Here is a 57,671-nt window from a genome sequence, read left to right on the forward strand (position 1 = left end):
CAGCTTGGTCTCTATTACGTATCCTGCACCGCAGGAACCTTTTTCAGCGGTGCAGATATCCTTCTGGTCGCAGCTCTCGCACTGTGAGGGCAGATGCTCTACGATTTTATCCGGCTCATGGGGAAGCTGAAGGCCACTTCCTTTATGGCCCTTCTGAGCCCCTTTACTCTTGTCGCTTTTCTTCCTGGAGCTGGTCGGCTTGGGCTTTTTATAGCCGTCGCTGGAAGGAGGCTTAGAGCTGGTCTGGCTGTTTTGTTTCAGGATGGCTTCGAGTTCTGCCATACGGGCTTCCAGTTTTTCCTGGTTCTCGCTTAGGGTCTTAATTATCGCCTTGAGCATCTGGTTGTCCTCGAAGAGCTCTTCGTAGGTGGGCTTCTGAAACATGAATAGGCCTCCTTTCAGATTTATTCTGATGCCATGATAGCACGTTGCAAGAAACTAAGGAACTGCTGGTTTAGGAGCTAAATTCGCAGGGGGACTGAATAGTTACAAAACAAGATTTATCGCCTATTGGCGACAAGCTATCCATCCCCGCCTTTCGCCTTTGGCTTAGAAGATGGGGAATTCCGCTTGACCTGTTAAAGAGGGTTACTGGTTCGTAAAGGTCATCTACAAAGCCCCTTACGAGGATCCAGCGGTGAGCGATGAGCTGATCATGGTAGCGACCCTTACCTTCAACGTCGCTAAATAGGCACTTGCCAAGATACGATCCATAGTATAAAATACTCTTCGTCGAGAAGTGGTCCCTTCGTCTAGTGGCCTAGGACGCCGGGTTCTCAGCCCGGTAACAGGGGTTCGAATCCCCTAGGGACTGCCATTGAAATACAGAGGTCGAGGATAATCCTCGACCTCTTTTTCGCGTAGAGGAGGTATTGTAATGAAGGAGATCGGTATTCACGAGATAGGTGGCTTTTCCATAGGGCACAGCCAAAACCTGGAGGCCGCCACAGGGGTGACGGTGATTATCTGTCCCGATGGGGCGGTGACAGGGGTGGACGTTCGAGGAGGTGCCCCGGGAACAAGGGAGACCGATCTGCTTGATCCGGTCAACCTTGTCGAAAAGGTCCACGGCGTGGTCCTGGCGGGAGGAAGCGCCTTCGGACTGGACGCAGCATCCGGGGTCATGGAATACCTGGAGGAAAAGGGCATAGGTTTTGACGTTCAGGTGACGAAAGTCCCTATAGTGTGCGGTGCGGTGCTTTTCGATCTCACCATAGGCGACTGGAGCGTCAGGCCAGACCGGGCCATGGGATACGAAGCCTGCAAAAACGCCACAAACGAGGAACAGCCGGTAGGATCTATAGGGGCAGGCACCGGCGCCACGGTGGGGAAAATTCTCGGCATGGACCGAGCGATCAAAGGAGGCCTTGGAACCTGGGCCTATCAGGAGGGGGACATCAAGGTAGGGGCCATAGTGGCGGTAAACTGCCTTGGGGATATTATAGACCCCTCCGACGGATCGGTGGTCGCCGCCTGCCGCACCGACGGAGGCTTCGGAGACACCGAGGAGATCCTGATAAAATCCGCAGGTGAGGGAAAAAACCTCTTCGCCGATAACACCACAATAGGAGCGATCCTCACCAACGCAAAACTCACCAAGGCCCAGTGTACAAAACTGGCCTCTATGGCCCAAAACGGCTACGGCAGAACCATGAGACCGGCCCACACCATGTTCGACGGCGATACAATTTTTACGATGACCTCCGGCGAGGTCGAATCGGACGTCAGCGCCCTAGGGGCCATGGCCGCCAGGGCGATGGAAAAAGCGGTGCTTCAAGCAGTCAGGGAGGCCACCTCACTGTGTGGAGTTCCGTCTATAAAGGACCTATAAAGCAAGAGAGCGGACGACCTTGGTCGTCCGCTCTCTTAGGACCTGAACCGGAACTAAGCCTGGATATCCAGGTTACCGCCGATCCCCATGGAGGCCATCATCTCCTGGACCATCTGGCCCTGCATCTCAGCCAGATCCATGGTCTTCTTCTGAACCGCTACTCCGACCTTAGTCATGGTCTCCGCCTGTTTCATGCCGGTTATGCTCTGAACCATGCCCATATCCACGTGCCTCACCTCCTTGTAGAGGGATGTGTCCCTTTATGGTATCGGACGAAAGGGTCTCAACTATGAGAGGTGTCCTCGAGAATCCTGAAAAGGGCGTCCTTAAAGCACTCGCTCAAAGTCGGATGGGGATGGACGGTGTAGGCGACCTCTTTGACGGTCATATCCTTGGCGATAGCCAGAGCGGCCTCTGATATCAAGGTCGCCGCCTCTGGGCCTACGATATGGACCCCAAGTATACGGCCATCGGCACGATCCGCCACGACTTTCACGAAACCGTCGGAGCGATCCATAGCCAAAGCCATTCCGTTGGCGACGAAGAAAACCCTGCCAACCACCGTATCGTGGCCCTTGGCCACCGCTTCCTCCTCGGTCAAACCAACCACAGCTATCTCCGGGTCGAAGAAAATGCAGGAGGGAACCTTGGCGGGATCGACATAGTACTCCCTGCCAGCCATATGCTCGACCGCCGAAAGGGCCTGATACTCCGCCAGATGGGCCAACATCATGCCGCCGGTGCAGTCCCCTATGGCGTAGACCCCCTCTTTTGAGGTCATCATGTTCCGATCGACAGAGATACCCTGATCGGTGTAGGCCACACCGCTGGCCTCCAGACCGTAGCCCTCCAGGATAGGGACCATGCTGGCCGCCAGTATGAGCCTGTCGCAGAGGACCTCCAGATCCTTGCCCTCCGCCTCACCTTTGACCTTGAGGCGACCGTCCTCTTTAACCGCTTCCTTTATACGGAAGTAGTCCACCGTGGCTATCTTTTTCTTCTTGACCGCCTGACGGACCTTTTTCTTCACGTCCTCGTCGCAACGGCGAAGGATCTGGTCCGAGTGCTTCAGGAGGGTGACCTCTTTGCCCAGGTCTTTAAGTATTCCCGCCAGCTCGACGGCTATGACTCCAGCCCCTACCACCGCCACGGAACTAACCTGATCGGCCATGGACTGATCCCACATCCCCTGGTCGGTGACCGCCCAGTCACCGCCTATAACTCCCTCCAGATCGGATCCGGGAAAGGAGAGAGGCTTCGACATGGCACCTACGGCTATGATCAGCCTTCTGCCCTTAAGGACCACCTCTCCCTGGTCGGTGGAGATTTTTAGCTCCTTCTCCTCGCCGGAGAGATCCCCTAAGGTCCCAATCCCTTTTACGACGTCGACGGAACAACGATCCATCAGGGTGGCGATGCCCTTTTGCAGCTTGGAGACCACCGCCTCCTTTTTGGCCCACATTTTATCCACCGGCCCCAGCTTGCCTACAGCGTCGGCGTAATAGGCCTTGGTTGGAATACAGCCTCTGTTGAGACAGGTTCCACCTAAGCGGTCTTTCTCCACCAGGACGGTCTTAAAGCCCGCCTGGGAGGCGAGCTCGGCGGCACGATAGCCGCCGGGCCCTCCTCCCAACACGATCAGATCGTAGACCATAGGCTACCGCTCCGAGGGAGACCAGCGAAGGACGGGCTTTCTCGCAGCCAGAGTCTCGTCGAGACGGGAAACCACGGTGGTGTAAGGAGCGTCGTGGAATATCTCCGGCTTCTCCTTGGCCTCTTTGGCTATCTCCAGCATGGCATCGACGAACCGGTCCAGAGTCTCCTTTCCCTCGGTCTCCGTGGGCTCGATCATCATAGCCTCGTGGACAATGAGGGGAAAGTATATCGTCGGGGGATGGACTCCGTGGTCCATGAGCCTCTTGGCCATATCCAAGGTGGACACGCCGTTCTCTTTGTGCTGTTTCTCCCCGGAGATCACGAACTCGTGCTTACAGACCCTGCTCGCCAGAGGGATCTCAAAGTCGCCCTCGAGACGCTTCATTATGTAGTTGGCGTTCAACACGGCGTTATCCGCCGCCGCCTTAAGCCCCTCCGCTCCCATAGAGAGAATATAGGCGTAGGCCCTGACCAGGACACCGAAGTTACCGTAGAAGGAGCGCATTTTCCCTATGCTATCGGGGATATCGTAGTCGAAACGATAGGTCCCGTTCTCCTCGACCACCACAGGGGTCGGGATGAAGGGAAGGAGCCTCTTGCCCACTCCTACCGCACCGGAGCCAGGGCCACCTCCACCGTGAGGGGTGCTGAAGCTCTTGTGAATGTTGAGGTGCAACACGTCGAAGCCCATATCCCCAGGGCGGATCTTGCCCAGTATAGCGTTAGCGTTGGCCCCATCGTAATAGAGCAGACCACCGGCGTCGTGGACTATCTCGGCTATCTGAAGGATATCCTCCTCGAAAAGCCCTAAGGTGTTTGGGTTGGTGAGCATTATGCCCGCCGTATCCTCTCCTACCGCCGCCTTAAGGGCCTCTATGTCCACGTTGCCTCTGTCGTTGGACTTAACCTCCACAACGTCGTAACCGGCGACGGAGGCGGTGGCAGGGTTGGTGCCGTGAGCGGAATCGGGGACGATTATCTTGGTCCTCGTGGCCTCTTCGCCGTTTTTACGGTGGTAGGCCTTTATGAGAAAGATCCCCGTAAGCTCACCGTGGGCACCGGCGGCGGGCTGAAGGGTCACAGCCTCCATTCCGGTGATCTCCGCCAGCATAGAGGACAGGTCGTACATGAGCTTTAGAGCCCCCTGACAGACCTTCTCGGGCTGTAGGGGATGGATATTGGAGAAACCGCACAGTCTGGCGGCGTTCTCGTTTATCTTAGGGTTGTACTTCATGGTGCAGGACCCGAGAGGATAGAACCCCTCGTCGACGCCGAAGTTCAACTGAGAGAGATTGGTATAGTGCCGAATAACGTCGACCTCGGAGACCTCCGGCAGACCGGGATCCTCGGATCTCCTGAGATTTTCAGGAAGAAGGGAGGAAATGTCCCCTGGGACGTCGCAGGAGGGCAACGCCACTCCCATTCTACCTGGCTGACTCTTCTCGAAAATAGGCTTTACCTGGCTCAGCATATTACTTCCCCCCCGCTATGGCCACAAAGCCGTCGATCTCGGCCTTGGTCCTCTTCTCGGTTACCGCCACAAGCCAGCCGTTCTCCAGCTCGGGATAGTCGGCGGTCAGGTCGTAACCTCCTATGATACCTCTCTCTATAAGCCTCGAGTTTATGGCCTCAGGGGCTTCTTTTGAGGTTACCACGAACTCTCGGAAGAAAGGCCCTGTAAAGGGAGCCTGGAATGAGCCGGTCTTGACCAGCTCGTCTCTGGTGTAGGCGGCCTTGAGGAGACACTGTTTAGCCACCTCTTTAAGGCCCTCTTTGCCCATGAGGGAAAGGTAGACAGCCCCCGCAAGGGCGCAGAGGCTCTGGTTGGAGCAGATATTCGAGGAAGCCTTCTCCCTGCGGATATGCTGTTCCCTCGCCTGGAGTGTCAGGACGTAGCACTTCTTGCCGTTCCGATCCAAGGTCTCCCCCACGATTCTGCCAGGTATCTTTCTGACCAGCTTCTGGGTGGCGGCGAAAAAGCCAAAGTGGGGGCCGCCGAAGCTCATGGCGTTTCCGGCGCTCTGGCCATCGCCTACAACCACGTCGGCACCTAACTTACCCGGAGCCTCCAGGAGGGACAGGGCCATTAGGTCGGAAGCCACTATGAAAAGGGCCTTGGCATCGTGGGTCATATCGCCGATTGCCTTTAGATCCTCGACGGCCCCGAAGAAGTTGGGGCTCTGCACCACCACCGCACCGACTTTATCGGTCAGGTTGGCCTTCAGATCGTCCAGGTTGATCGCTCCGTTAGAGTGGCCTATCTCCTGGACCGTGATGCCTCTCAGGCTGGCGTAGGTCTCTAGAACCGCCCTGCTCTGGGGGTTTACCGAACGGGCCACCAGAACGAGGTCTTTTTTGGTGGACGCACAGGCCATGTAGACCGCCTCGGCGATGGAGGTGGCCCCGTCGTACATCGAGGCGTTAGCTACGTCCATACCGGTAAGCTCGCATATCATTGTCTGATACTCGAATATGGCCTGCAAAGTCCCCTGACTGATCTCGGGCTGATAGGGAGTGTAGCTGGTGGTGAACTCACTACGGGAGATCATGTGATCTATAACTACCGGTATAAAGTGGTTGTAGACCCCTGCACCTAGGAAACAGGAGGTCGAGCAGGCATCCAGGTTCTGAGCCGCCAGGCTTTTAAGGTGTTTAAGGAGATCGATCTCCGACATGGCCTCAGGGAGATCGAGAAGGCCCTTTAGTTTAACGGAAGAGGGAAGATCGGCGAAAAGGTCCTCCACCGATGAAACCCCTACGGTAGACAGCATTTCGGCCCTCTGAGCGTCTGTGTTTGGAATGTAACGCATTATGATCCTCCTTTTGTAAAAAGGGCCTCTGATATCAGAGGCCCTTTTTGGACTTTTATTTACTCCTGGCTATCGCAGAAAGAGCGGTAGCTCTCGGCATCCATGAGGGCATCGAGCTCGGAAGCATCGGATATCTCTATGGCGGCGATCCAGCTTCCGTAGGGATCCTCGTTTATGGCCTCCGGCGAATCCTCCAGGGCCTCGTTTACCTCGACTACCTCGCCGGAGGCGGGAGCGTAGATATCGTTGGCCCCTTTAACCGACTCGACGACGCAGAAATCTCCACCGGCGGATACGGAGGCACCGACCTCGGGAAGCTCGACGAAGACGATATCGCCCATGGCGTGCTGAGCGTAGTCGGAAATGCCGATGTAGCCCTTGTTTCCCTCTACCCTGATCCACTCGTGCTCTTTGGTGTATTTAAGTCCATCTCTGATATCGGCCATTATAATGTCCTCCTCTTATTTTTTATATTTTTTTCTGTAGAAAGGCTTCTTTATGACCAGGGCCTTTTTAGCCTTGCCCCTTATCATAACGTTTACCTCGTCGCCTATATCGGCACATCCCGCCTCGACCAGTACGGAGGCTATGTTTTCGTTTCTAGATGGGGAGTAACCTCCGGTGGTCACGTAGCCCACCTCTTTGCCGTCTACCTCAACAGGATAGCCGTTTCTGGGGACGCCCTTGTCGATCATCTGGAGGGCCAGTATCCTCCTGGGGAGACCTTTGGCCTTCATCTCCCTCAGGGGCTCTATACCTATAAAGCTATCTTTGTCCAGCTTGACGAAGAAACCGAGACCTGCCTCGAGGGGGGTTATATCCTTGTCTATCTCGTGACCGTAGAGGGGAAGACCGGCCTCAAACCTCAGGCTGTCTCTAGCTCCCAGGCCGATAGGAAGCACTCCGTCGTCCTTCCCTGCCTCTAGAATGGCGTTCCATACCTTTACCCCTTCGTCCCAGTTGACGTAGACCTCGAAGCCGTCCTCGCCGGTATAGCCTGTCCTGGAGACCAGGGCGTTCACCCCGGCGACCTTGACGTTCTCCTTGAAGTGGAAAAAACCGATATCCGAGAGGTTTACGTCGGTTATCCTCTGGAGGATATCCTCCGCCATCGGCCCCTGGAAGGCGACTTCCGCGGTTTTGGAGGAAACGTTCTCCGCCTTGACCTCTCCCTTGAGATTTTCCGTAACCCAGGCGAAATCCTTGTCCACGTTGGAAGCGTTTACCACCAGGAGTATTCTGGTGTCTGATGCCTTGTAGACCAGCAGATCGTCGACCACGCCGCCGTGAGGGTAGCACATCATATTGTACTGGACCTGTCCGTCCTCCAGGACGGAAATATCGTTGGAGACCAAGTTCTGGACAAAAGCAAAGGCATCTGGGCCCTCTATCCAGAACTCTCCCATGTGGGAAACGTCGAAAAGCCCGGCCTTGGAGCGAACGGTAAGATGCTCCTCTTTGATACCCGCCTCGTAATGGACCGGAAGATCCCATCCTCCAAAGTCGACTATGTTACCGCCAAGTTCGACGTGTTCGTGGTACATCGGCGTCTTCACGAACTCACCTCCGTTTTGATAGGCTGTCCAGTGACAGCTCTTCCAGAGAAAAAAGCGAAAAAAGCTACCTTGACTAGAACCTTACATACCTACACATATATACAACCTGAGGACAGTATACGTCAAGAACGGATACCTAATGACGAAGGGATTATACATAATACTCGATAGACCGTGAGCAAATTGAGGATAAAAAAAGACGAGGGACAGTTAATCCCTCGTCTTTTCAGAAAAATATTATTTTACTTTTAAAGTTCCATCTTCTTTATAATCGTCAAGAGCCTTGCTTACAACCTTCGCAAGTCCTATAAGTGCTATAAGGTTAGGGAACACCATAAGACCGTTGAAGGTGTCGGCGAGCTCCCAGACGAGGTCGACCTTGAGGGTGGAACCAAGGACGATAAAGGCCATAACCAGAAGCCTATAGGGCGTAAGTCCCTTCGAGCCGAAGAGGAACTTTATGTTGGCCTCTCCGAAGAAGTACCAGCCAATTATGGTGGAGAAGGCGAAGAACAGGAGACATATGGCTATAAAGGGGTTTCCGAAGGACCCAAGACCTATCTCGAAGGCCCTCTGGGTCAGGGCTATACCGGTGGTCTGACCGTCGATAGCGCCGGTCGCAAAGATAACCAGGGCGGTCATGTTAAGGACGATAAAAGTGTCGATAAACACGCCCATTATGGCGACAAAACCCTGCTGTGCGGGATGCTTGACCTTAGCGACTGCGTGAGCGTGAGGGGTCGACCCCATACCGGCCTCGTTGGAGAAAAGCCCTCTGGCTACACCGTAACGGATGGCCTCTTTGACCCCTACACCGATAAGTCCGCCGGTGGCTGCCTTAGGATCGAAGGCACCTACGAAAATCATCTTTATAGCAGGTATCAGGTTGGAGGACTGGGTAATAAGGACGTAGAGACCTCCCAGAAGGTAAAGCAACGCCATGAGAGGAACTACTTTCTCGGTGAAAGAGGCTATACGGCCGATGCCTCCGAAGAAAATGAGGGCACCTAAAAGGGCTACCCCTATACCGACCATAAGGTGAGGCACTCCGAAGGCGGTGCTGAACGCGTCGGCTATGGAGTTGGCCTGAACCATGTTGCCGATAAAGCCCAGGGCCATGATGATGGTCACTGCGAAAAAGCCCGCCATCCACTTGCTGCCGAAGCCGTCCCTGATGTAGTAGGCAGGGCCACCGGTGATCTGACCTTGGTCGTCTCTGGACTTGTAGGTCTGACCTAATACCGCCTCGGCGAAGATGGTTCCCATGCCGAAAAAGGCGGCGATCCACATCCAGAAGATAGCTCCCGGACCACCTGCTGCGATAGCGGTAGCAGCCCCTGCAAGGTTACCCGTTCCGACCTGGGCTGCTATGGCGGTCGCTAGGGACTGGAAGGAGGACATTCCGTCCTTACCGGCCTTCTCACCGCTGAGGGTAAGACCACCGAAGGTCTGCTTGCACACCGCACCGAACTTTCTTATCTGCACAAACCTAAGTTTAAGGGTGTAGTAAAGACCGGTTCCGCATAAAAGGACTATAAGGACATATCCCCAAAGAATGCTGTTTATCCCCTGTACTATGCTCATAAGCTGATCCATCGGTAGGGAACCTCCTAGATATAAATAAATTAAAAATAAAAAAAATAAGACATATATGAACTCAATTGTTCATATATTGAACCTAAAAGAACACACCCCTTTCTTGACTAAAAAAAATGAAGATCTTTGGACTTAAAAAATCGCCGGTTTCCGTAAAAATACGCTGTTGTTATCGCCTTCACATCTAGATTCTACACCAAAAGGAATGATAAATGAACCGCTTATTCCTGTTTTATAGAAGTCTTGCTCTAAAAATAATTCTGTATTATCCCAATACACAATATGGAGTCGGTTTGCCAATTGACATGAGTAAGATAAAGTGGAGCAAAAATTTTTTTGTACCTTTTAGAATCTATTTTGTTCGTTATAAGTTACAAAAAGATATATAAAAAAAGAGGCCCCTGAGGGGCCTCTTTTTTTATATATTAGTCTTCGTCTTTAAAGACAGTCTGCTCGGTTACCTCGGTCTCGAGGGCCTTAAGGGCGTTCTCGACCAGGTGACGGCGAAGTTTCTTCTCCTCCGCAGCGGTCATGTTGGGATTGCCCAGGGGGTGAGGGATCGCCACAGTCGGGATGATCCTGTTAGCCCCTACGCTGAGGGAGATAGGAACGATAGTAGCCATGTGGACCACAGGAACATCAGCGGTCTCCTCTATGGCCTTGACGAGCGTTGCACCGCAACGCGTACAGGTTCCTCAGGTAGAGGTGAGGATCACCGCGTCAACGCCGGCGGCCTTAAGCCTCTTGCCCATCTCGACGCCGAACTTCTTGGAGTTGGCGACGGCTGTGCCGTTTCCGACGGTGGTGTAGAAGAGATGGTGCAAAGAGCCGATACGGCCTTCTTTCTCGATATCCCTGAGAACGTCAACGGGAAGAACCCTGTCGGCATCCTGGTTGGCGTAGGTCTGATCGTATCCGCCGTGAGCGGTCTGATACTCACCCTCTTTGAGGTCCATCACGCCGGTGATGTCGTACTCACCAAAGTTCTGGGCGCTGGAAGCAGCGATGTGATCGGGGTTGCCAAAGGGCACGATACCGCCGGAGGTGACCAGGGCGATCTTCGCCTTGGACATATCCTTTATCGCAGGGCGGGGATCAACCCTATCGAAGACGGGCATTTTGTACTCCGTCTTGAAGGGCTCGCCTTTAAGCTTCTTTATGAGCATATCAATGGCACGCTCGGCACCGATCTTCTCGTAGAACGTGTTGATACGGACGCCCTTCTCGATGTAGCCCTCTTCCTCAGGGGTACCGATGGCCTCGCCTTTGATCTGCTTGAGCAGAAGGGAAGCCATAGCGGGAACGGCCTTGCCCATGCCTCTGGCGCTGTCGGCAGCTACGATAACGTAGGTGCCCTTTTTGTACATCTCAGCACCGGGGTTCTCGGGGTAGAGAGCGGTGACGGTGGGGATGCCCAGCTTCTCTCCGACGGCGCAGCAGATCGCTCCGCAGGCGGTTCCGTAACGACCGGCGTTGAAGCCAGGTCCTGCGACGAAGCCGTCGGCGTTGAATTCCTTCACCTTGGAGGCGATGAACTCGGAGGTCTCGTCGATGTTGTCGGCGAAGTAGTTATCTCCACAGATAACGGTGGCGACGATCTCGGCCTCGCCTTTGAAAGCGGCGTTAAGGGCCATACCGGGGCCGACTACGCCCTCTCTGATCTCAGGTCTGATGTCCGCTTTTTCCTCTCCGCCAATACCTGCGAAGAACTGATTTATATAATGAACCACACGATAGGTCATTTGTTCTCCTCCTCTTACGGCTACAGGGTGTACTTGGAGTACTGATCCCTGATTCCCTTTACCGCATCGGCAAGGGCATCGGGCTCTAGAACCATTTCCATCATACTGATCTGGTTCTCCCATTCCTCCGGGTCAGCTTCGTCCCGGATATCCTGCTCAAAAATATCGTAGACGGCGAGTCCCAACGGGACGCCGGCGAGAGGCCCTGCGTAGGTAGGGTCTCCGTTACACACGGTCTCGGCGTAAATCTCTGCGCCTTCCGCATCGGAGGATCCCAGTACGACCACCACGTTTTCAGCGCCGTACTTTTCAGCAGCGTCTTTAACGCGCTGCTGGTTCTGCAGGTCCATCGCTCCCGCCGCAGTTCAGACGAAGCACTCGGTTACTGCGAAAATTACTTCCGCGCCGCTGTCTTTGAAGCAGGCCTCCATAGCCGGGGCGGGAACGCCATCGCGCTCGCCCAGGAGGATCAATTTCTTTCCAGCCAACTTACCCATATCAGCAGCACCTCCTTATTATGAAATGGTGATCTATTTCCGGTCCCCCGCCGTAGCGGCAGGTCCGGCCCTGCCAGGAAAAGTTATATGGTGTAGGCACCGAGCTTGTTGAAGCCGAGCTCGTTGGTGGCACCGAGGATGGCCTGGATCTCCACCTCAAGGCTGCCATCCTCCTGAAGGGTTCCGAAGAATCCGCCAGCGATAACGTCGGCCACAGGAAGCTCTCCGATGATCTTCTCCATAGGAGGAAGCATGATCAGCTGGTTGGCGTTTCCGCCGGTGACGCAGGCGTCGCCTTCAGGGCAGGAGTCAGCCAGAGACTGGCTTGCTCCGTCACGACCGGCGTACTCGTCGGTGATGAGAACGGTTTTAATGCCCGCTCTCTCGGCCTTCCAGCAGTTCATGATAAGGTCGGCATCGGGGTTTCCGAAACCTTCCTCGGAGATGACCACAGCGTCGACACCGAGCATCTTAGCCAGCTTGATGGCGTAGGAGGAGCTTCTCTTCTTGTCGGCTAAGGTGACGTTCTCGTTGGTGACGATGACGCCGACGAAGTTGAACTCTTTTCCGTGGTGGGCATAAAGGTGCTTGATAACAGGGTTGTTAAGGTGAACATAGGTGTTGTTCTTGTCGCAGGCGGAGACGCAGTTACCGGAGATAATGGCACCGTCCATGGTCTCGGTGGGGCTGATCATAGTGGGGATTATCTTCTTTACGTCGACGCCGTAGATCCAGGTGTCGTGAAGAAGGCCCTGGGTCTGGAGCATGTAAACGTAGGCCACCTTGGGAAGACCGGGGTGAGCCTTCATGGCCTCCGCCAGAGGGGGGAAGTCGTAGGTCTCTACGCAGTCCGCCGCCGCCTCTTTGCAGCAGGAGGCGAGGTAGTGGGCGGTTCTGAGACCGGCCTGACGGCAGGCGGCCTCACGGGTGTGAAGCTCGACGCCCTCGGAGGGAGTCAGAACCACTACCAGGTTATTGGTCTTGGAGAAAGGAGTGTAATCCGCACCGGGACCGGTCATGTCCACGATGCCCTCCTGAGGAGCTACCAGACGGCCGGTGGTGAGAACCACAGCACCGTCAAGGACAAGGGTCTTGCCCTCTCCTACAGTGTCGACGTCGCCTATCCAGCCTGGGAACACCTCGTTGCCGCCGTCTATCTTGCAACGGGGCTCGATGGCGTCCTTGACTGGAAGGATGCGGACGTTCTCGCCGGGATGGGCCAGATCGAGGTCCACCCCCGCCAGTCTCTCGTCGTCGGAGAGCAGATCGATAAGTTCCTGCTTGTTGATGGTAAGGACTCCGTCTTTAACGGAAGTCTTGTCGCCGAAAACCAGCTTACTAACCTTTACCTTATGGAGTTCGAGTTTCAAAGCGACTCCCCCCTTCTTAGGATCGATATCGTTCATCTTTGATGAACGATATTTTATAAAATGCCCTGACGACCGGTATCGCCGAGCTAGTTACCTCTATACACGATCTGCGGACAGGGAGGGGCCAAAGCTCTCGAACCGAGAGCTGCTGGAAACCGATCAAACTCTTAGCATCATAAAGGCGACCTCCTCTTAGTCTGCGTCGTGATATTACCTAAAACAGGATAAAAAACAGCGAGTGACTGAACCTGAAGGCTCAGGGTAAATTAGATTTTTACTCCCTCTTTCACCAAAGTTTCCTTCATCAGATCGTAGTCCAGCACGGAACAATCGTCGTACATGGATTTAGGTGACGTCTCAGGGGTCAACCACCTGTCGGAACAGGACAGATAGACCTCTGCGGCCCTCTCCACCAGGGAAAGGGAGTCGCTATCCAGTGCGAAATCCTCGGGACGCTCAGGGGCCCTGAGCAACATTGTCCTAAAAGGCTGATGATAAGGTCGGAAGTTTCCATAAAGAGGGTGATTCAGCAAGGTCCACCCCTGATGAACTCGATCACGGCCCGCCACAACCACGTCGTATGCGGTACCGTCGAGCTTCACCAGCTCAAGACCCTCCTGATGAAGGGAGAAAAATGCAGGATTGTTGGTGATTAGGACTAAAGAACGGACCACGACAGACACTCCCTTTTAAAGCTAGGGTTAGGTCTCTGTCGTATGCCCAAAGGGACACCTTTCAGAGTGACGTCCGGTCGCAATCTTTTTGCCTGAGAGTTTCGGCCTATAGGCCTTGCACCTTCGGCGCCTCTATTCCGATAAATAATGGATTTAGAGAGGTCTCTCTTGCGACGTTCATCCGTACAACCCGATTGTACCCTAAAAGAGACGGGCGTCAAGAGGGCTGTGAAAAAAATCGCCCAAAAAAGGGGGAGCTTAATCCAGCCTCCCCCTTTTTTACATAAAAAACTGCTTTTTTACAGAAGCTTGTCCAGTTCCTGACGAATCTGGTCGATGGTCACCGAGTCGCCGCTGATCCTGGCCTGCTCCTCGCCGCCCTTCCAGAAGAGGAAAGCAGGAAGTCCCATTACCTTAAGGGAGATAGCCACCCTGCGGTTGCCCTGTATGTTGACCTTGCAAAACTTGACCTTGCCGTCGTATTCCTTGGCAAGCTCCTCGACTCCAGGCATGAGGGCCAGGCAGTGAGTGCACTTAGGTCCCCAGAAATCTACCAATACGGGAATATCGCTTTCCTTTACCTCTGCGTCAAATGTGTCCTTATCCAGCTCTATCATAGGTATCAGCTCCTTAGTTTTTTTAAGGGAATACAAGTCATTCCCGACCTGCCCCATTGTACCTAAAACCCCCGGTCAGTCAAGGGAAGGTATTTAAGGAACCTCTAAAAACGCTGATCCTCGGAAAGACCGTTCTGACGGAGCCCATTCGAGCCCGTATAGTCGACCTGCCGCCTTTGAGTGCGAATGGGGCGACAGGACGTCGCCCCAAGCCGAGGGGGCACAGGACGTGCCCTCCGAGGCGGTTCGTACGGAACAGGCAGGTCGAGTATGCGCTTGGGCGAGACAGGGCGCAGGCGGGACGGTCTCTCCGAGGGGAGTCAAAGGTGGGTTTTTAGAGGTGCTCCTTACAAACAGGCGAGGCCATGTGGCCTCGCCTGTTTGTCTACCATTTAAGTCCGGTGATGAAGATATAGAGAATCGAAAGAGGGGCGACGAACTTGACGAACATCACCCAGGCGTCGAAACCGGCGAAGAGAGGCAGCTTGCCGTTGTTGGTGAGCTCTTCTTTGGCTATGTCCTTTATGACCCATCCGACGAACACACAGATCAGAAGCCCTCCTATAGGCATCATGATCTGGTCGGTCATGAAGCCAGCGGCGTCGATAAAGTCCTTGCCACCGATCTTAAGGCCGCCTCCGAGGGAGATCGCCGAGGGGATCCCGAGGAGGAATATAAGGGTTCCCATGGTCCAAGCCGCCTTAGCTCTAGTCCATCCCTTGTCTATGAAGTAGGAACAGGCCACCTCGAGAAGGGATATGGCGGAGGTAAGTGCCGCCACGAAGAGAAGCAGGAAGAAAAGACCGGACCACATCATCCCACCGGGCATCTTGGAGAATATGCCCGGAAGGGTTATGAAGGTAAGGCCAGGGCCTGCACCGGGCTCCACTCCGAAGGCGAAAACCGCCGGGAAAACAACAAGGCCGGCGAGAAGGGCCACGAGGGTATCTAGGAAACACACCTGAGCGGCGGCACCGGGAAGGCTTATGTCTTTCTGGAGGTAACTACCGTAGGTGATCATACAGCCCATTCCCAGGGAAAGGGAGAAGAAAGCCTGTCCCAGTGCGGCAAGAACGGTGCCAGCGGTGACCTTCGAGAAATCGGGCTTGAGGTAGAACTCTATTCCCGCCCCTGCTCCTTCTAATGTGACCGATCTGCCGATGAGGATTATCATCAGGATAAAGAGGGCAGGCATGAGGATTTTGCAGTAACGCTCTATGCCTTCACCTACGCCTCTATAGACGACCCATATGACGGAAAACATGAATATAGCCTGATAGAGGACCACCATAACAGGATTGGATATAAACCCTCCGAAGGCCTCTCCGGCGTTGCCAGCTCCCGCTATCTCCATGAGGCCGGTGAAAGAGTGGAGGATATATTTGATCGTCCATCCACCGACCACTCCGTAGTAGGAAAGGATCAAAAAGCCACAGGCCAGACCTAGCCATCCCACCATGGGCCAGGCCCCACCTTTGATCTTCTCGAAGGACCCGACGGCGTTAAGCTGTGCCCTTCTTCCTATCACCAGCTCAGCCAACATAACGGAAAAACCGATACAGGCGACCATCAGAACGTAGATAAGGACGAAAGCTCCCCCTCCGTTAGTCCCTGTGACGTAAGGAAACTTCCATATGTTCCCCAGCCCCACGGCAGAGCCTGCCGCAGCTAAAATAAAACCGATTTTGCTCCCCCACTGTTCTCTCTCTTGACCTACTTGATTAGCCATAGACTTAGACCTCCTTTTGTCTGAATTCGTTTTCTGGACGAATCTGTCCCCATTATACACCAAAGTATGCATGTGAGAACAGTGCTTATTGATGGAGAATATATTCACGTCGGTTAAGAAGCAGCGGAAGATGTAAAATATAACGAGGAAGGGGATGGTTATATGTGTCTTGCGATACCTCACAGGATCGTGGAGATTTTAGAGGGCAACAGGGCGACAGCCAGGGCGGGGTCGGTGGTAAGGGAGATAAGGACCGACTTCATCGGATCTCCGGAGCCCGGGGAGAACGTACTGGTACACGGTGGCTTCGCCATTCAGAGAATATCCCCCAAAGACGGCGAGGAGCTGAACGACCTGTGGGGCAAAATCAGGGATCTCGCAGGGGAGGTATAACGTGATAAGGATCATGGAGGTCTGCGGCACCCACACTACGTCCATCTTTCGCCACGGACTAAGGGAGGCCCTGCCCGGCAACATAAAGCTCATATCGGGGCCCGGCTGCCCGGTGTGCGTCACCTCTCAAGGGGAGATAGACCAGGCGGTCAAACTTTCGGAGAGCAAAGACGTTATCGTAGCCACCTACGGCGACATGGTCAGGGTTCCAGGATCCAGCGGATCTTTAGCGGACAGAAGAGCCCAGGGAGCGGACGTTCGGGTAGTCCTGTCGGCCTCTCAGTGTATCGACCTAGCCAGAGAGAACCCAAAAAAACAGGTGGTCTTTCTAGCGGTAGGCTTCGAGACCACCGCACCGGCGACGGCAGCGACGGTCCTCCAGGCCCATAGAGAGGGCATCGACAATCTGTCGATTCTGTGTTTCCACAAAAAAGTCCCTCCCGCCCTGAGGACACTGGCGGAACAGAGTTGGTCAATCGACGGCCTGCTTCTGCCGGGAAACGTGGCTGTCATACTGGGACACGAACCTTTTCGTTTTCTGCCCGAAGAACGGGGAATCCCATCGGTCATAGGAGGCTTCAGCCCCGGTGAAATTTTATCCGCACTGGGAGAGCTGCTGAGGCAGATCAAGGCCGGATCTCCAAAACTGACCTCCTGTTATTCGTCGGTGGTGAGGCCCGAGGGAAACCCTATAGCCATAGACCTCATGAGAAAAGTGTTCAAAAGCGGCACAGCCCTGTGGAGGGGCCTAGGCCCTATAGAGGACAGTGGCATGGTCCTAAGGGAAGAGTTCCTCTCGATGGACGGTTCCATCAGGTTTAGCCTGAAAACCGAGGAAACCCCGGATCCCGAGGGCTGCATATGCGGCAGGGTCCTGTCCGGCCTCAGCGAGCCGAAAGACTGCCCGCTGTTTGGGGGGATATGCACCCCTGTGACACCGGTAGGCCCCTGCATGGTCTCCGGCGAAGGCACCTGCTCCGCCTGGTTCAGATACGGCAGAAAGGAATTGATCCGATGGAAAAGCTGACTCTAGGCCACGGAACAGGAGGAAGGCTCACGGCGGACCTCATAAAGAGCTTTTCCTCCCAGTTCGGAGAGGCTCTTACAGGAAAAGAGCTTGAGGACTGCTCTATGATAACCTCCGACATGGCCATAACCATCGACGGCTTCACCGTCTCCCCTAGGGTGTTTCCAGGAGGGGACATAGGCAAGCTGGCGGTATGCGGAGGCACCAACGACCTGGCGGTGAGGGGAGCTAAGCCCCTGTTTCTCGCTATGTCCATAATCGCCGAAGAAGGGCTGGACCAGGAGGAGCTTCTGTCCTACGGAAGAAGCGCCGCTTCGGTCTGTCTGGAGATCGGCGCAAAGCTGGTGGCAGGGGACACCAAAGTGGTCCCTAAAGGGGCGGCGGACGGGGTTTTTATAACCCTGGCCTCCGTCGGAAAGACCGAGAACCCTCTTGGGATGTCCCGGATAGAGACAGGGGATAAAATAGCGGTCACCACCTCCATAGGCAGACACGGCGCCACCATAGGGGCCCTGAGGTACGACCTATCGGTGGAGGGCCTTAAAAGCGACTGTGCCGCCCTCTGGCCCCTTTTAGGCCCTTTGGCGAAGATGGAGGGGATAAAGGCCATGAGGGACTGCACCAGAGGAGGGCTTGGGACAGCCCTTTGCGAGTGGGCGGAGGGAATCGGAAAGGGAATAGAGATCGACGAATCGTCGATCCCTATGGATCAGGGAGTTCTCTCGGTCTGCGACATACTGGGCTTCGACCCTCTCCATCTGGCCTGCGAGGGCTGCGCCATCGTAGCCTACCGACCGGACCAGGAGGACCGTGTCCTGTCGGCCCTCAGGTCCCATCCACTGGGAATCGACGCCGCCGCCATAGGGAAGGTGGTCGACGGGCATCCCGGAATGGTCGGGATGAATACGGCCTCCGGCGGAATGAGGGTTGTGGATATGCCGATCGGGGAGGTACTTCCCAGGATATGCTAAAAAAAGCCCATCGAAGCCATGTTCATAGCTTCGATGGGCTTTTTTTTACCAGAGCTCCGCTTCTTTTACGACAACCCTCTTTATGTCCAGGGCTATTCCAGACTCGTCGTCTATATGGACGACCACACCGTTCAGTCGCACGTCCTCCTCGGCCACCTCGAACTTGGAGGGAAGGCCGGTCAGAAACTTAGGCAGGACGCTCTCTAACTTCATCCCTATGGCACTGGCGAAAGATCCGGTCATACCTACGTCGGATATATAGGCGGTTCCTCCGGGGAGGACCTCCTCGTCGGCGGTCTGAACGTGGGTATGGGTTCCGACAAAGGCGGAGACCCTGCCGTCCAGATAGGCCCCTAGAACCCTCTTCTCCGAGGTGGCCTCGGCGTGGAAGTCTATAAAAACCGGAACGTCCCCCAGTTCGGCCAATATGCCGTCTATACAGCGAAAGGGACAGTCTATATCGGGCATAAAGACCCTGCCCTGAAGGCTGACCACCCCCAGGGAGAGGGAACCTTTTTTTATGACCGACACCCCCTGGCCGGGACAGCCGGGAGGGTAATTGGCGGGCCTGAGGATTCTTGGCTCCTGATCGAGGATAGGATAGATCTCCTTTTTATCCCAGATATGGTTTCCCGAGGTGAGACAGTCTATTCCGGTGGAAAACAGCTCTTCAGCCACCTTGGCGGTGAGGCCCCTCCCTGCCGCTGCGTTCTCGCCGTTGGCAATTACGAAATCGAAAGGTCCGTGATGCTCTCTGAGGTAGGGCAGTGCCTGGCCGGTTATGGACCGACCGGGCTTACCTACCATATCGCCTATAAAAAGGACCTTCATGCTACTTGGCGTACTCCACCGCCCGGAACTCCTTTATGGCGGTTACCTTTATCTGTCCGGGGTACTTCATCTCTTCCTCTATCTTCTTTGCTACATCGAAGGCCAGTTTGTTTATGACCCCTTCGTCGGAGATATTAGGGGCGACCATGACCCTAACCTCCCTGCCCGCCTGGATTGCGTAGGCCTTGGACACGTCCTTGAAGGACTTTGCCAAGGTCTCCAGCTTCTCAAGCCTCTTGACGTAGGCGTCCAGGCTTTCCCGTCTGGCACCGGGCCTGGCGGCACTGATGGCGTCGGCGGAGGCGACTATTACGTCGTAGACCGACTGTATCTCCATGTCCTCGTGATGGGCTCCTATGGCGTTTATTATCTCCGGTGGTTCGTTGTACCTCTTGGCAAGGTCCGCCCCTATGAGAGCGTGAGGTCCCTCTATCTTGTGGTCCACCGCCTTGCCGATATCGTGAAGGAGGCCCGCCCTCTTGGCGAGATCCTCGTCGGCCCCTAGCTCCGCTGCGATAATACCGGAGATATGGGCTACCTCCATACTGTGCTGAAGGCCGTTTTGGCCGTAACTATAGCGATACTTGAGGGATCCCACCAACCGGATCAGGTCTACGTGCATATGTTTGATCCCAAGGTCCAGAAGGCACTGCTCCCCTGCCTCCATAATCGACTCCTCCACCTCTTCGGTGGCCTTCTGGATAAGCTCCTCAATTCTGGCAGGGTGTATTCTGCCGTCGTTTACCAGCCTCTCCAGGGATATCCTGGCTATCTCCCGTCTCACAGGATCGAAACAGCTCAGAGTGACCGCCTCAGGGGTATCGTCGACTATTAAGTCGACGCCGGTCTCGGTCTCGAAGGCCCTTATGTTACGGCCCTCCCTGCCGATAATCCGGCCTTTCATCTCGTCGGAAGGAAGGTTGACCACGCTGACCGCCACATCGGAGGAGTGCTCCACCGCACAACGCTGGATAGCTGTGACGATGATCTCCCTGGCCTTTCTGGCGGCCTCCCAACGGGCCTTCTCCTCCAGGTCCTTTATGAGCATACCGAGAGAGTGCTGGGCCTTATCCTCCACCTCTTTCATGAGGATATCCTTGGCCTGATCTCTGGTAAGCTGGGCTATCTCCTCCAGCTTCTCGACCTGTTCCTGTTTGATCTTATCCGCCTCCTGAAGCTTTTTCTCCGCCCCATCGAGCTTGCTCTTCAGGTCGTCTTCCCTCCTGGAGACCCGGTCTAGCTTCTTATCCAGATTCTCCTCCTTCTGTTCCAATCGCCTTTCGGCCCTCTGAAGCTCGGACCTTCTGTCCTTCGCCTCTTTCTCCGCTTCCTGCCTCATCTGAAAGACTTCTTCTCTGACCTCCGAGAGAGTTTCCCTTTTTCGCTGCTCCCCGTCCTTGACAGCCTTTTTCACAATCTGATCGGCCTGTTTTTGGGCACTAAGGAGATGCTTTCCCCCGAGAGATCTGGAGATCAGGAGCCCTCCAGCGACGCCGAAAGCCAGCCCCGCCACGACTCCCAATATGACTGTAGATTCCATAGACAGATCTCAACTCCTTCATTTAATGACACTCATGGTGCCTATTGTACAGGTTCTGTAAAAAGCCAACAAGTCCTGAGAGTACATAAAAAAAGAGGAACCTTAAGGCTCCTCTTTTTTGCCGCATCGCAGCTCGTATTCCTCTATTATGTCCTGGAGGGAGGTTCTGGAGGTCACCGACTTTATGGCCTCCGCCACCTTCTCCCACAGAAACCTGGCGGGGCAACAACCTCCCCTGTCGCATGTGCCGTGATCGACGCAGTCGGATATACTGATAGGCCCCTCAAGTGCGTCCACTATTTCGTCGGCGAAGATCTCCGAGGGATGACGGCTCAGGAGATAACCTCCCTGGGCACCTCTAACGCTGGAGACGAGGCCGGACCTCCTGAGCTTGGCGAAAAGCTGCTCCAGATAGCTCTCCGACAGGGACTGGTTTCTGGCGACCTCGCTTATGGATATGGGCTTTTCCGTGCCATACCCCTTAGCCAGATCTATCATGGCCCTGAGGCCGTATCTGGTCTTAGTGGAAAGCTTCAAGGATGACCACCTCTTCCGTAAATAGGCCTAATCCAGACCTTTAGAAGAGGATATAATACCCCACCTTATTTGTCAAGAATTGTCCAGAGCTAGGGATCCTGAAAAACCGCCCCTTTATCGCCGGAGGTGACGAAACTGCGGTATCTCCTCATGTAGGACATCTCCGTCTCCTGACAGGAGGGAACCCAGTCCTTTCTCCTGATCTCCAATTCCTCCTCGTCCACCAGTAAATCAAGCCTCCTGGCCGGTATATCGATGGAGATGATATCGCCGTCCCTGACCAGGCCAATAGGACCACCGGAGGCCGCCTCGGGGGACACGTGGCCTATGGAGGCTCCCCTGGTGGCGCCGGAGAACCGTCCATCGGTTATGAGGGCCACCGAGCTGCCCTGACCCCTTCCCATTATGGCGGAGGTGGGGGCCAGCATCTCCCTCATTCCAGGCCCTCCCTTAGGTCCTTCGTAGCGGATGACTATGACGTCGCCGTCCACTATGACCCCTGCCATAATGGCGGCGCTGGCGTCCTCCTCCGAGTCGAATACCCTGGCTGGGCCACGGTGTACCATCATCTCAGCCATCACAGCGGTCTGCTTTACGACCGACCCATCGGGGGCCAAAGATCCCTTGAGTACCGCTATGCCACCCTCTGGATCCACCGGGGCCGACAGAGGTCTGATGACGTTCCGATCCGAGACGGAACAGGAGGCCAGGTTCTCCGACAGGGGTCTGCCGGTACAGGTCATCACGTCACCGTGGAGCAGCCCCCCGTCCAGCAGTTCCTTCATGACCGCCTGGATCCCTCCGGCCCTCCAGAGGTCCTCTATATGGTGCCGACCTCCTGGGCTCATGCTGCAAAGGTGGGGAGTCCTTCTGCTTATCCTGTCCATATCGTCCAGAGTCAGGCTGATTCCTGCCGCATGGGCTACGGCAGGCAGGTGTAAGGCGGTGTTGGTCGAGCCGCCTAAGGCCATATCAACCGCCACGGCGTTCTCAAAGGCCCTCTCGGTAAGAATGGACGACGGCCTGACGTCCTCTTTGACCAGGTCCATGATCCTCCTGCCTGCGTCCTTGGCGAGCCTGTCCCTGGCGGCGTAGACCGCCGGGATGGTTCCGTTGCCTGGGAGGGCTATTCCCAGTGCCTCCATCATACAGTTCATGGTGTTGGCGGTGAACATGCCGGAACAGGAACCGCAGGTGGGACAGGCCCAGTCCTCAAGCTCCTTAAGCTCCTGGTCGGAGATGGCCCCTACCGCCTTTTTGCCCACCGCCTCGAATACGGTGCTCAGATCGGTGGCACAATCCTTGCCCACCCCGGCCATCATAGGACCGCCGCTGACCACTATGGCCGGTATATCAAGGGTCGACGCCGCCATAGCCATCGCTGGGATTATCTTGTCGCAGTTTGTCACCAGCACAAGACCGTCCAGACCGTGAGCCTGGGTCATAAGCTCTATGGAATCCTTTATAAGCTCCCTGCTGGGGAGGGAGAACTTCATGCCCTTATGGCCCATGGCTATGCCGTCGCAGACCCCTATAACAGGGAACTCCAACGGTAGTCCTCCTCCGGCGTAGACCCCGTCCTTGACCGCCTGGGCTATCCTGTTGAGGTGGATGTGCCCTGGGATTATGGAGTTATAGGCGTTGACGACCCCTATCCAGGGCCTCTCTATCTCCCAATCGGTGTAGCCGTTGGCCTTTAAAAGAGACCTATGTGGGGCCCTCTCAAAACCCTTTTTCACGTTGTCGCTGTTCAAGTCAAATACCCCCTAAACTATCCCCAAATCAGCCCCGGCAAGAAAAGCACCAGCCGAGGAACGTAGGTCGCGATAAACAGCACCGCCACCAGAATAGCCACCATAGGCACTATAGGACGGCTTATCCGCTCCACCGGGAGACCGGTCACCGCACTAGCGACGTAAATATTTATGGCTACCGGCGGTGTCGCCATCCCTATGGCAAGCCCTACCGCCAGAATGACCCCGAAATGGATCAGATTCCCCCCGAGCTGGATTATAGTCGGCAGAAATATAGGGGTCAGTATTATAAGGGCCGACGACGTCTCCATGACCATTCCCGCCAACAGGACCACCACCACTATGGTGAAGTAAACCATGGCCTTGCTGCCGCCAGCGAAGCCCAGCAACGCCCCAGCTACGGCCTCGGGAACCTCGTAGAAGGCAAGTCCCCAACCGAAGAGCTGGGAGGTCGCTATGATGAACATTATGAGCGACGACGTCACCCCCGCCCCGACCACCAATTTATAGAATTTATCCCATGTCATGGACCTGTATATGAAGAAGGCCACGAACAACGAGTAGACCACCGCTATCGCCGCCGCCTCGGAGGGAGTGAAGAAGCCGGAGAAAATACCTCCCAGGATTATCACAGGGGTCATAAGCCCCCAGGTCGACGCCTTAAAACGGCGGAACCTCTCCTCCTTTGAGACCTCCGGAGAGGAGGGATAGTTCCTCCTTCTGGCGACCACCAAAGCCAGAGCTATAAGACCCAGGCCCATAAGGACCCCTGGCACGAACCCACCCATAAAGAGCTTTGCCACCGACTCACCGGCTATAACGGCGTAGAGCACCATTGGGACGCTAGGTGGTATAACCACCCCGATGGTCCCGGAGGCGGCTATGAGGGCTGAGGAAAAGTCCAGGTCATATCCCTTCTCCTTCAGGTCCGGCAGCAACGCCGACCCAACCGCGGCGGTGGTCGCCGCCCCGGAGCCGGAGATTGCGGCGATGAACATAGACGCCACTATGGAAACGATGGAAAGGCCGCCTTTTATCCTGCCCAAAGACGCCTCGGCGAAGGCGACTATCCTCTCGGAGATACCCCCTTTAGCCAGGATATCCCCCGCCAGGATGAAAAAGGGGACCGCCACCAGGGCAAAGGAGTTGTTGCCGGTGAACATCATCTGAGGGACCATCTGGAGCGGCAGGCCATCCATCACAAGAACCACCGTAGAGGCTATCCCAACCGCCAGCCCTATGGGCATACCGAGTGCCATCAGCAGGAAAAAAGCCCCGGCCAGAACCGCACCCATCACCGTTCACCTCCCATCAGATCGGCAAAGCCAGCTAAAAGATGAAGTATCACGACCGCCCCAAACAAAGGGTACATAGCGTAAACCCACCTCATGGAGATGCCCAGAGCTGGGGTGGTCTGGAAGGACTCGGTCCCCATCAGGATCCAGCCGTACCAAGCCACCACGACGAAAAACGCCACCGCCCCAAGCCTCATCGCCACCTGCACCGCAAGGCGAAGGCCAGAGGGAAGCCTGTCGGTCAGAAAGGATATCGAAATATGGCTTCCCCTGTAGAAGGCCACCGAGGCCCCTACCAGCGAAGCTGCCACCAAAGAAAAGCGGACCAGCTCCTCGGACCACACCAGGGCCTGAAAGAACACCCGACATACTATCTGGGCCATAGTCAGACCGACCATAAAGACCATGAGGGAAAAAAGGGTCACCTCACAGATACGGTTTACGTTAAAACTGAGCTTCCGCAGCAAAGCCATGTTACTCAGTATCCAGTATGGCCTGAACGGTGCCCTCTCCGAACTGATCTCCGTACTTTTCGTACACAGGGGCCACAGCGTTCCTGAAGGCAGCCAGATCGGGCTCCACTATCTCCATGCCCTGACCCCTCAAAAAGGCCATCCACTCCTCTTCCTTCTCGTTGTCCAGATCCCTGTTGGCCTTAGCTCCCGCCCTAGCTCCCTCGAGGACGACGTTCTGCTCCTCAGGGGTAAGCTTTTTCCAGGTCGCCATGCTCATCATAATCACGTTAGGGGCGTAGGCGTGTCTGGTTAGTGACAGATGCTTCTGGCTCTCGTAGAGCTTAAAGGACACTATGACGTTAAGTGGGTTTTCCTGACCGTCGATGGTCCTTTGCTGGAGGGCCGTCAGTGCCTCGGTCCAGGCCATGGGCACGGCGTTAGCGCCGAGCTCTTTGAAGGTATCCACGTAGATAGGGTTCTGCATCAGCCTGATCTTGAGGCCCTTTACGTCGTCGGGGACCGCCACCGGCCTGACGCTGTTGGTGAGGTTTCTAAACCCTCTCTCGCCGTAGGCGAGGCCCTTCCAGCCGAAGCCCTCCATCTCGTCCAGAAGTCCCTGGCCGATAGGACCGTCCAGCACGGCGTAGGCGTGGTCGGGATCCCTGAAGAGGAAAGGCAGATCGAAAACCCCAAAACGGGGCATAAAGTTCACTATAGGACCACCGGTGATTATGGCGGCGTCCACCACTCCCATCCTGAGGCTCTCAAGGAGGGTCCTCTCGTCCCCTAGCTTGGCGTTAGGGAACACGGTGACCTTAAGACTACCGTCGCTGCCTTGTTCCACGACCTCCTTAAACTTCAGGGCGCACACGTGAAAGGCGTCCTGCTCGTTGACCACGTGGGCGAGCTTTATGGTCCTGGCCTTGGCGAAACCGACGGAAACCATGGCTATGGACATAGCCACCCCTAAAAACAGCACAAAAAACCTCTTCATCCTTATTCCTCCCCTTCTACTGGTAGGACCAATGGTACTACCAAAGCTGAGGACATTATAGTAGAATAGGTTTTCCTTGACAATAGGGAACCGCTAAAAACTAGATGTTGAGTCACCTCGGAGAGACCGTTCCGCCTGCGCCCTTGTCTCGCCCGGGCGTATACTCGACCTGCCTGTTCCGTACGAACCGCCTCGGAGGGCACGTCCTGTGCCCCCTCGGCTTGGGGCGACGTCCTGTCGCCCCATTCGTACTACACGACGGCATGTCGAGTATACGGGCTCGAAGGGGCTACGTCGGAACGATCTCTCCGAGGGTCAGAGTTTTTAGATGCACCTAACAGGGATTTTTGAAAGGAGAGCGTCGACTATGGAAACTAAGAGAAAGGCCCTCATAGACAGGATTATGGAAATGTCCCGACAGGGACGGTTTGTATCGGGCAAGCTGCCCTCGGAGAGGGATTTTGCCCAGGAACTGGAGGTCAGCAGAGGCTCCCTTCGGGAAGCACTGGTCACCATGGAGGGCATGGGGATCGTGGAGATAAGAGGTAGGGAAGGGGTCTTCGTGGTACAGAGACCGGAACGCCTGGACCTATCCCTCTCGGCGGTGATGCTCTGGCCCGACCGCACCATGGACCACCTTATGGAGATGAGAAAGCTGGTGGAGATCCCGGCGGCAGGGCTTGCGGCCAAGAGGATGGACGGAGCGGATATGGATAAGATCAGAAAGTGTCTGATGGAGCTTGAGAGGGTTGACCGATCCCCTGAGGAGGACGGAGCCAGATGGGACTCGCTGCTTCATATGTCGGTGGTGGAGGGGGCGAAAAATCCCCTCATATCCAGAGTCTTCGAGGGGCTTGCCCTGCTGATGGAGCGGTATATAGGCAACACCAGAAGGCAGCTGTTCGCCACCCCTGGGTTGCCTGAAGCGGTTTTAGATCAGCACAGAAGGCTCGTGGAGGCCCTGGAGAACGGTGACGACATAGGGGCCATGAGGATCACCGAGGAACACCTGGAGATGGCGGACAGGCTTTTTAGGGAAGGGCTCTAACAGCCCTGAAGATCACCGAACGAGGAAAGCCCCTTCGTTCAAGCCGTCCCACTATTCGACGGTCCTCCACCGATGGTCGCCAGCCTCTAACCAGCTCGGCGGCCCTCTGATCCTCGTCTATCTCCCCCTCCTCCAGGGCGTAGGCGATAAAGTCTCTGGAAACCCCCTTTTCCCTGAGGGAATCGGATATACGGCGGATCGACCAGTCGGGATGGCTGTCGACGAAAAGGACGGCGTAAACCTGGTCGTCTATCAGGCCAAGCTCCTCGTATCGGTCCAAGAGGCCATCGGCGAAATCGGATGGACAGCCTCTGGCCTTCAGCTTTCGCCTGAGGTCCCCTTTGGTGTAGGCTCCTCTGGACAGGAGCTTTTGAAGGTATGACTCGTGTTCTTCCATGCTTCCTCCTACGCCGTGGTGGCTATGCCAAGCTTACGGCCGTACCGCCTTAACACAGCATCCCTCAGGGACGGAAAGGACGACAGATCCCTATCCTCCTCGACCAGCCTGAAGGCCCTCTCCCTGGCGGTCTCCAGAAGCTCGACGTCCCTTATGAGATCGGCCACCTTAAAATCGGTTATACCGTGTTGTCTGACCCCGCAGATCTCACCTGGTCCCCTTATAGCCATATCCGCCTCGGCGACCGCAAAACCGTCGGAGGATCGGCACAGGGCCTCGAGCCTCTGAACTCCCTCGGTGGTCTTAGGCTTGCCGAGCAAAAAACACCAGGCCTGTTCCGAACCTCGGCCCACTCGGCCTCTGAGCTGGTGGAGCTGGGAGAGGCCGAACCTCTCGGCGTTTTCGACGACCATCACCGTGGCCTCGGGCACGTCCACCCCGACCTCTATAACGGTGGTACAGGCCAGTATAGGCTTCTCGCCGGAGGCAAAGGACCTCATGACCTCCTGCCTGGCGGAAAGGGCCATCCGACCGTGGATCATCCCGACCTTATCGCCAAAACGGGCCTCTAAAGCGGCGAATCGATCCTCAAGAGGACCTGCGTCCAGGTGCTCGCTGCCCTCTATTATGGGACACACCCAGAAGACCCGCCTGTCCCGGCCGATCTCTTTCTCCATAAAACCGTAGAGATCGTCTACTTTGTGTTCCCCTATAACCCTGGTCTTCACCGGAATACGGCCTTTAGGCATGGTTCGGATAACCGACACCGAAAGATCGCCGTAGACCGACAGGGCCAGCGTCCTAGGGATAGGGGTCGCGGTCATAACCAACACGTGAGGCACCCCTTTTGTCCCGATGGCGACCCTTTGGAGGACGCCGAAGCGATGCTGCTCGTCTATAACCACTAACCCCAGTTTTTTGAAAGAGACATCCTCCTGGATCAGGGCGTGGGTTCCTATCACCACGTTAACATCGCCGGAGGAGATATCCTCCAGAAGAGACCGCCTCTCCCCTTGAGGAAGGCCACCGATTAAGGTCTCAACCCTGACGCCATAGGGGCTCAGCATGGACTCAATCCTGGAGCCGTGCTGCTGAGCCAAGACGGAAGTAGGAACCATAAGGGCCGCCTGAGCTCCGCCGTCTACCGCCTGCATCATAGCCAGAAGGGCCACGGCGGTCTTTCCCGACCCCACGTCGCCCTGAAGGAGTCGGTTCATAGGCACATCGGAGGCCATGTCGCCGCCGATCTCATCCAAAACCCTGGACTGGTCGGAGGAGAGGGCAAAAGGCAAAGCCCTCTCCAGAGAGCTCCGAAGAGGGCCGTTGCAGGGCAGAGCCGGGGCACCGACAACCTTATCCCTCCTCGATCTGACCGTAGCCAATCCCAGCTGGAGGGTAAAAAGCTCGTCGAAAGCGAGACGTTTTCTGGCGTCTCGCCATGCCTCCGGCGAGGGAGGACGGTGCATCGTCTCGATAGCCAGTCGCAGGTCGATCAGCCCAAGCTCGGAGCGGATAGATTCAGGTATAGGGTCGTCGACGGCACACAAAAAATCCCTGAGGACATGGTCCACCGTTGTCCTCATCCACTGGTCCGATAGGCCAGCGGTGAGGGCGTAAACCGCCACTATACAGCCCATCTGCCTCGGGGGCCTATCCTCCCACAGAACCTCCACCTCAGGGTTTACGAACTGACGGAGCCCTCCTTTATAGGAGACCCTGCCGTGAAGCCCTAAAGACCTGCCCGGGGCGAGCAGATTAGCCAGATTACGGCTGTTGAACCATATGGCCGAGACCAACGCCGTGCCGTCGCTCACCATCGCCTCGGTTAAAATCATCTTTTTGCGGGAGGAAACACGGCTGTCCACCGAGATGACCTTCACTATAGACGAGCAGACCGAGTCAGGGGATATCTCCGACAGCTTTGAAATCGCCCTTCTGTCCTCGTATCTTCGGGGGTAGAAATGGAGAAGGTCCTCTACGGTCTCGATCTCCAGTCGGGCCAGCCTGGAGGATCGGGCCTTTCCGACCCCTTTGAGACAATCCACCGGGCTTGTAAGGTCGATCACAGCAGTTCCCCTTCCCCTCCAGTGTTCGCCTCCACCAGGCTGGAAAATCGGGCAAGAAGGGCCCTGAAGTCGGCCATAAACAAATCTCTGGTCTTTCTTGCGTCGTCGCACTGACGGAGAATCTCGTCCTTTCGGGCCTTGGCGTCGGATATAATGCCCTCCGCCTTGCTCCTGGCCTCGGCGATAATGGCGTCGGCCTCCTTTCTGGCTGAGCCAACTCTCTCCTCCGAGCTTCTTTGGGCCATAAGCAGGGCCTCCTGAAGTGAATCCCTCAGGTTATCGTACTCCTTGAGCTTCTCCTCCAACCTTTTGATATCCTGCTCAAGACCGGACTGACGCTCGGCGGTGTACTGTAACGTGTCGGCCACCCTATCTAAAAAGTCCTCCACCTCGTCGGGATTATAGCCTCTGATAGCCTTGGAAAAAGAGACCGACTCTACATCCAGCACCGTTACAAGGCTAGTCACCCTCTCCCTCCGAGGTATCGTCCTCCACTATCCACTCCTCACAGGCGGTCTTTACAGGAGTGGCCAAAAAGGTGGTCTTAGAGACCCTAAAGAGAGCTCCTCTGGACGCCACGACGGTCTGATGAAGCGACTCTAAGACCGAGTTCGCTTCATCTACCTCGACACCTCCCAGGTCCACCAGCACCAGCCGGCCCTGTCTGAGGGCGGTCAGCATATCGTCCAGAAGCTCTACAGCTACCGCACCTCGGCATAGCACGACCTCCGCCTTAGGAGGAAGGGGCCTCATAATCCTCTCTTTCCTCTCCTCGTCGGAGGAAAGTGACGGAGCAGGAGCAGCCTCCGAGGGAGGGGGCTCCACGGGATCTTTGCTGGATTTTATCTCCGCCGCCACCTCGTCCTGTCTCGAATGATCGGTTATAACGATGTCCTCGTCATCGTAGTCCTCCGACATTCCTAGGAGATCAAAAAGCTTGTTCCACACCAACTTAGTTCACCTGCTTTCTCTGACGCCAAAAATAGACGAACCAATCCTGACCACCGTGCTTCCCTGTTCTATAGCCAGGTCAAAATCGCCGCTCATCCCCATAGATAGCTCTTTAAGAGGGAGGCCGGTCTCTTTCGACATACCGTCCCTAAGGAGCCTCAGCGACTCAAAGGCCCTCGCGGTGTCCGACCGATCGTCGGAGAGAGGACCTACGGTCATAAGTCCCTGGATGTCCAGCCCTGGGCAGCTTTCGATCAGCTGCATCAAAGTAGGCAAACCGTCCTCAGGGGCCACTCCGTGCTTTGCCTCCTCGCCGGAGGTGTTTACCTCAATCAGCACCGGATAGGGGGCCAGCCCCATCTCCTGAACCAGCCGGTCTAAGGTCTCGCCTAGCTTAAAGCTGTCGAGGCTGTGGATCATGGAGAAAAGGGAGAGGGCCTTTCTGGCCTTGTTTCTCTGGAGATGGCCTATAAGATGCCAATTCACCGGATGGCCTTCAGGCCACACATCTATTTTAGATTCGCCTTCCTGAACCCTGTTCTCCCCAAGCCCCCACAGAAGGCCTGTATCAACCGCCGGAAGCAGGGCCTCTACCGGGTGGGTCTTGCTCACCGCCAGTAACTTTACGTCCTCAGGCCCTCTGCCGGATCTGAGGGAGATCTCTTTTATGTCATTAAAGACGGAGCGAACCTTATCCTCTATAGCCATAGAGTCTACCATAACTTGATCCTTCCTTCCTTACCTATCATTCCGTTCAATAGTACTAAATTTCCGGGATTCAGGCCACCGTAGACCAGAAACCGGTCTCCAGGCATAGGGATACCTCGGACCTCCCTGAAAAAGACTCGATCTCCACGAACCTGAAAAACCCCTTTTTTGCCGTTCTTTATCACAACCGCCGACTCGGGCAGTTCCGCCCCACGCCACTCTCCACCTTTAAGGTATATGGTCATATCCCGACGAACCAGGGAGGACAGAGGGAAAAAAGGCATATCCATATAGACCTTTAAGACCTGGCCCATAACCTCGACCACCCGGACATCCCCTCTGAAAGGGGAACCTAGGGGATCGAGACGAAACTCGATAAACCCCGACTGGGCCTCCGACTTGAGGGACTCGGTCAGAGGAGAGTAAAACACCGCCCTCAAAACCTGAGGCTGGGGGATCAGCTTTCCTATGACCCTGTCGGACCGGCTCTCGGCGAAATCGGGAAACATCACCGCATCGGGCACCTCAGGGAGGGAGAACGACTCGGTCCATATGGAGGAATAACGCCACGACCCCTCCAGACCATCAAGGCCGGGGATAAAATATCCCCTTTTGGAGGAGTATACAGGATTTCCTTTTCCCCCCTTCATAACCGTGGCTATAAGTTCGCCTTTGGATATAGAGGCCGGATTGGAGCCGTAGCGATACTGAACCGAACCTCTAGTGGAGGACCTAACGAGCTCTTCCCTCCATATAAGCACCGCTCTGACCGGCACATCCTGACGGTAGAATGATGGCCTAGCTGTCACCAGATCGGGGATCGACATAGTGGTGTGCCACCACCAGGCCATATAAATGGCCACCGCTACCAACAGGGTAGAAAGCACCAGCAACCCGTACACTATTCTACGTGCTTTCGTACTCAGATATACCACCTCCGTACAAATATACCGTCCTATTGTACCTCAACAGGATTGTAACCGACCGGGCACAGCTAAAAAACCATATCACAGATCACAAGACAGCTAAAAAGGCTAAAAAACCGCAAAACCAGCGAACATCACCTGCATAAAAAGAGAGATGATCCATTATAAACGCACAAATATCGGTATCACAGCAGGCAAAAAACGTAAAACGCTTGCAAAAACAGCAGAGAGGTGGTATAAGAAAGCATCTTTTTTGGGAATAAAAAAACAGGAGGGGATTCGCCATGGAGGTATCCAGACCTAGAGACATTTTTGCGATGAACGTATTCGACAGAAAGACCATGAAGGAGATGCTGCCGGAGGAGATTTTCAAACGTCTTCTGGCCTCCATCGAGGGAGGACAGAAGCTGGACATCTCCATCGCCGACTTCGTGGCAACCGCCATGAAGGAATGGGCTGTATCCAAAGGGGCGACCCACTACACCCACTGGTTTCTGCCCAGAACCGAGACCACCGCTGAAAAGCACATAGCCTTTCTGACCACCGACGAGACGGGGTCTCCCCTGGATTCCTTCAGTGGAGCGGAGCTGGTCAAAAGCGAGCCAGACGCATCGTCCTTCCCCTCCGGGGGGATACGGTCCACCTTCGAGGCCCGAGGATACAGCACCTGGGACCCTTCAAGCTCGGCGTTTATAGTGAGAAGCCCCAAGGGGGCGACCCTTTGCATACCGTCGGTGTTCATATCCTACGACGGGACCCCTCTGGACATGAAAACCCCTCTCATAAAGTCCATCGACGTGGCGAAAGACAGGGCCATGAGGCTTCTGAAGCTCTTCGGAAACAGGACGGTCAAGTCGGTTGAGGTGACGGTGGGTGCGGAGCAGGAATACTTTCTGGTGGACGAGGAGAAGGCCAACAGGAGGCCGGACCTCCAGTTCTGCGGCAGGACCCTTTTAGGGGCCCCTTCTCCTTTAGAGCAGACCGTGGAGGCCCACTACTTCGGGGCCATCCACCCCAGAATACTTGCCTACATGGAGGACGTTGAGAGGGATATGTACCGAATGGGCCAGGTTCTAAAGGCTAGGCACAACGAGGTGGCCCCCTGCCAGTTCGAGTTCGCCCCGGACGTCTCGGAGGGCAACCTTGGCTGCGACCAGAACCACATACTGATGGAGATAATGAAGAAAATGGCCCTGAGGCACAAGTTCAGGCTGCTCCTCCACGAAAAGCCTTTCGCAGGGGTCAACGGAAGCGGAAAACACCTGAACTTCTCCCTCAGAGACAGCGAGGGCAGAAACCTGCTGAAGCCCTCCTCAAACCAGAGGAGAAACATCCAGTTTCTGACCTTCTTAGGGGCCTTTCTGCTAGGCATGTCCAAACACAGCGGCCTGCTCAGGGCATCTATAGCCTCGCCGGGCAACATGCACCGACTGGGAGGACACGAGGCCCCTCCAGCCATAATGAGCGTCTACCTCGGAGAGGTACTGACCCACATACTGGACAACATAGGAAAGGGCCTGCCGGACAAAGTTCCCTCTCGGTCCCTCATAGACTTAGGGCTAAACAGGCTTCCGTCGGTTTTAGCGGAAAACTCGGACAGAAACCGCACCTCCCCTATAGCCTTCACGGGAAACAAGTTCGAGTTTAGGGCGGTAGGATCTCCTCAGGCCATTTCCGGCCCTCTCACCACGGTGCTGGCGGTCTGGAGCTCCGGCATGGAGGAGATGGCGGACATGATAGAGAGGAGGACGGTAGACGGCAGGATGGACGTCACAGACGCCGCCTTAGAGGCCATAGGACACGCCGCTAAAGAGAGCGCAGCGGTGCGGTTCGAGGGCAACGCCTACACCACCGAGTGGATGGCGGAAGCCAAGGCAAGAGGGCTGGTCATAGCGGAAAACACCGTGGAGGCCCTGGACCAATACCTTATCCCGGAGAACAAGGCCCTCATGGCAAAGCTGGGGATAATGGGAGAGAGGGAGCTCGAGGCCTACTACGAGATAAGGACCGAGCAGTACGTCAAGGCCATGGACGTGGAGATGGGGACCTTGATATCGATGATAAGGGAAGGTGTCCTGCCGGCCATCACCAAGCAGATAACCTTAGAGGGCAACGGCCTAAAGGCCCTGCCCCAGGGATGGGAGCAGGACCTTGGTCCATGGGAGAAGGGCCTGAAGGACATGATAACCCTCAAAAACGGCCTCATAACCGCCAGCCACAGGCTTGAGGACCTGAGACACAGGGCACAGGCCATGGACCTGGCGGAGAGGGCAAAGGTCGTTACGGAAGACGGCCTGCCCCTTATGGCGGCGATCAGGGGCATGAGCGACGGGGCGGAGCTGCTTATAGCAGGGGACCTATGGCCCTACCCCAGATACAGGGAGCTGTTTTTGGTGGACTAAGCCAAGAGCACCTCTAAAACGTCGCTCCTGTTAACCCCATGCGGATCGCATATTTGGTTAAGTCAGCGACAGAATGTAATTTCAACTTATTCATAAGACTCTGCCTGTGGTTATCCACCGTTTTGATGCTTAACCCCATGGCTAATGCCATATCTTTAGAGCTTTTCCCCTCCGCTATAAACTGGAGGACCTCCCTCTCTCTAGGGGTAAGGTCCTCCTTTGGAACCTCGTTTGTCAATATATCCTCCAGAGAATCCAGGGTTATCCTCGTGGATCGCTGGATGCTGGGGCCAAGGTAGAGCAGACCGTCTAGTACCGCTCTTATGGCCCCAGCAAGCTCATCGGTGGCACAGTCTTTGAGGAGGAACGCCCCGGCACCGGCCCTAAACATCTCCACCACGAAATGGTGATCCGAGTGCATAGACAGAGCCACCACCGCTATACCCTCTTTCACCAGCCGTCTAGTAGCCTCTATGCCACCCATTCCTGACATTACTATATCCATGACCGCCACGTCGGGGCGCAGTTCCGTCGCAGCCACCAACGCCGCCCTACCGTCGGAGACCTCCGCGACTACCTCCATATCCCCCTCGGCCTCCAACAGCATGACCAATCCCTTTCTGACTATCTGATGGTCATCGGCAACTAAAATCCTTATGGTCAAATTAATTCCCCCTCTTGATTATCACCGTGGCGACGGTTCCCTTACCTGGCGCAGAACGGCATATGAGTTCCCCTCCCGCTTGGGCCAATCTCTCTTTGAGGCCGAAAAGGCCAAAGGAATTGGTCGTTCCACGGTCCAGCTCTTTGGAATCGTAACCTACCCCTTTGTCCGACACAACCGCCACCAGATTCTGACCTCTGGTGATTAGTTTCACCTCCGCCCGATCGATCTGACCGTGTTTAGCCACGTTTATCAAAAGCTCTCTGACCGCCCTGAAAAGAAGTTCCCTTTGAGGTTTGTCCAGGTCATACCAGGACCGATCGTGGAATATTTGGACCGACAGGCCGTGGTCCTCTTTAAGCTTTTCACAGAGTCGCTCCAGCGCTGGGAGAAGCCCCAGCTCGTCCAGGAGGGGAGAAGCCAGCTCGAAGGTCATCGTTCTGGTCTCGTCGATAACCTGATTCACCAGGGAGATTGCCCCATCCAGGACCTCCGCCTCAGGCCCAAGGGATCTCTTGGCCAATCCCAGGCTTATCTTGACGGAGGCCAGGTTCTGACCTACTACGTCGTGAAGATAGGAGGCCATCTCCCTCCTTTTCTCCTGCTCCAATCGGTCCAGACGACCTATGAGATTCCGGAGCTGTCTGGCGTAAGCCCTCTCTCTTGCGCTCGCCTTTATCCGCTCCGAGATGTCCCTCATGACTATGAGAACCGTAGGTCCGTCGTCTTTGAATACCATCAAGTTCATCTCCACAGGGATATTCTCTCCCCAGGTTCTCCTGAGTCCACCTGTGAGGGACACAGGGGAATTAGAGTCATCGATAAGGGCCTCTATACGCTTTAAAGAGGTAGCGTTAAAAACGGTGGACAGAGGCATGCCTAGCAGATTTATCCCCCTTCTGCCGGTTATTTCCTCCGCCGCTGGATTGGCAAGATCCACCCTGTAACGCTGGTCCTTCCCCTGTCGGCATAGGAGCACCGCATCGCCTATGGAGTTTAGGATCCTGCGATAGCGGAAATCCCTCTCTTCCAGTATTTGACGGGACATTCGTCTCTCCGCTGTGACGTCCAAACCGGCGACGAGAACCTCTTTAGATGAAGGTCCATAGGGAACCACGTTAACGATCATAAATCGCTCCTCACCGTCCAACTCGAGGGTTATCTCCTGACCGTATAGACCGTACCCTTGATCCATAACGGCCTTGGCCAGAGAGACCACCACAGGGGCGTCCTTTAGAGCTAGACCTGACTTGTTGACCATTTCGACCGCTCCCTCGGTGACTAGAGAGATAGCGACAGGAGCACTCTCAAGGATAGCCCATATAGCCTCTTTTCTCCTTCGCAGTTCCTCCTGAAGCAGGACGGTAGAGGTCACGTCTCGTCCTACGGCCTGTATCTCCGATCCGGAGCTCCAGGCCCCTGGGACCTGCGACAGGTTCCACTTTATCCAGCGAGTCGAGTTAAGGAGACCTTGAGTCCATTGAGCCTCCTGGGACTCGTCAGAGGCCATCTCCCTGAGAACCGATCTGAGGCTGGAGCGATCATCAGGAGGCAAGAACTTTCGGAGAGATTCGCCGACTACCCTTTCTCTAGGGAGATCGAAAAAAACACAGTAGGCCCTGTTGACGAAGGTGACCGTCCAATCGGGGTTGAAGCGGATAACCAGCTCGGTCTGGGCCTCTACCACCGCCAGATAACGTCTTTCCGCCATAGCTAACTGCTCCCAGGCCCTCTCCCGAGAGGACATAAAAAGGGCGGTCAGCCACATAAGGACCAAAGCCGTCAGAAAGGACAGAGCTAATCTATAGGTCATGACCTGTTTAGAGGCAATCGGGGATATGGTTTTTACTAAAATCAGCTTTCTGGCCTGTACGGTGGCACTGTGCCACACCATAAGCCGATCGATATCTTTTCCGTAAGATCGATGGATTATATCATTCCTCAGATAGCCTAGATGATAAAAAAGGCCCTGACCGTCGGCGAAGACGTTTTTCCCCACCTCCGACGGATCTTTTGAGAACATAACCTGCCCTAGACCGTCCAGTATCCAGCTATCTCCGGTTTCTCCTATGTGATGGGCGAGGTGCCCCAGAAGCAGTTCCAGGTCCAAGGTGACGACGAAAACACCGGTAAAGGCTCCTTTGTACCACAGAGGATAGATCATTCCAAGGGTTTTAAGCCCAGGGGATACGGTAAAGGGGGCGACCCAGCCCTCCCTCCAGCTTTCGACGTGCCGACTCATGTAGAGTTCTCCCCAAGACCGAGCCTGCTGGAATATGGAGCGGTTTTTGGACGAGTGATGGTGAGCCAGGCCATCGTAGGCCACCCAGGAAAGGTCTAAGAGGGAGGGCAGATAGTTTCCCTCGTCGATAGCCAATCCCTCAAGGAGGGCAGACAGGTCGACCTGATCCCCCCAGTGGGCTACCTGGTTCGATAGGGATCTGAAGTGGGACAATGACATGGACAGCCGGTCGGATACCGATCGGGCGGCCAGAGAGAGATAATCCATCTCCCTGGCCGCCCGATAGTTTAAGAGCCTATCTCCGCTGAGATCGTCGATTAAACGATTTCCTCCGATAAATGTCACCAGGAGGATAATCACCGCAAAAGCGTAGGCCCTAGCGGTCATCGGGGGGCCTCGTAGGCCCTGGAGGTGACGGCGAGAAGATAGGTCTCTTTTCCTCTTTTACCCTCTAAGGTTATGGTTCCAGGGGTAACCGTACCGTCTTTAAAGACGACGATCCTCTCGGGCTGAAGGGACCAGGTGCCCGAGGGCAACTCAACCGACAGGGGAATTTCCTTTTCGGTCAGATCGAGGGTCTTTAACTCCCCTTTGCTAACCTCGAGAATAAGGGGACCTCCGTCCATGGCCATGCTCCTGACCTGGGCCATGTATCGATTTATGGACGATAGACCGTCAGGGTCTCTCGGAGCTATCCGTGAGACCACCAAGGTGGCCATGATTCCCATCAGTGCCACCACCAGCATCATCTCAAAGAGGGTGAATCCCCTTCGAGCCATGTCAGTCCCAGTTAGTTATGTCTTTTCCGTCTCCCTCGCCGCCCTCTTCGCCGTCGGCACCGCAGGAGAACAGGTCAAAGTCACCGTGGTCGCCGGGCTGACGGTAGATGAACTCCTTGCCCCATGGGTCGACGGGGAGCTTTTTGAGGTATCCCCCTTCTTTCCATCTTCTGGGCTCAGGGGAGGTGGTGGGCTTGGTTATAAGGGCCTCCAGGCCCTGTTCGGTGGTGGGATACATGCCGCTGTCCAGTTTGTACATATCGAGGGCCTGCTCTATCTCCCTTATCTGAACGTGGGTGGCGGTACGTTTGGCCTCTTCCCCTCGACCTACGACTTTAGGGGCCACCAGGGCGGCGAGCATGCCGATTATAACTACCACGACGAGAACCTCAACCAGGGTAAAGCCTGATCGTCTTTTCATCTTTCTACCTCCTTAAAAATTAGAACATCTCTAAAAAACTCACCTTTGAGTCCCCTCGAAGAGATCGTCCCGCCTACGCCCTGTTTCGCCCAATCGTATACTCGACCTGCCTGTTTCGTACGAACCACCTCAGAGGGCACGTCCTGTACCCCCTCGGCTTGGGGCGACGTCCTGTCGCCCCATTCGACTACACGACGGCATGTCGAGTATACGGGCTCAAATGGTCTACGTCGGAACGATCTCTTCGAGGATCAGAGTTTTGAGAGGTTCCTTTTAGCCAACGAAGCTGGATATGTCGAATATAGGCAGCAGTATGGCGACCACGACGAATCCTACCACCGTTCCCAGAAAGAGGACCATGATCGGCTCTATGAGGTTTGCCATCCTCTCCATGCTGGACTTGGCCCTCTCCCATCGGGTGAGGGATATCTGCTCCAGAGAGCCAGCCAGGTCTCCCCCCATCTCGCCGATTCGGACGAAGTATATCAGATCTTCGTCGAAGGTGCCGTCTTTCTCAAGGGCCTTTTCAAACCTGAGCCCCCCTTTTATCTGGTCCGAGACGGTTATCCATCTTTCTTTCTTTGGGTCCAGGACGGCGCTCATCCTGAGGGCCTGGACCAGAGGGATGCCGGACCTGATAAGCGACGAGAGATTGGAGGTAACCAGAGAGAGGACGATGTTTTCCTTTATGCCTTTAAACAGAGGGATTTTGAGCCTTACCCTGCCGGTCTTGACGAGGAAGAAAAGAACCAGAGCCCCCAGTAGAGCCGGTATCCCCGCCATCTGAAATAGCTCCGACAGGAATATGAGTATTCTGGTGGGCATAGGAAGGACCCTGCCCATGTCGGAGAATAGGACCGCCACTTTAGGGACAACGTAGGCCATGAGGAACCCTACGACGCCCAGCCCTACAGCCATCATTATTATAGGGTAGGTCATGGCGGACTGGAGCTTTCTCCTGAGGGATGCCTGCATGGAGTAGAGTCCCACCGCCTGTTGAAGCACCTGGTCCAAGGTCCCCCCCCTCTCGCCGGATTCGACCATGCTACATATGTTATCGTCGAAACATCCTGAGTCCCTGAGGGCGGAGGAGAGTCGCCTACCTCCCTCCACCGCCTGACGGAGGGATCCGTAGAGAAAGCCCAGTTTTTTTCCTCCCTGTCTCTCGAGGAGTTTCAGGGCTTCCGACAGAGGGAGACCGGCTTTCAGGTATGTCGCCAAAGATCGACAGAAGGTCTCGTGGTCATCCAGAGATAGGTGGCGAAGCCTTTTAGGACCGGAAGAGCTGTCCTCGGAGATCTCCACCACAACCAGTCCCTGAAGCGCCAGAGTCTCGGCGGCCTGCTGGGTTCCTGGTGCCTCTATTTTGCCTTTTTTCAGGTTTCCTTTGCCGTCGTAGGCACTGTATTTATATGAGGCCATTTTAGGCCTCCCCGGCTACTCGGATCAGCTCTTCTGGAGATGTTAAGCCCTGCTCCACCAGGCTTAGCCCTATGGACCAGAGGGTTCTGAAGCCCTGAGGCTCCGCCAGTGCCCTCATCTCCGAGGCCGGGGCGTTTCTGGCGATGGCCTCTCTGAGATCGTCGTCCACGAAGAGCTGTTCGTATATGCCCACTCGACCTCTGTATCCTGTGCCGGAGCATTTTGGACAGCCTACAGGCCCCCAGGCTTCGGTTACTCCCTGTCTGGCTAGAAGGGAGGGGATCTCCACGGTCCGCCTACAGTGGGGACAGAGCCGTCTCACCAGTCTCTGGGCCACCACCCCTACCAGCGATCCCGCCAGCAGGTAGGGCTCGACGCCCATATCCGCCAGTCTGGAGACGGCGCTTATGGAGTCGTTGGTGTGGAGGGTGGAGAGGACCAGGTGTCCGGTTAGAGACGCCTGAACCCCTATGTGGGCGGTATCGAAGTCCCTCATCTCCCCTATCATGACTATGTCCGGGTCCTGTCTAAGGATGGACCTAAGGGCGGAGGCGAAGGACATGCCCGCTTTTTCGTTTACCTGTATCTGGGCCACCCCGGGGAGATCGTACTCCACCGGGTCCTCGACGGTTATGACGTTCACCGAAGGTTTTGCCAGCTCCTGAAGTATGGCGTAGAGGCTGGTGGATTTTCCCGATCCTGTAGGGCCGGTGAAGAGAATCATGCCGTAGGGGCTTGCTATGATCCGGTTCATTATCTCAAGCTCCCGCTGGTCCATTCCCAGGTCCTTTAAGGTTAAGGCTCCGCCTCCTTTATCCAGGAGACGGAGGGCCATCCTCTCTCCGTGCTGGGTGGGAACCGAGTTGACACGGACGTCCACCGCCCTTCCACCTACGGTTATGCCGATTCTGCCGTCCTGAGGGGCCATGTGCTCCGCTATATCCATTCGGGCCATGACCTTTATCCTGCTGGTGAGAGGTGCCTGGTGGCTTCTGGGAAGTTTGAGCCTGTCCCTTAGAACTCCGTCTATTCTGAACCGAACTATGACCGAGTCCTCGTAGGGCTCGACGTGTATGTCGGTGGCCCTCTGTTTCATGGCGTCGGCGAAGAGACCGTTGACCAGCCTTATGACCGGCACGTCCACCGAGTCGCTTAGTACGTCCTCTCTGGCTAAGGCGTCTACGTCGTCTATGCCCTCCATGTCGTGGACGGCGTCGTCGGCGACGCCGCTCCTTATCTCGTAGAGCTCGTTTATCCTGTCCGCTATGTCGGAGGGATCGTATATCTCTACGTCCACCACCAGCCCTAGGGAGTACCCTAGGGCCTGGGCTCTATCGTATCTGTCAAGAGAGGGGACCGCCACCAAAAGCAGGTCGTCTTCCTTTCTGATCGGAAGGATTCCGTCCGCCCTGAGGCTGTCGAGGCTGACAGAGGAGGGAAGAAGGTCGGATATCACCGACGCGTGGGGCAAGGGTTCGCTCATTTTTGCTTCTTCACCGCCTCCTGATACATCTGATGGAATCTCCGGTTGACCTCGTTTTCCGCGTGGCTGAGACCGTGATCCTGGGACACGGCGATGGTGTGGGTCATTTTGGCGGCCTCCTCTGGGGTCTCCAGTATGTAGGGGGTCAGGAAAACCATGAGCTCGATCTTCTCCCTCTGCTTTACGGAGCTTTTGAAAAGCTCTCCCACAAGAGGTATATAGGACAGAATAGGAACCCTCTGCTTGAGGCTCTTCTCCGCTTCCTTGAGAAGCCCTCCGAGTATGACGGTCTCGCCGTTTCTCACCTGCACCGAGGTCTTTATCTCCCTTTTGGCGGTGACAGGGGTGGTGCTGGTCATGGCGCTCAGGACCTCCTCGGTGCTCTGTTCTATGTCCAACACCACCAGGTTTCCGCTCCTTATCCTTGGGGTGATAGTCAACTTAAGGCCGGTATCTTTGTACTCGTAGCTGTTTTGGACCGAGCTTGGGTTGGTTATGTCCGACGTGGCGGCCTTCAGCTGAGGTATGACCTGTCCGACGAGCAGAGAGCTTTCCTTATTGTCTGTACACATTAGCCTAGGCATGGACAGGACGTTTATGGCGTCGTATTTGTTGAGAAGCTGGACGTAGGCGTAGACCAGGGCGTTACCCTCGTAGGTAGTTACCCTTTCCCTGATACTTTTCGTTGAATCGTTTGGATCTGGAACAGTCTGCCACTCTTCCTTTTTGCTGAGATCTTTGAACCAGTCCACGAAGGTGGAGGGTACCCCTGTCCCTCCTAGTGCGGCGTTGGCGGCAAAAACGGTATTTCCAGCGACCTGGCCTCCCCAGGTGGCCCAGTCTATACCGGCGTTTTTCAGGTTGGTCAAGTTGACCTCTGCTATTAGACCTCTAACCATGACCTGTTTAGGCTGGGTGTCAAGCTGGTCGATTATCCCCACTAAGCTGGCATACTGATGCTCCGACGCGGCGAAGATGAGGCTGTTTGTGGGGCCGTCGAACACCACGGTGGTAGGCATTTTCCCCTCTTGGGAGGGTTGGAGACGGCTGGCGGCGGCCAGTATCTGGCTGAGCTGTTTGGAGACCTCCTCGGCGTCGGCGTTTTTGAGCCGATAGACGTGAAACTCGCTGGAGACCGGAGGCACATCAAGTTGAGCAACCATCTTTTTGGCGGAATCCAGGACATCCCTCTCCCCGACGAGGATAAGGGTTCTGCTCGATCCGTCCGCCAGGGCCCTTAAGCCACGAAAGGGGCCCATAGGATCCTGGGCCAGATTGGATAAATGCTGGGCCAGCAGATCGGTTACGGCGTTTTTGATAGGCACGACAGCGACCCGTCTTATTCCATCTGGGACATCCAGAGCCCTGGTCAGGTTGACCATTCTCTGAACGTCCTGGGCCTGTCCCGAGAGGAGGAGGGCGTTACCTTCGTCCATAGGCATGATCTTGACCGAGTTTCCCGCCGCCTGGGCTAGGGCCTTATGGGCTGCGATAGAGGTCAGAAAATCCAAGGTGATAACCTGGTTTACGTAATGCTCTCCGTATCCAGGTCCTCCCTTCCCTCTATAAGGCTGATTCTCCTGGGTAACCCCACCTTTGAGCACCTTATAGTAATCCCCCATGTCCTCCAGGGAGAGTCCGTTCATAGTCAAGGTGGTTATCATTATCTTTCTAGCTTCCTCCAGAGAGACCGCCCTCGGAGACATAACGGTTACCGTACCGGCAACCTGGGGAGAGATAATTATATTTCTCTGAAGAAGCTCGGACATAAACCGGATGAACTTGACCACATCAAGATCGGTAAAGTTGAACTGAACCCTTCCTGCCTCTCTCATAGCTATAGCAGCGGCGATAAGGTTCTGCTCATCCTGGGTATCCTGTTCCTGAGCGATAACGTCCCTCGAGTACATCAAAGATAACGGCATACAAAACATGAAGGCTAAAATCAGGGTTGCGGTTTTTTTCCTCAGCAATGGGGCCCCTCCTCTTAGGGAATATACAGTATCATCGTACGTCCAGCTTGGGTAACGTCCAGCTGCCGAAAGTCAACTTCCCACAGCCCACCCATCAAGGGATAGCTGTACTTTCGGCTTCTCCATTTCAATCCTCGGTCCTCGCCGTTATCCGGTTTCGATCCGGTGAGAATCTCGGTCTCCAGAAGCTGAACCTGATCCATAAAGCTAGACTGTATTTTAACCTCTTCCAGGGTTTTTGTGGCAGCTACCGATAGCCTAAGAGACCCAATCGCTACGAAGCCCAGAATGGCAACCGCTACCAATACCTCCATAAGGGTGAAAGCCGGTCTGCTACTTGACCACATAGTTAAGCATCACATCCTGGTCTCCTCGCCCTACTGAGACCTCAAACCTCGATCCCCCCATAAGGGAGTTTATAGCGTTAGCGACATCTCCCATATTACGGATAACCACTCCGTTGACGCTTTTTACCACGTCCCCCTTCTGAACTCCCAGCTCTTTGAGGACGCTTCCGTCCATTATGTTTGCGACCTCTATCCCTACCGGTTTTCCGTCGACAAACTTGGCGATTAGCCTGACTCTCTTAAGCTCATCGAAAGGATTCATAAGCAAAGAGTCGACTAACTCCCTCGCTACGACCCCTTCCGATTCGTTTGAGGCAGCTTGAACCATAGACGGTCCGTCTGACAATATAGGCTCCAGGACCGGTTTGGGAGATTTTTTAGAGGACGCCGTTTTGCCTTGATCTCTGTAGGATATGTAGACCTGATAGTTTACGTTACCTTTCGAGAGTATTACGCTGTAAGGGGAGATCTCCTTCAACACAAAACCACCGTAGACCTGGTCCAATAGCACCAAGCTGACTTTATCCTGCTCGCTCAACCAGGCCGCCACACCGGGCAACGATCCGACCACTTTTATCCCGTCTACGCTGAAAACCCTCTCGTCCTCCGGCGGTAGCTCTATTTTTTCCTCCACCACCTCCGGCCTTATCAGGACGGAAAAGGGGTTTTTACCGACGAAGAGCCTGAGCTGGGTTGTTTTTTCGCCCTCTGAATCGACGGTATCAAACTGGGCAGGAGAGGAGTTTAGGGCTTTTTGGAGCTTTAGATCGCCTAATACAGGGGTCAAGAGGTGGTAAGCGACGGTAGAGGACAGGGCCGCTATCGATAGACCAAGGAGCAAAGCGCCTAACACAGGAGCGGCCCTTTCCATTAAAGTCAGTAGAATCCCCGAGAATCCCGATCTACCTATATGCCCCATCGCTAACGCTCCTCCTGTCTCTTAAGCTTCCAGAGTCCGTCGGACTCACGCTTAAGAGGTAACATAGCGGACAGGGCGGACAGAGCTCCACTCATCTCCTCAGGGGTCTTTAACACCATATCGGCCTGGGATATTTTGGAGGTAGTCAAAGAAAAATCCATATTTCCCTGGGCCATAAGGTCCCCTTTTATATCTACATCGCTCACCGAGACCGCTTTAGGCCTAAGACAGACCACCATACCACCGGTAAAAGAGGCTAAACTTCCCCCCATATCCATCGTGGCCCTATCTATATCGACGAAAACCGTTGGAGCAAAGTTCTTTATAGAATTAGTCAACATGGGGGTTATTTTAAGAGATGTTATCCTAATAGATCCCATTAAGACGTTAATATCAAGGGCTCTCACCGTCGGGGCAGGAATAAAACCGTCGACGGAAAAATCTTTGGCCTCCGCGGTCACACCGGCTGGCAAGGAGGAGGTTGCCTTGAGAAAAACGAGTTCCGTCACGTCCTCCCATGGGAAGAAAACCCTAATCCCTACGACTAGGCCGACTATCAGGGCCAGAGAGGGAAAAAGGAAATACTTTATCCTTTTCACGACGCCACCGTAACTACCAAGGTTAAAGACAACATCCTAGCTCCCCCTTCAGGAACAGCCCTGACCTCGGCGGACTCGACGGAGAGCCCCCTTTTCTCCAGCTCAGCGAGAAAATCGAGGGTTTTTTCCATATACATCCTTCCTAACTGGACGTTTAGACCTCGACTCATGGAGGATATCTGGACTAAGTTATCCTTCAGTCCCATCGTACCTATGAGCGAAGATACGACAACGATAGGGTCCTCCGTAAGGGCAGGCCGCTTCTCTCTGTCCGATAGAGATCTGTATCGATAAACCACATCCACCAGTTGGTCCATCCGACGCTGATGTAAAGCTATACTGGAATCAAGGCTGGAGTTTCCGGCCCAGACGGAGAGACCGACAGCCCAGAGGGATACCGCACAGAAGGCGGCCAAAGCGGGTTTTACAAGTTCTCTTGGAACGGCGCTAAGGGCCGCTAGCTGTGGCAATTTCATCGTGCCGTCCACCTCACCTCTAAAGAGTATCTAAGGCCCCCGCCGGGAACCTGCTGAATGTCTCCCAACTTGACGTTACCGTTGGTCTCAGTCCTAAGGGCCTTTTGAAGATTCTGAACCAGATTAACCTCGTTAGCCGTACCTATCAGGTCCATTCCTTCCCCTCCAAACCGAAGGGTCTCCAGGGAGATACGACCATCATCATCCTGTTTAACTGGCCAGGCGGTAGCCACAAGCCTTAGACCGTCCTCTATACCGGGACTGTCGGGAGCTCGATTAGCCTGAGCGAGCATACCTCTTGCCTGACTGAGAGGATCCCTCACGTTGCCAGGTCCGAAAGCCTCTCGATATATCTCCACCGATCGCTCTTTGACCCTCTCCAGTTCTGTCTTAAGGGTCATCCCTCTCATGAAACCGGACGCCAAAAAGATGGCCCCTGCGGCGATGGACCACCAAGCAAAGGCGGACAACCCTTTGACCAAGTGTTCCATCACTATGGCAGTATCGAGGACCTTTCGGGATAAACTATAAGATCCCAACAAAGGGAAGGCCTCCAAGGTGTCTTTTACGCCTTTAGCAAGCCTATCACCTTCGTCTGCCACATCTAATATAATCGAATCGAACAGGATATCTCCGTACCTGGCTCCATAGGCGAGAAGCCAATCTCTTTCCTGTTCGGCAGTTTTTCTGAAGACAGGCTGCCATCTGTAAACCACAGGTTCTCCATCGACAAATAAGGCGGACGATATCCCACCATCGAGAACGCAGACGGCGGCACCGTTCCCCTTAAGCTCGGCGGCTAAGGCAAAAGGAAGAGGCCAAGGGGTGTTCTTGCCACCGTTGCCCATTCCCTCCTCAACCGCAGACCGCTCCTCGGAGGGAAGGACCAAGGCTGCTCCAGAAAATCGACGATTTTCTTTTTTTAGGATAACCGGAAAAATCTCCAGCTCTTTACCCGGCATTACCGAGGTATACTGTAGTTTTAGGGCCTCTCTTATAGCGGATATGGACCCAAAAGGATAGTCAAAAGATCTGATAGAAAGGGTTTTATAGGAAACTAAAGTAAACTTCCGACCTCTTCTCTTGCCCCCTGGTGCAACGGGAACGACCTTACCATCCCTATATACGAATATTCCCCCAACTTCCTTCATGTCTTATAACTCCTCCCAAAACAGGACGTTTTTTTTGGTAACTACCATGCGATATTCTTTCGATATATCCGAACCAAGTTGGGAGACCTGAAGGGAGACTTGAAAATAATCGCTTGTGGTGCCCAATAGATTTGTAAGCTTAGGTCCCAGAGAACCGGAAAAGGCGGGCATATTGGCCAACTCCGATAGACTTTTAAAGGGCTTTTCCCTCCTGATCTCCGTTATCTCTCTGGCTGTGACCTCGTCAATTCCCTCCATAAGTTCCAGCACTGTAGAGGAAGCGGTATTTACGTTTAGCTTCGGCCCGGACCACAGAGAGAAAAAATCCCTAAGCCCGGGATTTTCCCTCGATCCCGTGACGGAAGATATCGAGACCTCCGGAAAGAGGGCAAACATCGATGGATCTGGGGGAACACGGTTTATAAAAAAATCCCTTTCGTACCCTCCGACTCTAGGCTCTCTATCTCCGTCTATAAAGTCCAGAGCGGGGATGGCCATATTAGGAAGTCCTACCTCTAGCCAAGCTTTTTTCCAGGCATCTTCAATCTCGCCTCTCATTGTTTTTCCATCGGGGAGCAATATATGTCGCAGCGGAAGCCTATCGTTAAGGGGCAACAGGGATATAGATACTAAATATCGTTCGCCGATGGGAATTAGGTGATCTCCAAACCAACTCTCATGAACGCTATCGTAGCTATTTTTATCCATTGCCAAACCCTTAATGACATTTTTTACCGCTAGAAGAGCTATGTTTCGGCACTCTAGCTCTAACTTTCTCCTCTCAAATCGCCTGACCTGGTCTCTCACAAACCATCCGTACCCTACCGTAGCGGACACCAGGAACATAGAGACAAGGAGAACGGACACCAAAATAAAGCCCTTTCTAAGGCTTCGATCAGATAGAGGGGAACCAGTCGACAAACTCATAGGTCTCTCCCTTTCTAACTACGATTAGCTTGATGCCAGGGGGAACGGAACCGCTGTAATCTCCAAGCCACTCCTTACCGTTGTAGACCTCTACCCTAAACGAATCGACATAGGGCAAAACCATGTCCGCCACATCTCTATCTAGACCGGCCTTAAGGTCTAGATCATCGGGCCTCTTGCCTTTATAGATCCAACGATAAAGACCGGGGATTCTTTGCTTCATTCCAAGGGAGTCCTCTCTGATGAGGCCATACACGACGGTACCGGGAATGAAAGAGGTCTTCAGCATACTCCCCGTCGCTACTGCCAGAAAATCGTCCGCTTTACCTCCCATTAGGTCTCTACGCTTCGCGATACAGTAGGTCTGAGAGGGAGCGATAAGGACCGACCTTACGTCCCTGAAGATAAGCCTGAAACTATCCTCGACGGCGGAGCGGTCTCCCCAATTAGACTGGGCGTCTCTGAGGTTCCCTGTAATATGGACCATAGGGGCTATAGCACAGGTAGCCATCACCCCTACGAGGGCAAGGACCACCAGGACCTCGACCAAAGTGAACCCAGAGCGTTTCATTGAGGCGGCTCTACCCTGTAAGTGCCTGGTTTTAGGAAAGTAACGAGATAACGGAGCATATCCTGCTTTTTGAGTCGACCGGACCAATCTAACAATTTTCTCAAGTCCTCTGCGTTTGGCTCGCTTCTAAAAACGGAGAACAATCTATTAAGCCCCTCCGCCAGAGCCTCTGGGTCCTGGGCCGCCTCGCCGTAGGCTATATAGTGGTAAGCAAGCTGTCTCTCCGCTATATCCCTCGCCATCAGGGAGTTGGTCGCTTTCTCCATCAAAGCCCTCTGGACGAGAGCGGTCCTGCTTGAGACCGCCTGACGAAGGAGGACGTCCGCCTCTATACCCTGCCACAGGAAAGCCATCCCCCATAGGGATATCGACGCCATGATAACCCCCAGGGCTCTGTATCCTCTCGGGTTCGAGAGAAACGATGGCTTACCTATCATATCGGCCATAATGTGCCTGTTGGAGACGGCGAAGGCCAGAGATATCCAGATGGAGTTCTCTATCCTATGAAACGGTCTTGTCCATAGGGCGTTAAAGAGCATTACCCCCATAAAGGAGGCTCCCCACAGCACTCCGTCGGGGAAAGGGGTCCCACGGTGCCTCCAGACATATCCCATAAAGGCCCATCCCCACCACAGAATCATCCCCATGAGGAGAACGAAGCCAACTATCCCCGCCTCGCATAGCCACTGAAGATACTCGTTGTGAGCCCAGTTGGTGTACTGCCAGTTCAGGTCGGGGTACCTCTCGAAGGCCGCCCTCTGTGCCTGAAGGTAGTTTAGTTTGTACTGCCCCAGACCGAAGCCTTTGAGGGGCTCCTCAATAGCCATCGTCCAGGAGGTCTTCCATATGCCGTCTCTGCCTCCTACGGTATTAGCGTTTTGGACCATATCCATTGTCTTGGATATGAGGGCTCCCGATCTGGCCTGGTTCAGGTTTATCGACGCTCCCAGCACGATGACCATGAGGACGACGCAGATTCCCAGCCTCCGGAGCCTGGAGCGATCCCGGCCTGCCACTATCATGGCGGCCATCAGGAAGATACCTACCGCCAGGGATAGTATGGCCGATCTACTGGTGCTGTTCCAGAGGCCCCAGAGGATCACCGGCAACATGAGAAGGTTTGTCGCGGCGAAGAACCGGCCCAACCCTCTGGTTTCCTTGAGTCCGTGGCGAAGGTAGATAAACACCGATCCAAGGGCGGTCATGGCGAGCCACAGGCCGAACATGTTCTGCTGGCCGGTGTTCCCGATGTAGTTTCCCGGGGTAGGCAGAATAAGGTTGAGAGAGCCGAAGATATCAACCGTTCCGAGGGTCTGGAGCTCGGCGAAAAAGACGTTTATCGTGGCGTTTAGGGACGCCAACCAGAGGACGGGCCTCAGCCAGTCCTCACGAAAACGGTCCAGACAGAGGACGTAAAGCCCCCAGAGGGAGAGAAAGAAAAACCACTCTCTGTAGAACGTTGGCACCGACTTTATAGGGGCCCAGAGGGGCTGTAAGGTTATGTACATCAGCAGGGCAAACCATATCCAGCCGAAGAGATCCACCCTGACCTTGGCGGTATCAGCGCCTTTCCATGCCAGAAGGGTTCCAATCAGGAGGGACATTACCCCTATAGGGGCAAGGGCAAAGGTCCACTTCATCAGGTGGAGGGTCTGAAAGAAATAGACCCCTGAGTAGATCAGGTTAGGCAGGGCCAAAGACACCGCCACTGCAAGAAAAAAAAGCCTATCCAGGGGGCTCATAGGGCTCTCAGATGGATTTATATTATTCAACGTCTTCACCTTCCATCTTTTCCTTTGCCTCTATCATTTTTTCTTTGAGGTTTACCACTATCTCCACTACCAGTTCGCTCTGGGCGAGCTCTTTGACCTTCCAGATCACCGGGACCCCTTTTTTTCTCTGGGATTCGACCAAAGAGGATATGAGCTGTAGCAGATCCCCTGTAGGGCCTTCAGGGCCGGATAGGGAGGGGCCGGAGGCTTTCTTTTTCTTCGCCTCCTGGTTGATCGGCTCGTCAATCTCCCTTTCGGCAGGCTCTTCCTCCGCAGGGGGAACTTCGACGGTAGGTTTAGGGTCCAGCGGTTTTCCCTCTTTCAGATCGGACACCAGGGCCTCAGCCTCTCTGGCGGTGAGGTCCTGGTCGAGTATCCTCTTTGCCGCCCCTATCTGTAGGGCAGGGGGAAGTCCGACCAGGGCACGGGCGGCCCTCTCCCCTAACAGACCTTCCATTATCATCTTCTGAACAGGTTCCTCCAGCTTGAGGAGCCGGAGCTTGTTCGCCACCGAAGCCTGTGAACGACCGAGCCTTCTGGCCAGTTCCGACTGCCCCCAACCGGTGTTCTCAAGGATATCCTTGAGCCCTATGGCTTCCTCCACCGAGGAAAGTCCCTCTCGATGGATGTTCTCCACCAAGGCCATAAGCTGCTGATCCGACGATTCGACCTCCACGACGACAGCGGTGATGGTCTCAAGCTCAAGTTCCTGACAGGCCCTTAGTCGCCTCTCTCCGGCAACGAGCTCGAAAAACTCGCCGCTTTGCCTTACGGTTATAGGCTGTATAAGGCCGACCTGGGCGATAGAGTCCGCCAGGTCCCTGATCTGGTCCAGATCAAAGTGTTTTCTGGGCTGGTAGGGATTTGTGCGTATACGGGATATCTCTATCTCCGCCAGTCTTCGATGACTCACGATTTAGCCTCCTAAAAGCGGTCCACAGAGCTTTTGCTCTCGAACCGAGTATGCTGTCTGAGGAACATCAGGTGTACGACGCCGGTAGGTCCGTTACGGTGCTTGGCTATGTCCAAAACGGCGCTGTCGTCCTGCTGATCCGGTGGAACGTCTTTTTCGTAGTAAGACTCTCTGTACAGAAGGGCCACCAGATCGGCGTCCTGCTCTATGGCTCCGCTGTCTCTGAGGTCCGAAAGCTGAGGCCTTTTGTCGGTCCTGCTTTCCACCGCTCTGGAGAGCTGGGATAGGGATAACACCGGCACCTCCAGCTCTCTGGCTATGGCCTTGAGACCTCTGGATATCTCCGAGACCTCCTGCTGTTTGCTTTCGATTCTACGGGCCATGCTCATCAGCTGGAGATAGTCTACCACTATCATGCCTAAAGAGTTATACCTGGCTTTGAATCTCCGGCATCTGGCCCTCATTTCGGTGGTGGTAAGCACCGAGCTGTCGTCTATATAGATAGGTGCCTTGGTGAGACGACCGGCGGCGGCGGTGAGCTTCTCCCAGTCCTCTTTGGCGAAGTTGCCCGTCCTGAGGTCCTGTATGTTGACCCTCGCTTCCGATCCCAGCATACGCTGGACGAGCTGGTCCGCCCCCATCTCAAGGCTGAATATTAACACAGGCAGGTTGGACTTTACAGCGACGTTTCTGGCCAGGTTGAGGGCCAAGGCGGTCTTTCCCATCGAAGGTCTGGCGGCGAGTATGTTGAGGCTTCCGGGCTGGAAGCCTCCTGTCAGCCTGTCGAGATCGTCGAAACCGGTCATGACCCCTGTTACGGTCTGCTCGGAACGATGAAACTGTTCCTCTATCTGACGGAAGGCGGGACCTATAACCTCCGATACCCTCTTGAAGTTGACCTCGTTTCTCTGTCTGGAGACCTCGAAGATGGATCTCTCGGCGTCCTCGAGAAGCTCCTCTATATCCCGATCCTCCGAGTAGCCCATACGGACTATGGCACTTCCGGCGGCTATCAATCTCCTGAGGATCGCTTTATCCCTGACGATTCTGGCGTGATAGTCGGCGTTGGCGGTGGTCGGAACGCTGTCCATGACGGTGACAACAAAACTCTGGCCACCGAGTTTTTCCGACAGCCCCTTTCGGGAGAGCTCCTCCAGAAAGGTGAGCGAGTCCACCGGGCGATCGTCGTGGGACATCTCGGTAAGAACTTCAAAAGCGGTGCGGTAGTTCAGGTCGTAGAAATCGTCGGGAGAGAGGATCTCGGTCACCTGAATCAATACGTCTCTGTCCATCAGACAGGAGCCTACCACCGCCCTCTCTGCGTCCAGGTTTCTAGGGGGAAGGCGATCGAAGGCCTGACCACTCACGATATCAAAGCGCCTCCACCTTGAGGGTCATGGAGACCTCCACAGAATGATAGAGCTTTATGGAGAAAGGATAACTCCCAAGGGATTTTATCGCATCAGCCATTTTGACGTTTTTTTTGTCCACCGCTATCCCAAATTGCTCTTTTACCGCATCGGCGATCTGTGCGGTGGTGACGCTTCCGAAAAGCCTTCCGCCTTCGCCAGCACTGACGGACACCGATACCTGCCTATCCTGGAGCTTTTTCTTGTCCTCTTCCGCCTTTGACCTGGCCTGTTGCTCTTTTTTGGCCTGAGATTCGTTTTTCTCCCTCAGTTGCTTCATATTAGCCGAGTCGGCCTCCAGGGCCAATCCCTTGGGAAAGAGGAAGTTTCTGGCGTATCCGTCGGACACCTCTACGACCTGGTCTTTAGAGCCTAGTTTCTTTACGTCTTCTTTTAGTATAACTTTCATTCAAGTCACCTCCGGTATCTAGTTCTTATGTTGGCCCACAGGTCGGTCAGACCGAGGACCACGGCGATCTGGGAGAGAAGCGGTATGAGGACCACCAGTGTAATTAAGGCTATCCTCCATCCTCGGGATATGGACCTGTAATCCATGTAGTCCCAGATGAGAGAAAGGCCCTGAACCATGAATATCATGCTGACCAGAAGCCTTAGGTTGAGCCCTATCCTGGAAAGCAGAGGGTCTTTTAAGGTGCTTTCAAATAGCAGCAGCACCACCGAAAGGGCAAAGGCCCAGAGCAGGCTTTTAGGAAAACGCCAGGAGCTGAAGGGAGGCAGAGAGGGCAGAACTACCCCACCGATACGGGCCAGTACCTTACGGGAGACCCAGTAGCTGAGCAGACAGTCCACCGCGCTGGCCATGGTTATCATGGCGGGGAACATCATAGGTATGGCTCTGACGGTCTGCTCTATCTGGTCCTTTATGCCCTCCATGTCCTGTCCCCTGTAGAGGGAGAAGACCTTTTCCATAGTCGACCTCACCTGATCCAGATCGGGGTCGAAAGGGTTTATTCCGGTGAGCTTTGTGAGCACCACCATTAAGGCCAGTTTGCTTATCAGGCTGACCGCCACGCCGTATAGCATGATGTCCACCGCGCTGTGGAGACGGGACGCCAAAATACCCAGCCCCACTCCGAGGACCCCAAAGCCCAGACAGAAGGAGACCGCCGACACAGGACCGGAGAGGAGGGCGACCATGACCGTAGCCACGACAAGTCCGACGACGGACATTTTAGGTCTGTGTCTCAGTCCCAGGATAACCAGAGGAGCAGGGCATAGCAGGGAGAGGACCACTCCGGCTACAGGCACATAGCGGGCGGCGAGAAAAAGAACCACCGCCAGACCGGTCAGAAGGGAGGACTCCACCAGACTTTTAGTTCCGTTCATCGAATTAGGGCCATCCTTTCTCGTTATTATATGCGAAAAGGGAGAGAAGCTCGGCTTCTCTCCCTAAAAAGCTCCTATAAAAACCCCTCTTGCCTTTATTCAGCGCTGTAAGGAATAAGAGCCATATAACGGGCTCTCTTGAGAGCCACTGTCAGCTGACGCTGGTGGTTGGCGCAGTTGCCAGTCACCCTCCGAGGAACTATTTTGCCCCTCTCGCTGACGTACTTACGGAGCCGATCTACATCCTTATAGTCGACGTCGTTGATTTTATCTACGCAGTAGAAGCAGACCTTAGGGCGACGCTTTCCGCCACGCCTTTTGCCTCCAGGACCGCCTGATGAGTATGCCATGTTTCATCCTCCTTTCCTGTCAATAAAAGTCGCTATACCTAGAAGGGGATGTCGGTTTCGTCGTCGTCGGCGGATGATCCCATTTCCGATATGTCCATGGGAAAATCTCCGCCGCCGCCGAAATCGTCTCTAAAGCTCCTGGGCTCTCCGCCGTAGCCAGCGGGAGAGCTTTTTCTCTCATAATCCCCTCTGGAGGACGGACGGTCGTCTTTTCTGCCTCCAGAGGAGGGAAGAAAGGTTATATCCGCCGCGACGACCTCGGTTACCCACCGTTTCTGGCCGGTCTTGTCGTCGTAACTGCGAACCTGAATACGGCCCTCAAGCAGTATGCCGCTGCCTTTGGAGAGGTATCTCTCGCAGTTCTCCGCCTGAGGTCCCCAGACGACTACCGGTATAAAATCCACCGATTCCTGGAGCTCGCCGTTTTTGCCCTTCCAGCTGCGGTTTACCGCAACGGAGAAGGACGCCACCGCCTGTTTGGTCGCAGTGTAACGGATCTGAGGATCCTTAGCCAGGTTCCCCATGAGGATTACTTTGTTGAAGCCACGAGCCATGCCGAAATCCCTCCCTGAACTATTCCTGATCCAGCCTGATAACCAGGTTGCGAACGATGCCGGAACGCAGGCTAAGAAGCCTGGTCAGCTCCTTCTGCTGAGTGGGATCCAGGGAAAAATACGTCAGAGCGTAGTAGCCTTCGGTTCTTTTCTCTATGGGATACGCAAGACGACGCTTGCCCCAGATGTCGACTTTATCGACGGTGCCGCCAAGTCTGGCGACGACCTCCTTGATACCATCGAGCTCTGCGCTGTGATCCTCCAGATCTGCCTCCAGAAGAACCATCATTTCGTAAGGACGCATGAGCTTCACCTCCTCCCTATGGACGTTAGGCCCCCCACAGGGGGGCAGGGACTACGATCTGGAATTATAACCTATGGAAGTGCTTCTCGCAATAGATCTCCCGACTGAACGGATATTTTATATATTTTCTCTCCAGGGAGGACCAGGTTAAACTGCTCTCTGGCGAGCCTGGCCTTTCCCTCCGGAGTGCGATAGAAGTCCAGTCTCTCTTTTGCCCTTTCGAGCTCTCGAGTCAGAGACTTGACCTCCTCCCGGCTCTGAGACAGGGTCTCTTTCAGAAACCGGACCCTGGACCATTCCCTCAGCAGGGCGGTGGAGAGGACCGCCACGATAAGCCCCACAATGGCCCAGAAGAGGACCCATCGTATCGGGACCAAGAAATCTACATCCTGTCAGGTGCCGATATCCCCAGGATTTTCAGACCGTTAGCCAGGACCACCTGGGAAGCCTTGACCAGGAGTATTCTCGAAGGTCTCTTAGGATCGTCGTCGAGCACCCTGTGGGCGTTGTAGAAAGAGTGGAAATCCCCCGCCAGGTCGTGAAGGTAGTTGACCAGCCTGTGGGGAGCCAGTTCGGAGGCGGCCTTCTCTATCTCCTCAGGGAACATGGACAGCCGGGTGACCAGCTTCTTCTCCTCGGAGCTGTTGAGATGGTCTTCATTTAGCTCGTTGTGGTCGGGGAACTTTATCCCCCGGTCCTCCAGTGTCCTGATTATGCTGGACATCCTGGCGTTTGCGTACTGGACGTAAAATACCGGGTTGTCCGATGACTCCCGTTTAGCCAGTTCGAGGTCGAAGTCCAGATGGCTGTCGCATCTGCGCATGACGAAGTAGTATCTCGTGGCGTCCACACCGACCTCGTCTATGACGTCGGACAGTGTGACGAACTGGCCGGATCTGGTGGACATAGAGACCTGATCGCCGTCCCTCAGGAGGTTTACGAACTGGATCAGGGCGACGGTAAAATTGTCTGCCGACTTGCCGAGGGCCTCGATCGCCGCCCTCATTCTGGGGACGTATCCGTGGTGATCGGCACCCCATACGTCTATTGCCCTGTCGAAACCTCGATCGAACTTGTTTTTGTGATAGGCCACGTCGGAGGCAAAGTAGGTGGGAACCCCGTTTGAGCGAAATAGAACCCTGTCTTTGTCGTCGTCGAAGTCGGTGGACCTAAACCACACCGCTCCCCCTTCGTCGTAGGCGTATCCCCTTTCCCTCAAGGTGCCAACGGCGTTCTGGACCAATTCGTCGGTGTAGAGGGTTTTTTCGGAGAACCAACGGTCGAACCTCACGCCGAACCGATCGAGGTCCTTTTTTATACCCTCCAGTATTACGTCGCAGGAGTAGGATGTGAAAAAGGGCAGGCTTTCCTCCAGGGATCTGTCCAAAAGGGCCTCTCCCTCTTTTTCTATAACGTCCCTGGCCAGGTCGTAGATATAGTCGCCTTTGTAGCCATCTTCGGGGAAGGGAGCGTCAGCACCTCTGCCTAACAGCTCAAAGTACCTGGACTGGGTCGATTTTCCCAGGTTCGACATCTGAAGGCCGGCGTCGTTTACGTAGTATTCCTTTTCGACGGTCCATCCGGCGAAGGCCAGTATATTGCCGATTATGTCCCCAACCGCCGCACCTCTGCCGTGTCCGACGTGCAGCGGGCCGGTGGGGTTGGCGCTGACGAACTCGACCTGGACCTTTCGCCCTTTGCCGAGATCGCATCGACCGTAGCCCTCTCCCTCTTTTAGGACCGACGATACCACCGTAGCTATCCAGCGGTCCGCCAGAAAGAAGTTGATGAACCCCGGACCGGCTACCTCAACCGATTTTATATGGCTATCCGATCTGAGCCTGTCCACAAGGGCGGTAGCGAGATCTCTAGGGTTCTGACCTAGGATCTTACAGGCCTGCATGGCCACGTTGGTAGCCCAATCTCCCTGGTCCTCCCTCTTAGGTCTCTCCAGGCGAACCTCCGGCAGATCGTCAGGGCTCACCCCCTTCTCCTGGGCCATGTCCATAAGGGACTGACCGATGAGGTCCGTTAAAATTGCTGTGACATCTGCCATCATAAAAAGCTCCTTCTTCTGTAGGTTAGATTTACTTTTTTACCGTTAGCGGAATGGACATGTCTCTCCATCTCATCCAGGCCCCTAAAACCCTGGAGAGGCCGTGACTGAACTGATCGTCGTATCGAGAGCTGGGGGCTATGATCTTGGCCTCCCCCTCTAGAGAGCCTCTCTTTTTGCTGAGCCTCAGGTTCTCGGAAAATCGCAGTTCCCCTTCCCGCCTGTCGGACATGCCGGGGGTGGACATGAGAGAGTAGCCCTCCGGCAGGGCCAGTGAGTATTTTTGCTCCATCACAAAGGGAAATAGAAGCTCCTGAGAGGGAGCGACGGAGACAAGATCCTCGACCGCTCCAGGGAGCAGACAGGGAAGCCTAAGGAGCATCCCAGGGCCTCCGGGGATCCCCATGTTTCGTCTGACCGGCAGATCGATCCTGTAGCCGTAGTCCATAGGGGATACCGACGGCTCTCCTGCCCTCCAGCGATCGATACCGGGGACGACTTTTTCCAGATCGCTCCAGGTAAGCCGATCGGTGTCGGGGAAAAGCTCAAGCCATCCGTTTCTGACCCACAGTTGAAGGACTCCCTCTAAGACTCCGCTGGACTGGAGCTCCAGGTTCCA

Annotated in this window: 58 protein-coding genes, 1 tRNA gene and 1 riboswitch (1 of these 60 running past the window's edge); of the genes, 7 read left to right on the plus strand and 52 right to left on the minus strand. The window is 55.0% G+C overall.

Features of this window, described 5'->3' with window-relative positions; translation table 11 throughout:
* On the minus strand, positions 1–384 hold a 384-nt coding region (locus B9Y55_RS13665), incomplete at its 3' end, for a DUF6444 domain-containing protein (protein WP_200806619.1).
* Between the two features lie 357 nt (positions 385–741).
* Here B9Y55_RS13665 and B9Y55_RS03980 point away from each other — a divergent pair.
* Both B9Y55_RS03980 and B9Y55_RS03985 read left to right on the plus strand, forming a co-directional pair.
* Positions 742–817, plus strand: a tRNA-Glu gene (locus B9Y55_RS03980).
* Between the two features lie 60 nt (positions 818–877).
* A complete protein-coding gene (locus B9Y55_RS03985; protein WP_085544074.1) occupies positions 878–1,831 on the plus strand; it encodes a P1 family peptidase in 954 nt (317 codons plus the stop codon).
* A 53-nt stretch (positions 1,832–1,884) separates the two neighbouring features.
* On the opposite strand, the gene B9Y55_RS03990 is transcribed toward B9Y55_RS03985, so the two are convergent.
* The 13 genes from B9Y55_RS03990 to B9Y55_RS04050 form a co-directional block, all read right to left on the minus strand.
* The gene (locus B9Y55_RS03990; protein WP_234986127.1) at positions 1,885–2,052 is read right to left on the minus strand and encodes a putative motility protein; all 168 of its coding nucleotides are present in this window, start codon (positions 2,050–2,052) and stop codon (positions 1,885–1,887) included.
* A gap of 62 nt (positions 2,053–2,114) precedes the next feature.
* Positions 2,115–3,485 (minus strand): dihydrolipoyl dehydrogenase family protein, encoded by a 1,371-nt coding sequence (locus tag B9Y55_RS03995; RefSeq protein WP_085544076.1) that lies wholly within the window; start codon positions 3,483–3,485, stop codon positions 2,115–2,117.
* A 3-nt stretch (positions 3,486–3,488) separates the two neighbouring features.
* Entirely contained in the window at positions 3,489–4,958 is a 1,470-nt protein-coding gene (gene gcvPB, locus B9Y55_RS04000) for an aminomethyl-transferring glycine dehydrogenase subunit GcvPB (RefSeq protein ID WP_085544077.1), read from the minus strand.
* Between the two features lies 1 nt (position 4,959).
* Positions 4,960–6,297, minus strand: coding sequence for an aminomethyl-transferring glycine dehydrogenase subunit GcvPA (gcvPA, locus tag B9Y55_RS04005; protein ID WP_085544078.1), 1,338 nt, complete (start codon positions 6,295–6,297; stop codon positions 4,960–4,962).
* 59 nt (positions 6,298–6,356) lie between these two features.
* Positions 6,357–6,743, minus strand: coding sequence for a glycine cleavage system protein GcvH (gene gcvH, locus B9Y55_RS04010; protein ID WP_085544079.1), 387 nt, complete (start codon positions 6,741–6,743; stop codon positions 6,357–6,359).
* A 15-nt stretch (positions 6,744–6,758) separates the two neighbouring features.
* Positions 6,759–7,853 carry a glycine cleavage system aminomethyltransferase GcvT gene (gene gcvT / locus B9Y55_RS04015; RefSeq protein WP_234986124.1) on the minus strand — a complete coding sequence of 365 codons (1,095 nt, stop codon included), beginning with the start codon at positions 7,851–7,853 and terminating at the stop codon, positions 6,759–6,761.
* Between the two features lie 237 nt (positions 7,854–8,090).
* Entirely contained in the window at positions 8,091–9,449 is a 1,359-nt protein-coding gene (locus tag B9Y55_RS04020) for an alanine/glycine:cation symporter family protein (protein ID WP_085544080.1), read from the minus strand.
* A gap of 425 nt (positions 9,450–9,874) precedes the next feature.
* On the minus strand, positions 9,875–11,191 hold the full coding sequence (gene grdB, locus B9Y55_RS04025) for a glycine reductase complex selenoprotein B (protein WP_085544081.1): 1,317 nt from the start codon (positions 11,189–11,191) through the stop codon (positions 9,875–9,877).
* A 20-nt stretch (positions 11,192–11,211) separates the two neighbouring features.
* Positions 11,212–11,688, minus strand: a complete 477-nt coding sequence (gene grdA, locus B9Y55_RS04030) for a glycine/sarcosine/betaine reductase complex selenoprotein A (RefSeq protein WP_085544082.1) — start codon at positions 11,686–11,688, stop codon at positions 11,212–11,214.
* A gap of 83 nt (positions 11,689–11,771) precedes the next feature.
* On the minus strand, positions 11,772–13,058 hold the full coding sequence (locus tag B9Y55_RS04035; RefSeq protein ID WP_085544083.1) for a glycine/sarcosine/betaine reductase component B subunit: 1,287 nt from the start codon (positions 13,056–13,058) through the stop codon (positions 11,772–11,774).
* Positions 13,059–13,324: 266 nt separating this feature from the next.
* Positions 13,325–13,732 (minus strand): GrdX family protein, encoded by a 408-nt coding sequence (locus tag B9Y55_RS04040; protein ID WP_143340805.1) that lies wholly within the window; start codon positions 13,730–13,732, stop codon positions 13,325–13,327.
* Between the two features lie 70 nt (positions 13,733–13,802).
* A riboswitch (glycine riboswitch) is annotated at positions 13,803–13,913 on the minus strand.
* A gap of 118 nt (positions 13,914–14,031) precedes the next feature.
* Positions 14,032–14,349 carry a thioredoxin family protein gene (locus B9Y55_RS04045; RefSeq protein ID WP_085544147.1) on the minus strand — a complete coding sequence of 106 codons (318 nt, stop codon included), beginning with the start codon at positions 14,347–14,349 and terminating at the stop codon, positions 14,032–14,034.
* A gap of 385 nt (positions 14,350–14,734) precedes the next feature.
* On the minus strand, positions 14,735–16,078 hold the full coding sequence (locus B9Y55_RS04050; RefSeq protein WP_085544084.1) for a sodium-dependent transporter: 1,344 nt from the start codon (positions 16,076–16,078) through the stop codon (positions 14,735–14,737).
* Positions 16,079–16,240: 162 nt separating this feature from the next.
* Between B9Y55_RS04050 and B9Y55_RS04055 the strand changes: the two genes are divergently transcribed.
* The 3 genes from B9Y55_RS04055 to hypE are packed head-to-tail and all read left to right on the plus strand — an operon-like array spanning position 16,241 to position 18,469.
* Positions 16,241–16,471: a HypC/HybG/HupF family hydrogenase formation chaperone gene (locus tag B9Y55_RS04055; RefSeq protein ID WP_085544085.1), complete on the plus strand. Its 231-nt coding sequence runs from the start codon at positions 16,241–16,243 to the stop codon at positions 16,469–16,471.
* A gap of 1 nt (position 16,472) precedes the next feature.
* Positions 16,473–17,498 (plus strand): hydrogenase formation protein HypD, encoded by a 1,026-nt coding sequence (hypD, locus tag B9Y55_RS04060; protein ID WP_234986125.1) that lies wholly within the window; start codon positions 16,473–16,475, stop codon positions 17,496–17,498.
* On the plus strand, positions 17,486–18,469 hold the full coding sequence (gene hypE / locus B9Y55_RS04065) for a hydrogenase expression/formation protein HypE (protein WP_085544086.1): 984 nt from the start codon (positions 17,486–17,488) through the stop codon (positions 18,467–18,469). Before hypD ends, hypE begins: the two co-directional genes overlap by 13 nt.
* Positions 18,470–18,514: 45 nt before the next feature.
* Here hypE and B9Y55_RS04070 read toward each other — a convergent pair whose 3' ends face one another.
* The 7 genes from B9Y55_RS04070 to B9Y55_RS04100 form a co-directional block, all read right to left on the minus strand.
* A complete protein-coding gene (locus B9Y55_RS04070; protein WP_085544087.1) occupies positions 18,515–19,300 on the minus strand; it encodes a TIGR00282 family metallophosphoesterase in 786 nt (261 codons plus the stop codon).
* A gap of 1 nt (position 19,301) precedes the next feature.
* Positions 19,302–20,840, minus strand: coding sequence for a ribonuclease Y (gene rny, locus B9Y55_RS04075; RefSeq protein ID WP_085544088.1), 1,539 nt, complete (start codon positions 20,838–20,840; stop codon positions 19,302–19,304).
* A 102-nt stretch (positions 20,841–20,942) separates the two neighbouring features.
* On the minus strand, positions 20,943–21,377 hold the full coding sequence (locus tag B9Y55_RS04080; RefSeq protein ID WP_085544089.1) for an RrF2 family transcriptional regulator: 435 nt from the start codon (positions 21,375–21,377) through the stop codon (positions 20,943–20,945).
* An 89-nt stretch (positions 21,378–21,466) separates the two neighbouring features.
* Positions 21,467–23,131, minus strand: coding sequence for a dihydroxy-acid dehydratase (gene ilvD, locus B9Y55_RS04085; protein ID WP_085544090.1), 1,665 nt, complete (start codon positions 23,129–23,131; stop codon positions 21,467–21,469).
* 17 nt (positions 23,132–23,148) lie between these two features.
* Positions 23,149–24,426 (minus strand): TRAP transporter large permease, encoded by a 1,278-nt coding sequence (locus tag B9Y55_RS04090; protein ID WP_085544091.1) that lies wholly within the window; start codon positions 24,424–24,426, stop codon positions 23,149–23,151.
* Positions 24,426–24,899: a TRAP transporter small permease gene (locus B9Y55_RS04095; protein WP_085544092.1), complete on the minus strand. Its 474-nt coding sequence runs from the start codon at positions 24,897–24,899 to the stop codon at positions 24,426–24,428. The genes B9Y55_RS04090 and B9Y55_RS04095 overlap by 1 nt, the downstream gene beginning before the upstream one ends.
* Position 24,900: 1 nt before the next feature.
* Positions 24,901–25,875, minus strand: a complete 975-nt coding sequence (locus tag B9Y55_RS04100; protein ID WP_085544093.1) for a TRAP transporter substrate-binding protein — start codon at positions 25,873–25,875, stop codon at positions 24,901–24,903.
* 367 nt (positions 25,876–26,242) lie between these two features.
* Between B9Y55_RS04100 and B9Y55_RS04105 the strand changes: the two genes are divergently transcribed.
* Complete coding sequence (locus tag B9Y55_RS04105) at positions 26,243–26,923, plus strand: FadR/GntR family transcriptional regulator (protein WP_159448221.1); 681 nt, start codon at positions 26,243–26,245, stop codon at positions 26,921–26,923.
* On the opposite strand, the gene B9Y55_RS04110 is transcribed toward B9Y55_RS04105, so the two are convergent.
* From B9Y55_RS04110 to B9Y55_RS04135, 6 genes are read right to left on the minus strand one after another with little or no spacing between them, the layout of a single operon-like run.
* The gene (locus B9Y55_RS04110; RefSeq protein WP_085544095.1) at positions 26,907–27,320 is read right to left on the minus strand and encodes a regulatory protein RecX; all 414 of its coding nucleotides are present in this window, start codon (positions 27,318–27,320) and stop codon (positions 26,907–26,909) included. The genes B9Y55_RS04105 and B9Y55_RS04110 overlap by 17 nt on opposite strands.
* An 8-nt stretch (positions 27,321–27,328) precedes the next feature.
* Complete coding sequence (gene recG / locus B9Y55_RS04115) at positions 27,329–29,386, minus strand: ATP-dependent DNA helicase RecG (protein WP_085544096.1); 2,058 nt, start codon at positions 29,384–29,386, stop codon at positions 27,329–27,331.
* Complete coding sequence (locus B9Y55_RS04120; protein ID WP_159448222.1) at positions 29,383–29,853, minus strand: DivIVA domain-containing protein; 471 nt, start codon at positions 29,851–29,853, stop codon at positions 29,383–29,385. Before B9Y55_RS04120 ends, recG begins: the two co-directional genes overlap by 4 nt.
* Positions 29,846–30,334 (minus strand): cell division protein SepF, encoded by a 489-nt coding sequence (locus B9Y55_RS04125; protein WP_234986128.1) that lies wholly within the window; start codon positions 30,332–30,334, stop codon positions 29,846–29,848. Before B9Y55_RS04125 ends, B9Y55_RS04120 begins: the two co-directional genes overlap by 8 nt.
* Positions 30,335–30,343: 9 nt before the next feature.
* The gene (locus B9Y55_RS04130) at positions 30,344–31,057 is read right to left on the minus strand and encodes a YggS family pyridoxal phosphate-dependent enzyme (protein ID WP_085544099.1); all 714 of its coding nucleotides are present in this window, start codon (positions 31,055–31,057) and stop codon (positions 30,344–30,346) included.
* Positions 31,051–31,947, minus strand: coding sequence for an efflux RND transporter periplasmic adaptor subunit (locus tag B9Y55_RS04135; RefSeq protein WP_085544100.1), 897 nt, complete (start codon positions 31,945–31,947; stop codon positions 31,051–31,053). The genes B9Y55_RS04130 and B9Y55_RS04135 overlap by 7 nt, the downstream gene beginning before the upstream one ends.
* 308 nt (positions 31,948–32,255) lie before the next feature.
* Here B9Y55_RS04135 and B9Y55_RS04140 point away from each other — a divergent pair, with 308 nt between their 5' ends.
* On the plus strand, positions 32,256–34,373 hold the full coding sequence (locus tag B9Y55_RS04140; protein ID WP_085544101.1) for a glutamine synthetase III family protein: 2,118 nt from the start codon (positions 32,256–32,258) through the stop codon (positions 34,371–34,373).
* A 13-nt stretch (positions 34,374–34,386) separates the two neighbouring features.
* Here B9Y55_RS04140 and B9Y55_RS04145 read toward each other — a convergent pair whose 3' ends face one another.
* The 25 genes from B9Y55_RS04145 to B9Y55_RS04265 all read right to left on the minus strand — a co-directional run.
* A complete protein-coding gene (locus tag B9Y55_RS04145; protein WP_085544102.1) occupies positions 34,387–35,037 on the minus strand; it encodes a response regulator in 651 nt (216 codons plus the stop codon).
* Position 35,038: 1 nt separating this feature from the next.
* The gene (locus B9Y55_RS04150; RefSeq protein ID WP_085544103.1) at positions 35,039–37,666 is read right to left on the minus strand and encodes a PAS domain S-box protein; all 2,628 of its coding nucleotides are present in this window, start codon (positions 37,664–37,666) and stop codon (positions 35,039–35,041) included.
* Positions 37,663–38,058: a prepilin-type N-terminal cleavage/methylation domain-containing protein gene (locus tag B9Y55_RS04155; RefSeq protein WP_085544104.1), complete on the minus strand. Its 396-nt coding sequence runs from the start codon at positions 38,056–38,058 to the stop codon at positions 37,663–37,665. The genes B9Y55_RS04150 and B9Y55_RS04155 overlap by 4 nt, the downstream gene beginning before the upstream one ends.
* A 1-nt stretch (position 38,059) precedes the next feature.
* On the minus strand, positions 38,060–38,479 hold the full coding sequence (gspG, locus tag B9Y55_RS04160) for a type II secretion system major pseudopilin GspG (RefSeq protein WP_085544105.1): 420 nt from the start codon (positions 38,477–38,479) through the stop codon (positions 38,060–38,062).
* Between the two features lie 273 nt (positions 38,480–38,752).
* Entirely contained in the window at positions 38,753–39,901 is a 1,149-nt protein-coding gene (locus B9Y55_RS04165; protein WP_085544106.1) for a type II secretion system F family protein, read from the minus strand.
* Between the two features lies 1 nt (position 39,902).
* A complete protein-coding gene (locus B9Y55_RS04170) occupies positions 39,903–41,384 on the minus strand; it encodes a GspE/PulE family protein (protein WP_085544107.1) in 1,482 nt (493 codons plus the stop codon).
* On the minus strand, positions 41,381–43,357 hold the full coding sequence (gene gspD / locus B9Y55_RS04175; RefSeq protein ID WP_085544108.1) for a type II secretion system secretin GspD: 1,977 nt from the start codon (positions 43,355–43,357) through the stop codon (positions 41,381–41,383). Before gspD ends, B9Y55_RS04170 begins: the two co-directional genes overlap by 4 nt.
* A gap of 14 nt (positions 43,358–43,371) precedes the next feature.
* Positions 43,372–43,704, minus strand: a complete 333-nt coding sequence (locus B9Y55_RS04180) for a type II secretion system protein (protein ID WP_085544109.1) — start codon at positions 43,702–43,704, stop codon at positions 43,372–43,374.
* Positions 43,691–44,623, minus strand: coding sequence for a type II secretion system protein GspC (gene gspC, locus B9Y55_RS04185; RefSeq protein ID WP_085544110.1), 933 nt, complete (start codon positions 44,621–44,623; stop codon positions 43,691–43,693). The genes B9Y55_RS04180 and gspC overlap by 14 nt, the downstream gene beginning before the upstream one ends.
* Before the next feature lie 2 nt (positions 44,624–44,625).
* A complete protein-coding gene (gspN, locus tag B9Y55_RS04190; RefSeq protein WP_085544111.1) occupies positions 44,626–45,222 on the minus strand; it encodes a type II secretion system protein GspN in 597 nt (198 codons plus the stop codon).
* A complete protein-coding gene (gspM, locus tag B9Y55_RS04195; protein WP_085544112.1) occupies positions 45,219–45,698 on the minus strand; it encodes a type II secretion system protein GspM in 480 nt (159 codons plus the stop codon). The genes gspN and gspM overlap by 4 nt, the downstream gene beginning before the upstream one ends.
* The gene (gene gspL, locus B9Y55_RS04200) at positions 45,695–46,849 is read right to left on the minus strand and encodes a type II secretion system protein GspL (protein ID WP_085544113.1); all 1,155 of its coding nucleotides are present in this window, start codon (positions 46,847–46,849) and stop codon (positions 45,695–45,697) included. The genes gspM and gspL overlap by 4 nt, the downstream gene beginning before the upstream one ends.
* A 3-nt stretch (positions 46,850–46,852) precedes the next feature.
* The gene (locus B9Y55_RS04205; protein WP_234986126.1) at positions 46,853–47,716 is read right to left on the minus strand and encodes a type II secretion system minor pseudopilin; all 864 of its coding nucleotides are present in this window, start codon (positions 47,714–47,716) and stop codon (positions 46,853–46,855) included.
* A 28-nt stretch (positions 47,717–47,744) separates the two neighbouring features.
* On the minus strand, positions 47,745–48,347 hold the full coding sequence (locus B9Y55_RS04210; RefSeq protein ID WP_085544115.1) for a prepilin-type N-terminal cleavage/methylation domain-containing protein: 603 nt from the start codon (positions 48,345–48,347) through the stop codon (positions 47,745–47,747).
* Positions 48,344–50,089: an O-antigen ligase family protein gene (locus B9Y55_RS04215; RefSeq protein ID WP_143340806.1), complete on the minus strand. Its 1,746-nt coding sequence runs from the start codon at positions 50,087–50,089 to the stop codon at positions 48,344–48,346. Before B9Y55_RS04215 ends, B9Y55_RS04210 begins: the two co-directional genes overlap by 4 nt.
* A gap of 22 nt (positions 50,090–50,111) precedes the next feature.
* Entirely contained in the window at positions 50,112–51,032 is a 921-nt protein-coding gene (locus B9Y55_RS04220; RefSeq protein ID WP_159448224.1) for a ParB/RepB/Spo0J family partition protein, read from the minus strand.
* Between the two features lie 11 nt (positions 51,033–51,043).
* Positions 51,044–52,399: a replicative DNA helicase gene (gene dnaB, locus B9Y55_RS04225; protein WP_085544118.1), complete on the minus strand. Its 1,356-nt coding sequence runs from the start codon at positions 52,397–52,399 to the stop codon at positions 51,044–51,046.
* Between the two features lie 4 nt (positions 52,400–52,403).
* Positions 52,404–52,850 carry a 50S ribosomal protein L9 gene (gene rplI / locus B9Y55_RS04230; protein WP_085544119.1) on the minus strand — a complete coding sequence of 149 codons (447 nt, stop codon included), beginning with the start codon at positions 52,848–52,850 and terminating at the stop codon, positions 52,404–52,406.
* A gap of 5 nt (positions 52,851–52,855) precedes the next feature.
* Positions 52,856–53,788, minus strand: coding sequence for a YybS family protein (locus tag B9Y55_RS04235; RefSeq protein ID WP_085544120.1), 933 nt, complete (start codon positions 53,786–53,788; stop codon positions 52,856–52,858).
* Positions 53,789–53,883: 95 nt separating this feature from the next.
* Entirely contained in the window at positions 53,884–54,138 is a 255-nt protein-coding gene (rpsR, locus tag B9Y55_RS04240; protein WP_085544121.1) for a 30S ribosomal protein S18, read from the minus strand.
* Between the two features lie 38 nt (positions 54,139–54,176).
* A complete protein-coding gene (locus tag B9Y55_RS04245) occupies positions 54,177–54,692 on the minus strand; it encodes a single-stranded DNA-binding protein (RefSeq protein ID WP_085544122.1) in 516 nt (171 codons plus the stop codon).
* A gap of 19 nt (positions 54,693–54,711) precedes the next feature.
* Entirely contained in the window at positions 54,712–54,996 is a 285-nt protein-coding gene (gene rpsF / locus B9Y55_RS04250) for a 30S ribosomal protein S6 (RefSeq protein WP_085544123.1), read from the minus strand.
* A gap of 71 nt (positions 54,997–55,067) precedes the next feature.
* Positions 55,068–55,373, minus strand: a complete 306-nt coding sequence (locus B9Y55_RS04255; RefSeq protein ID WP_085544124.1) for a septum formation initiator family protein — start codon at positions 55,371–55,373, stop codon at positions 55,068–55,070.
* A 5-nt stretch (positions 55,374–55,378) separates the two neighbouring features.
* Entirely contained in the window at positions 55,379–57,052 is a 1,674-nt protein-coding gene (gene argS / locus B9Y55_RS04260; protein WP_085544149.1) for an arginine--tRNA ligase, read from the minus strand.
* A gap of 31 nt (positions 57,053–57,083) precedes the next feature.
* Positions 57,084–57,671: the final stretch of a hypothetical protein gene (locus B9Y55_RS04265; RefSeq protein WP_085544125.1), read on the minus strand. Its footprint extends 1,203 nt past the window's final position; the window shows 588 of its 1,791 coding nt (coding positions 1,204–1,791); the start codon falls outside the window, past its right edge — the gene reads right to left on this strand; it ends in the stop codon at positions 57,084–57,086.

It is taken from the genome of Dethiosulfovibrio salsuginis (genome assembly GCF_900177735.1).
GTDB classification, from domain to species: Bacteria; Synergistota; Synergistia; order Synergistales; family Dethiosulfovibrionaceae; genus Dethiosulfovibrio; species Dethiosulfovibrio salsuginis.

Coding starts and splice junctions, on each gene's coding strand:
- B9Y55_RS03985 (WP_085544074.1), top strand. CDS start 878: ATGAAGGAGATCGGTATTCACGAGATAGGTGGCTTTTCCATAGGGCAC.
- B9Y55_RS03990 (WP_234986127.1), bottom strand. CDS start 2,052: ATGGGCATGGTTCAGAGCATAACCGGCATGAAACAGGCGGAGACCATG.
- B9Y55_RS03995 (WP_085544076.1), bottom strand. CDS start 3,485: ATGGTCTACGATCTGATCGTGTTGGGAGGAGGGCCCGGCGGCTATCGT.
- gcvPB (WP_085544077.1), bottom strand. CDS start 4,958: ATGCTGAGCCAGGTAAAGCCTATTTTCGAGAAGAGTCAGCCAGGTAGA.
- gcvPA (WP_085544078.1), bottom strand. CDS start 6,297: ATGCGTTACATTCCAAACACAGACGCTCAGAGGGCCGAAATGCTGTCT.
- gcvH (WP_085544079.1), bottom strand. CDS start 6,743: ATGGCCGATATCAGAGATGGACTTAAATACACCAAAGAGCACGAGTGG.
- B9Y55_RS04020 (WP_085544080.1), bottom strand. CDS start 9,449: ATGGATCAGCTTATGAGCATAGTACAGGGGATAAACAGCATTCTTTGG.
- B9Y55_RS04045 (WP_085544147.1), bottom strand. CDS start 14,349: ATGATAGAGCTGGATAAGGACACATTTGACGCAGAGGTAAAGGAAAGC.
- B9Y55_RS04050 (WP_085544084.1), bottom strand. CDS start 16,078: ATGGCTAATCAAGTAGGTCAAGAGAGAGAACAGTGGGGGAGCAAAATC.
- B9Y55_RS04055 (WP_085544085.1), top strand. CDS start 16,241: ATGTGTCTTGCGATACCTCACAGGATCGTGGAGATTTTAGAGGGCAAC.
- hypE (WP_085544086.1), top strand. CDS start 17,486: ATGGAAAAGCTGACTCTAGGCCACGGAACAGGAGGAAGGCTCACGGCG.
- B9Y55_RS04070 (WP_085544087.1), bottom strand. CDS start 19,300: ATGAAGGTCCTTTTTATAGGCGATATGGTAGGTAAGCCCGGTCGGTCC.
- rny (WP_085544088.1), bottom strand. CDS start 20,840: ATGGAATCTACAGTCATATTGGGAGTCGTGGCGGGGCTGGCTTTCGGC.
- B9Y55_RS04090 (WP_085544091.1), bottom strand. CDS start 24,426: ATGGGTGCGGTTCTGGCCGGGGCTTTTTTCCTGCTGATGGCACTCGGT.
- B9Y55_RS04095 (WP_085544092.1), bottom strand. CDS start 24,899: ATGGCTTTGCTGCGGAAGCTCAGTTTTAACGTAAACCGTATCTGTGAG.
- B9Y55_RS04100 (WP_085544093.1), bottom strand. CDS start 25,875: ATGAAGAGGTTTTTTGTGCTGTTTTTAGGGGTGGCTATGTCCATAGCC.
- B9Y55_RS04105 (WP_159448221.1), top strand. CDS start 26,243: ATGGAAACTAAGAGAAAGGCCCTCATAGACAGGATTATGGAAATGTCC.
- B9Y55_RS04110 (WP_085544095.1), bottom strand. CDS start 27,320: ATGGAAGAACACGAGTCATACCTTCAAAAGCTCCTGTCCAGAGGAGCC.
- B9Y55_RS04130 (WP_085544099.1), bottom strand. CDS start 31,057: ATGGTAGACTCTATGGCTATAGAGGATAAGGTTCGCTCCGTCTTTAAT.
- B9Y55_RS04140 (WP_085544101.1), top strand. CDS start 32,256: ATGGAGGTATCCAGACCTAGAGACATTTTTGCGATGAACGTATTCGAC.
- B9Y55_RS04150 (WP_085544103.1), bottom strand. CDS start 37,666: ATGACCGCTAGGGCCTACGCTTTTGCGGTGATTATCCTCCTGGTGACA.
- B9Y55_RS04155 (WP_085544104.1), bottom strand. CDS start 38,058: ATGGCTCGAAGGGGATTCACCCTCTTTGAGATGATGCTGGTGGTGGCA.
- gspG (WP_085544105.1), bottom strand. CDS start 38,479: ATGAAAAGACGATCAGGCTTTACCCTGGTTGAGGTTCTCGTCGTGGTA.
- B9Y55_RS04165 (WP_085544106.1), bottom strand. CDS start 39,901: ATGGCCTCATATAAATACAGTGCCTACGACGGCAAAGGAAACCTGAAA.
- B9Y55_RS04170 (WP_085544107.1), bottom strand. CDS start 41,384: ATGAGCGAACCCTTGCCCCACGCGTCGGTGATATCCGACCTTCTTCCC.
- B9Y55_RS04180 (WP_085544109.1), bottom strand. CDS start 43,704: ATGTGGTCAAGTAGCAGACCGGCTTTCACCCTTATGGAGGTATTGGTA.
- gspC (WP_085544110.1), bottom strand. CDS start 44,623: ATGGGGCATATAGGTAGATCGGGATTCTCGGGGATTCTACTGACTTTA.
- gspM (WP_085544112.1), bottom strand. CDS start 45,698: ATGAAATTGCCACAGCTAGCGGCCCTTAGCGCCGTTCCAAGAGAACTT.
- gspL (WP_085544113.1), bottom strand. CDS start 46,849: ATGAAGGAAGTTGGGGGAATATTCGTATATAGGGATGGTAAGGTCGTT.
- B9Y55_RS04210 (WP_085544115.1), bottom strand. CDS start 48,347: ATGAAACGCTCTGGGTTCACTTTGGTCGAGGTCCTGGTGGTCCTTGCC.
- B9Y55_RS04215 (WP_143340806.1), bottom strand. CDS start 50,089: ATGAGCCCCCTGGATAGGCTTTTTTTTCTTGCAGTGGCGGTGTCTTTG.
- rplI (WP_085544119.1), bottom strand. CDS start 52,850: ATGAAAGTTATACTAAAAGAAGACGTAAAGAAACTAGGCTCTAAAGAC.
- B9Y55_RS04235 (WP_085544120.1), bottom strand. CDS start 53,788: ATGAACGGAACTAAAAGTCTGGTGGAGTCCTCCCTTCTGACCGGTCTG.
- rpsR (WP_085544121.1), bottom strand. CDS start 54,138: ATGGCATACTCATCAGGCGGTCCTGGAGGCAAAAGGCGTGGCGGAAAG.
- B9Y55_RS04245 (WP_085544122.1), bottom strand. CDS start 54,692: ATGGCTCGTGGCTTCAACAAAGTAATCCTCATGGGGAACCTGGCTAAG.
- rpsF (WP_085544123.1), bottom strand. CDS start 54,996: ATGCGTCCTTACGAAATGATGGTTCTTCTGGAGGCAGATCTGGAGGAT.
- argS (WP_085544149.1), bottom strand. CDS start 57,052: ATGGCAGATGTCACAGCAATTTTAACGGACCTCATCGGTCAGTCCCTT.